The sequence below is a fragment of the Cryomorphaceae bacterium genome (assembly GCA_007695365.1).
Lineage (GTDB): Bacteria > Bacteroidota > Bacteroidia > Flavobacteriales_D > SKUL01 > SKUL01.
The window spans coordinates 1-42,936 of sequence record REDV01000051.1; the positions used below are offsets into that span (position 1 = coordinate 1).

A 42,936-nucleotide genomic window follows, 5' to 3' on the forward strand; every position below is an offset into this window, starting at 1 on the left:
ATTGTTCGTACATTTGCGAACAATATTCCGATTATGAAAACCCTTCAAAAAACCGTTTACTTCACCCGGGACCAAGAGCAAACCGCACGCTTTGCCAAGGCGCTGGGCCATCCAGTGCGGATAGCCATTTTGCAATTGCTCAACTCACAGGCTTGCTGCTATCACGGAGATATGGCCAACGAATTGCCCATTGCCAAATCCACCTTGTCGCAACACCTCAAAGAACTCAAAGATGCCGGACTCATCCAGGGAGATATTACTCCGCCATCCACGAAATACTGCATCAACCGCGAAAATTGGGAACTTGCTAAGCAGTTGCTAAACAAGGTGCTGAAATAATATTTTCAAAACAATGTTCGTATTTCTGCGAACAACGAATAAATGTTCGTAATTTTGCGAACATCAATGAAAACTGAATACATCATGAAAGACATCAAAGTACTGGGGCCCGGATGCCCGAAATGCAAAACCACCTACCAGAACGTGCTCGAAGCTGTGAAAGAAACCGGGATTGAAGCAAAAGTTGAAAAGGTAGAAGACATTGCCGAGATGATTAAATACAACGTGCTTACCACACCTGTTATCATGATTGACGGCGAAGCCAAAGTGCGCGGGAGGGTGGCAAATATTTCCGAGATCAAAGAGCTACTAAAAAAATAATGAGCACCATGAATAATCACATCGCTGTGAAAGAAATTTGCCCTGATACGGTCCATACCTGGTTGCAGGAAGGTGCCTTGATCGTAGATGTGCGTGAGCAGGACGAAGTGGAAGAACTGGCTTTTGACGTGCCGGCTTTGTTGCACATTCCGCTTACGGAGTTTGAAGAAAGGTATCGAGAAGTTCCTGTGGATAAGCGTGTTGTAATGGTGTGCCGCAGTGGAACCAGGAGTTTGCGCACCACAGGATTTCTTGTAAACAATGGCTACAACTCTGAGGAAGTGGTTAACATGTCGGGAGGTATCATTGACTGGGCAGGAAAAGGTTTTCCCACACGAGGTGATGCAGGCTTGAACGCAGATACCTCCGGCAACGCCTGTTGTGGAGAAACAAAGAACGCAAAACGTGAACAAACTTCCGGCTGTTGTGAACCTTCAGGCTGCTGTGAACCATCCGGCAGCCAAGGAACCGCGTGCTGCTAAGTGATCATCCTGGAATGTTTGATTGGATACAACATTTTGCAGACTGGCTGATATACGGGGTGTTCAGCATCAGTGAAACCTCGTCGTTGGGAACGGCGCTCAACTTTTTTGTGTACGATACCATCAAGATTCTCATACTCTTGTTTGTAATCGTGGTACTGATGGGCATTGTGAACGCCTATTTTCCTATTGAGCGCCTCAAAGAATACCTTCAAAGGAAAAAACTCTTTGGACTGGAGTACTTTTTTGCTTCCGTTTTCGGCGCCATCACACCTTTTTGCTCCTGTTCGTCGGTGCCATTGTTCATTGGTTTTGTGCAAGGTGGAATTCCGCTGGGTGTTACCTTTTCGTTTCTTATTACCTCTCCGTTGGTGAATGAAGTGGCCATCGCCATGTTCCTCGGAATGTTCGGCTGGAAGGCCACGCTGATATACGCCGTTTCCGGAATTTTACTCGGAACCATTGGTGGCTGGCTTCTGGGCAAGTTCAAACTTGAACATCTGCTCACTGACTGGGTCAAACAAATTCTTGAAAACACCCGGCAATCATCAGAGGATTTTGAAGGAGATAAAAGAAGCTTTTTTCAGCTCCTGCCCGGTATAACCGGAGAAGCCTGGGCCATTGTGAAAGGAGTTGTCATCTATGTGATTATTGGAATTGGAATCGGAGCCGCTATGCACGGCTATGTACCCGAAAACTTTTTTGACCAGTATTTGGGCGGCGGGCAATGGTGGACGGTTCCGTTGGCGGTGATTGTCGCCGTGCCCATGTACGCCAATGCCGCCGGAATAGTGCCGGTAATCCAGGTTTTTGTGGCCAAAGGCGTTCCACTCGGCACAGCCATTGCCTTTATGATGGCCACTGTGGGGCTTTCCATACCCGAAGGCACCCTGCTGAAAAAGGTAATGACCCTGAAACTGATTGGAATTTACTTCGGAACGGTAACCCTGTTTATCATTTTTTCAGGGTTCCTCTTTAACTTCTTACTCAGATAACAACGCTAACTCATGACCAACCAAAAAACATATCTCATTAATCTCTGGAAAGAAGCCCGCACGCGGTTCGAGAACCAGCTCAAAACCCTGCAATCCGAAGACCTGCAAAAACGATTGGGTGATTCACCCAACTCGGTGGGTTTTCTGATCCGCCATATAGCAGACGTGGAACTGCTCTTCGCAAAGAATGTTTTTGGTGCCGACGACGTGAAGGTATCGGCCAAAACCGTTATCGAAAAGCGCGATACGGGCCAGTGGACCGACCTCGATGAATTGCTCGAATACGCGCAATACGCCCGGAAGTCATTGCTGGAAATTCTCGAACAACAAGCAGAAGCGGATTGGGAAGCCACGATAACCACCAATGAATTTGGTACCAAAACCAAAGTCGAAGCCATGGGGCGCATCGTGTCGCACACCGCTTATCACGCTGGTCAGATGGCCATTGTTAACAAATACGGAAAGTAATAACCCAAACAAAAATCAAAATGAAAAGACTGTTTCCCCTACTCGCCTTGATAGCTGCAGCATCTTTCAGCGCCTGCAACACTACTACATCATCAAAAGAACCTGCTTTGAACGATTCGGAGACCAACTCCGCAACTCTGGCCTCAACGGAAGGCCTTGAGCTGATTCAATTTCACTCTGAGCACCGCTGCATGACCTGCAACAAAATTGAGGCGCTCACCATCGCAACCGCTGAGTCTTTGGAGGGCATTACCTTTCGTTTGGTGAATGTGGATGACGCAGCCAACGCAGAAATGGCACGTCAGTTTGAAGCTGCTGGAACGGCACTGTTTGTCTACAATCCCGAAACAGGTGAGAAGAAAGAACTCACAGACTTTGCGTTTATGACTGCGCATGATGATGAAAAGTACATTGCGAAATTGCGCGAAAAGATTGTGCGCTTTGATTGATGATGCATCAATGAGGCAATTACTTCTATCAAATTCACGCAAGTGGGGCTCTGATGACTTATGAATCCGGGAGGAATCCGAAAAACAGCCCCTTTTATGCAGCTCTTGGAGTCCAACAGCACAAAGTACTTTCAATTCTCGCCAAAATCACCTGGACCATAAAACAAGAAAATTCATCCATTTTGCCAACCGCCGAATTACAAAATCGAATCATTATCTAATCAGATCACAATGGATTGGCTCAACGACCTTGCCCAAAACCGCGAAGCTCCACTGCTGGCTGCTTTTGCCCTCGGACTGCTCACGGCTATCGCGCCTTGCCCGCTGGCCACCAACATTTCTGCCACGGCCTATATCGCGCGTAACATTACCAGCAAGCGCATGGTGATTTTCAGCGGTGGTATGTACACCCTGGGGAGGATGTTCAGCTACACCCTTATCGGAGCGCTCATCTTTTTCGGAGCCAGTAAATTTGAAATTGCCAGTTTGTTTCAGGGCCACGGCGAGAAGTACATTGGATTTGTTTTGGTGATTATCGGACTGGTGATGGTAAATGTCATCAAACTGGACTTTATCAAAGGGGTGAATTTCACTGAGCGCTTGTCGGATAAATTCAAAGGTCGCGGTTTGCTCGGTTCTTTTGCGCTCGGGGCATTGTTTGCTCTGGCGTTTTGCCCCTACAGCGGTGCACTGTTTTTCGCCATGCTCATCCCGATGACGCTATCGGCCAGTGCCGGCCTGGGGCTGCCCGTATTGTTCTCAGTTGGAACCGGATTGCCGGTGATTCTCTTTGCCTTTGTCATCGCCTTCAGCATGGAAAAGCTGGGCGCCTATTTCAAAGCCATTACGAAAATAGAAAAGGTAATGCGCGTGGTAGCCGGGGTGGTTTTTATCCTTACCGGACTGTTTTACATCAACATTTATTTCAAACTGATATGAGAGTTTTTGCAACGCTTTTGATCATTTCAATCGCTCTCAATTCATGTAGCGAACAGAAAGGTGATGTGCGCTTCCAGGTAATTGACACCGATTTTTCAAAAGGCAGACTCACGCATGTGCAATCGGTCAACCTTGTTGATCTGGAACGCTTTCACGGCCACCTTTGCGACGGCCTCGTGGTGGGAGCCCTTGCGATGGAGGCAGCCATGCGAACACTCTACCCCAATCAGCCTGTTGACCGCACCAACCTCCGCGCAGTAAGCAAGCCCTCGCCCTGCCTTACTGATGTAGCCATTTATTTATCCGGGGGGCGCTACCAGTTCAATACATTCTACGTGGATACAGCTTTTGAAGGGCTGTATATCGTTCAACGCATCGATAATGGTAAAGCGGTGTCGGTTTCGCTGAACCAAGGGGTGAAACCGGCCGCTATTGACAGTCTGGGCAATCTGGCCGTGCAGCGAAAACTTTCGCCCTGCGGCATTGATTCACTTCGCGCCCTGGAAGATTCTTTTACCGATCAGTTATTGGCTTCCGAAGCCGGTACTATCTTCACTGTAGAGGTACTCGAGGAATTTACGTGGAATCCGGTGCTGAGCAATCAGTTTGTTAAAACCGATGTGTTGAACCGGGATGCGCCGGAGTGCAGGAACACTGGCTCCACATCCCGGGAATTGAACCCGTAGGCCTTACGCAGAAAAGCACCACCGGTCCATTCATCACACCATCCAAGGTTATGAACCATGCTTTCTAAACCACAGCCTCGTCAATGCATTCGTTCTTTCCGACCAGCCGGGATATGGCCTCTTTACCGATTCGTTCACTGACAAGCCTCGGTAATGAAGGTCTGATATGTAAACGCAGAGCTCATACCATAAATGTATTCACGCCTTTTCGTTTGAACCTGCTTTTCAATGTCAATTCGTCCAATAAAGCGACCTTCGGCCTGGCACCTTCCTCCCGCTCCAAATCCCCTCCGATTTTTACCTTTACCGCCACAAAACCGAATATATGAGCGAAATTTTGTTTAACATAAGCAACGGTGTGGGTCGCATTACCCTGAACCGCCCCGATGTACTCAATAGTTTTAACCGCAACATGGCGCTGGCCATGCAGGACGCGCTCGACGAATGCGCTTCCAACAGCGAAGTTCGATGCATCCTTATTACCGGATCCGGACGGGCATTCTGCGCCGGACAAGACCTGCAGGAAGCCATCAGCGAAGAAGGTCCCGGTCTTTTGAACATCGTAAAGGAACACTACAACCCCATCATCCTGAAAATACGCGGTATTGAAAAGCCCGTGGTGGCTGCCGTGAATGGCGTTGCCGCAGGTGCCGGTGCCAATATTGCCCTGGCCGCCGACCTTTGTGTTGCGACCGCTTCGGCTTCATTTATACAGGCTTTCAGCAAGATAGGATTGATTCCTGACAGCGGAGGCACCTTTACCCTGCCCCGCCTTGTGGGTTTTCAACGCGCTACCGCACTGATGATGCTGGGCGACAAAGTGGGCGCAAACGATGCAGCCAACATGGGCATGATTTACCGCGCAGTGCCCGACGCCGACTTTGCCGAAGAAACGGAAAAACTCTGTGCAAAGCTGGCCCTGATGCCCACCCGCGGACTCGGCCTCACCAAACGCGCACTCAACCTCTCCATGAACAACGACCTGGGTCAGCAGCTCGACGTGGAAGAAAGTCTGCAAACAAGGGCCGGCCAATCACACGACTACCACGAAGGCGTAAACGCCTTCCTGGAAAAACGCAAACCCGAATTCAAAGGAAAATGAGCAATCAAAACATGACCATTGGTGTAGTAGGTGCGGGCACCATGGGCCGCGGTATCGCGCAGGTAGCCGCTACCACCGGACACCGCGTATTGCTGTACGACAATCAGTCTGTCGGTTTGCAGGCCGCCATGCAAAGTCTCACCGGCCTGTTTGACAAACTGGTAGCCAAAGAGAAAATAAGCCGCAACGACGCCGACGCCATTTTGCAGCGCATCGAGCCGGTTGATCATTTGGACAGTATGGAGCCTTGTAACCTGATTATTGAGGCCATCGTGGAGAACCTCGGTGTGAAGCAGCAACTCTTTTCGCAACTCGAAACCTTTGTGGACGAAGACTGTATTCTTGCCTCCAATACCTCGTCACTCTCCATTGCCTCGTTGGCCGGTCCGTGCGACCACCCGGAGCGCTTCATCGGCATTCACTTCTTTAACCCCGCGGCCCTTATGCCGCTGGTAGAGGTGATCCCTGCCCTGCAAACTTCACCCGAGGTGCTTCAAACCGTCCAAAAACTCATTGCCGATTGGGGCAAGGTGGTGGTAGTGACAAAAGACACCCCAGGCTTTATCGTAAATCGCGTGGCGCGTCCGTTTTACGGCGAGGCCATCCGCATTTACGAAGAAGGTATTGCCGATATGGCCACCATTGACTGGGCCATGAAAACCATCGGAGGCTTCCGTATGGGGCCTTTTGAACTGATGGATTACATTGGTAACGACATTAACTACACCGTTACCGAAACCGTGTACGAGGCCTTCTTTTACGACCCGCGCTACCGTCCGTCGTTTACGCAAAAGCGCGTGGTGGAAGCCCGTCGCCTCGGACGCAAAAGCGGTATGGGCTACTACGATTACCGCGAAGGAGCGGAGCCCCCTGCTCCTACCACAGACGAAGGTTTGGGTCATCAAATTGTAAACCGAATCGTGGCCATGCTTATCAACGAAGCCGCTGATGCCCTTTTCTGGAACATCGCCAGCGCCCGCGATATTGACCTGGCCATGACCAAGGGCGTGAATTACCCCAAAGGACTCTTGGCCTGGGCCGATGAACTGGGCGTGCTGAATGTGTACAACCGATTGGAATCGCTCTACGAGGAGTATGCCGAAGATCGATACCGACCTTCGCCCCTGTTACGCCGTATGGCTCGTGAAAATCATCGATTTTATTCGTGAGCGATTCACAACATAGCGCCAAAAAAATTGTAGACCGCATGTACAACCACGACCCCTTCAGTCAGTGGCTGGGCATTGAGCGACTGGAAGACGGTCCGGGAACATCCACGCTCCGCATGACGGTGCGTGAGGAAATGCTCAACGGTTTTTCCATCGCCCACGGCGGAATTACTTATGCACTTGCCGACAGCGCACTTGCTTTTTCCGCCAACGCCCACGGCATACAATCGGTCTCCATCGAAACTTCGATAGCTCACACCAAAGCCGTTCATTGCGGCGACGTACTGACCACGCAGGTAGAAGAAATAAGTCTTTCGCGCCGGTTGGGGATATACCAAATCAAGGTATTAAACCAACACAACGATATGGTGGCGCTGTTTAAAGGAACGGTGTACCGCACCTCCAAACCCTGGGAAATAGAAAACGAAGAAACCTCTGAATCATGAACCAAGCATACATAGTTGACGGTGTACGCACACCGATAGGAAATTTTGGCGGCACCCTTGCTCCGGTGCGCGCCGACGATCTTGCTGCCCACCCTTTGCGCGCATTGATGGCCCGCCACCCTCATTTGGATCCGGCAGCCATTGAAGATGTGATTCTGGGCTGTGCCAACCAGGCCGGTGAAGACAACCGAAATGTGGCCCGTATGGCACTGCTGCTGGCGGGATTACCCTGGTCGGTGCCGGGCGAAACCGTAAACAGATTGTGTTCATCAGGGATGGCTGCGGCGATGAATGCTGCCCATGCTATTGCCGTGGGAAACGGATCGGTTTTCGTAGCCGGTGGTATGGAGCACATGACACGCGGCCCATGGGTAATTTCAAAAGCCTCTGCTCCTTTTGGACGTGATTCGCAGATGTTCGACACAAGTTTCGGATGGCGCTTTATTAACCCAAGAATGCAGGAACTGTACGGCACCGACGGCATGGGCGAAACAGCCGAAAACCTGGTAGATTTATACCACATCAGCCGCCAGGATCAGGATCGTTTTGCAGCGTGGTCGCACGAAAAAGCCACTGCTGCCCGTAATAGCGGGCGCCTGGCTAAGGAAATTGCTTCTGTGGAAATTCCAAGAAGAAAACAAGACCCGCTTCTTTTTGAGCACGATGAGTTTATCAAGCCCGGCACGAGTGTGGAAGTACTCGCCAAATTGCGGCCTGCCTTTCGGCGCGAGGGCGGTACGGTCACTGCGGGAAATGCTTCGGGATTGAACGATGGAGCAGCTGCCCTTTTGCTTGCTTCAGAGCAGGGATTGAACGACCACGATTTGAAACCAATGGCGCGCATTGTTGCCTCTGCCGTGGTGGGCGTTGAACCCCGTATTATGGGAATAGGGCCGGTTGAGGCCAGCCGCAAAGCCCTGAAGCGCGCAGGACTTACGCTCGACCAGATAGACATCATTGAACTCAATGAGGCGTTTGCGGCTCAATCGCTGGCCTGTACGCGTGAACTCGGTCTGGACGATCGCGATGAGCGCATCAACCCCAACGGAGGTGCCATTGCATTGGGGCATCCACTGGGAATGACCGGAGCGCGCTTGCTGTTAACTGCTGCTCTCCAGTTGCGCGAAACCGGCAAGCGTTACGCGCTTTGTACGCTGTGTATCGGTGTGGGCCAGGGTTATGCTGTGGTGCTGGAGCGCGCCTAAGGCTGCTTGCATCTGATTTTTCCGCAGAGCCCGGTAGCATTTTGCCTCAGGGGAAAAAGAAATCCATCGGCGGGAAGAGCGATTCCAACAGACGCTCATTATAATCCAGAAAATAGGTTTCCGGATTCATGCTGGAGTGAATGATAATCTGGCCCGAAGGGGCTTCATAGGCCCGAACAATCACGTCTTCCGCATTTTTAAACTGGTAAGCCACCTCAAACAAAGGCTCGGATTCAGGGCGATAGGCATCGGCAAAGTAGGAATGCTTTGTGTCGAGCATAGACACCGTGTACTGGATACGCGGTTCTTCGGGCACCAGAGCATTTCCGTACATCCAAACTTCGGGATCTTGCACATCAAAAGTATAGATGTGCTCGGGAGAATAGCGAAACTCTATCCGCTCCAGTTCGCGAACATCCAGTTTCAGAATACGTTGGTTTCTCCACGTTGAGAAAATCTGGTTGAAATTGGGTCCGAAAAAATTCTCAGCGCTGTAAACCTGTTCTCCGTCTGTAAGCCGCACATAGGTGATTCCACGAGAGCGGTCGCGTGGTTCATCCGGACTTTTTCCTTTGCGGTTGTCGTAATACTGAAAAGCCCCGATTTTAAAATCAATAATGACTCCCTGATTGCCGATGGCAATTACCCGCGTAGCGAGAGAATCTTCCATTTCGAGTTCAGCCCATTGTTCACGCGTGGTTCCTTTGAGCCGGCTCGGGCGAAGTTTTTCCAATTCCTCCAACAAAATCTCAATACGTCCTTCATGGAGGGGCATATTTGTTGTTCCTCGCATGACACGCCATTCGTCTCCACTTAAAAAGATCACCACTTCGGCATGATTCTCAGACCGCGCATAAATCTTAAGCGTGTGTATATCCTCTACCGGAACTTTTGGAAACTGGTGCTGAAAGGTGTTCTCTCTGTGCTCATCCAGCCACATGGTCATGAGCCAGATTCCGGAGAGGGCAATCAGTAGGGCCAGCATCCACAACGTGGTATTTCGCGTAGTTCGGGCCATCAGGAATTCGAGTAATCAGCCTGCATTCGTTTTTTGCGCAATGATCTGCGCTGTTGAAAGCGAATGAGGCCTATGATTAGAACAATCGCTACCGGAAGCAGAAAATTTAAAAATTTAAGTGTTGTACGCGTGCCATCTTCCATGGCCTCAATCGGCCTGCTCTGAACCAAACGGTTGCGCAGTTGAACCAGACCATCATCATCCAGCAACCAATCAACCGCATTCACAAAAAAGTTGATATTGTCTGGTTGCAGTTGACGGGCCTGATCGCGCGGACCGTTTACGGCAAAGTCGCCGTCGGTCATCACCACCATTCTGGTGAACTCGCCGCGCAAAGCACCCGTGAGAGAAGCAGCTACCGTGATGTGTTCGCGCTTGTAATCGGCGAGTGTCCATTGGCGTTGCACGTCCAACACCTGCGGCAAGGGTAGCGCGTGCGCTTGCGCAGAAGTGTGAAGCACGGGTTCGAAGATAAAAGTGGTGTCTCCTTCGTATTTCAATTCAGACGGAAACTGAAACATCACTGCATCGAGGCCACCAGAAATAGGATTTCCAGAAATGCCCTGCATCAGAGGAAGGTATGGGAACGGTACATTGCTGGCATAGGTGAAAAAACCTTGCGTTTGTTGCAGCGTCAGGGCTCCACATCGATTGTCAACAACCAGGTTACGCTCCACCACAATACCGTAATTTCTGAGCCATTCCTTCATACCATTCTCTGCAGGAGTGGCAAGAAACTCCACAAAGTCACCTTTAACGGGATTAAAAGCCACGAGCAGACGCCCGCCATTAGAGATATAGTCGTCCAGAAAATCAAAATGCCACTGCGGAATGGTGTCAACAGGGTTCACCCAAAGCATTGCCGGATACCTATCTACTGACGGCACCGTTCCTCCGGCAATCCAATAGGGCTGCACGTCGTACAGCACCGACATTTCTGCCATGACCTGAGCCAGTTCCGGCAACTCAGGTTCACCGTGGCCCTGGATAAAGCCAAGGGTGGGTTTTTCCTGTACGGCAAGTTTCCTGATAGCACTCGAAAGGGCGTATTCCATCGATCCGTCGGGCGGAATAAAAGGAATCACTTCCATTTCCTCTCCCATTTCTACCGTGGCGCCAAGGTAGGCCCGCATTTGCTTTTTGCGATCTTTCTCGCGCACTTCAATCATCACCGGCGGCAATCCCTTTTCGCTTGCTTCCTTTTCGAGTTCTTCCGATTCGTTGGGATTGATAAACTCGTACACAAGGTTTCCGCGTGTAAGAGCTGCATACTCCACCAGCATCTCCTTGAACTGATTGCGGGCGCGAAGAAAATCAGGCGGTAGATCCTCGCTGAAATAGGCTCTGACGGTAACCGGCTCCGGGAGGTCGCGCAAGATACCTTTGGTAGCACTGCTCAGAGTAAACTGCTTGTTTTCACTCCAGTCGAAACGTGTGTAAAACCGCGCCGACAGCAGGTTTAACATTACGATGATGCCAACTACCAGCAACCAATTGACTGAAAAACGAGAGCTTCTCTGACTCATGATTGTCCACTGATTTTGATTCGGTTGATTTGCTGCTCGGCCAAATAAACCCCAAGGAAAGCGATGGAAACAAAATAGATAATGTTTCGGGTGTCTACCACGCCACGGGCAATTCCCTCAAAATGATTGGACATATTGAGGTAAAAGAATACCTGGCCGGCCATCCCGGTGAGGTTTTGCGACAACACACCAAACACAATGTGAAAGCAAAGTCCAATGACAAGGGCTATTAAAAATGCCACTACCTGGTTGGATGTAAGGCTACTTGCAAAGATTCCAACTCCTATATACGAAGCGCTCATCAGCAAGAGCCCGAGATAACCGCCGATCATTTGTCCCGTATCGGGATTACCGATGTAATACAATGTAATGATATACGGTAGGGTACAAAGTAATGCCACAGCAATCAGAAACCACGCCGCGAGGAATTTGCCCATCAACCATTGACGTTGATTGAGGGCTTTGGTAAGCATAAGTTCCAGTGTTCCGCTTTTCCGTTCTTCGGCAATAAGGCGCATGGTGAGTGCGGGGATGAAGAAGAACAGCGACCAGTATGCAATCGCGAAGAATACGCTGAGGCTGGCTTGACCAACGAGGAAAACATCGCTCCCGTAAAACCACGTAAAAAAACCGCTGAAACCCAGAAATAGCACCAGCATTACATAGGCCACGAGCGAGTCGAAGTAGGATGCGATTTCACGGCGGGCTATGGTTAAGGTTGTTCTCATGATTACGATTTATAGGGTTAGACCACGGAATATATCTTCGAGGCTGGTTTCTGACGGGCTCATTTCCAATATATACCAACCATTGACTGCGCATGTCCGAGTGAGTGATTGGGCAAACGCGTTGACATCTGTCACTTCTGCTTCCCAGAGATTTGATGGAGCATCCAGGGTAGATAATCGCCCGGTTTCGGGCCAGCTTTCGAGGGTTTGTGAAACACTGCTCAAGTCATTTCCTCCCAGCCTGATGCGCACCATGTTTTTTCCGCTTGCCTGTTGCTTAAGTGATGCTGCTGTGCCATCGGCTACGATTTCACCCCGGTTGATAATAAGGATACGATCGCAGGTGGCTTCTACTTCCGGAAGGATGTGGGTGCTTAGAATAACGGTTTTCTCGCGGCCAAGATCCTTGATGAGTTTGCGTATTTCCACAATCTGGTTTGGATCGAGTCCGGTGGTTGGTTCATCCAGAATCAGCACTTCAGGGTTGTGAATCATGGCTTGCGCAAGGCCCACGCGCTGGCGGTAACCTTTGGAGAGTTCGCCTATTTTTTTGTGCTTCTCACGATTCAGACCACACACGCCTACCATTTCGCGAATACGACGACTTACCTCGGCAGAGGGCACTCCCTGCACCCGCGCACAAAAATCCAGGTAATCAATTACCGGCATTTCCGTGTATAGCGGATTGTTTTCGGGTAAGTAGCCAATATGTTTTCTGATTTCAGGCCCGTCATTTAGTACCGACCACTCTCCTACCCGAATATCGCCGCTTTCCACCTCCATACATTGGGTAATCATCTTCATGGTGGTGGTTTTTCCCGCCCCGTTGGGGCCCAAAAAACCGAGTACTTCTCCGGTGCGAACTTCAAAGGACAGGTCGTTCACTGCCTTCTGTATTCCATAGGTTTTCGAAACCCCGTCTACCACTACGTTCATGGCTTAAATGTCGGCTTTTTAAGGTTCACTGCGAATGTAAGAAGTCAGAAACTTTCGGATGAAAAATGAATGCCTGGCAAGTTGTTAAAATTCATTAAGGACAGCCCCAAGCGTTCGGACATATTCTTCCACGTATAAATGCCGTGTTTTATACCTGTATTGCATGACCCAGCGTGGATGAGGGAGTGTGCCCAGTTTGCTGAAAAAGCCGTGCTCCGTGTTCTGCTTTTCCAGAAAGCGATGGTTCTGCCCCTTGCCTACGGTAAAGGCAACACTCCTTTTAATATTCATAGTCAATTGTTTATTCATGCTTTCAAGAATAAAAGGCGTGGTGGCTTCCCGAAGCTGGGGAGTATCGTAATAATTCATATTGATTCCGTTGTGCACAAAACCTATAGGACACACAGAGCTAAAATGAAAATGTGCAAAGAAATGCTGAGCTCCTCCAAATGCGTCAATAACATCATAAATAAAGGTGGACGAGGGCTCTGTTCTTTTGGGGTGTGGATTGGGTATTCCACAGTTTTCCTGTAAGCGAACAGGGTCGGTAAAACCTATCCCTGTTAACCCTGCACCCAATCTACCGGGATTGATACCAAAAAGCAGCACACGCGGATTGCTGTCATTGTAATAGCGCTGATAAAAAGCCGTCATTCCGTTGCGCACTTGCTCTTTACGAAAAGGTAACAGCGGTTCTACTCCACCAGGTAATGAAGGTACTGTCAAAGCGTCGTAAAAACGGAGCATTTGCTCGCCAAAGGTTTTTGTTGTGTGCATCATTGCAAATTACAGAAAGGATCAAAATAAAAAAAGCCGCGCGATGGCGGCTTTTGTATGAAGCTAATAGAAGTTACTTCTTGTCTTCTGAGGCGGTTGCCTTTTTCGCAGCAGGTGCTGTTTTCACCGGTGTAACTTTGGTGCGGGTTGCAGTCTTCACGCCACTTGTTTTGTTGGCTGCTGAAGGTCCTTTGGGACGGCCAGGGCCTCTCGTCGCCGATGTTTTAGGAGTGGCGGGCTTTGCAGCTGCAGATTTTGGAGCAGCAGCCTTAGCAACTACAGGATTGGTAGGCTTCGTTACTGCTTTCTTGCGGCGGGGTTTGCGGGGCTTTTCCTTGGGTGAGGTAACTTTCTTGCCGTACTCGGCTTTGATCTTTCCAGGCGCCTCAAACCAGCTCTTCAGCGCAACAAATTTAATACGACCGCCTTTGGCGAAGGTATCAACGCGGCCACTATTCTTTCGTAGTCGGAATGCACTGTTTATAATGGCGTTGGTCACTGACTGACGACGTTCTTCTTTCAGTTTGAAATAAACCATCGCCTCTTCCACCAATTCTTCGTAAGTCAGAGGTTTGTCGAGCTGCTGCAATCTTTTAAGAATAAATGCGCCCCAAATAGATTTGGGACCTCGTTTCTTTCCTTTACTCGCTTTTGGGGCAGCTTTACTTTCTGAGGTTGCACCGGCCTTTGCTTCGGTGGTTTTTGCTTTTGAAGCAGCAGTTGAAATAGCCTGCGCACCCCCCACAGAAATCTGAATTTGAGTTGTATTGTCGCCCAACTGATCGAGCACACCTTTAATGTGTTCCAACCGCGACAGGGTTTTTCGAAGTTCTTCGTGGTAGAAGTCGCGCATTGTAGCTACCTCAGAATCTTTGAATTGAAAAGTTGCCATTAGATTTAATTTTTTTAGTTTGAGCAAATGTACAATAATTAAAATGACATGAACAAAACCTGCAATCATAAAAATTGTTCAAATACTTTAAAAGTGGCCGTATTTATTCATGTTTGGGGCTGATTGACCTGATTGTTTTGATTTAGATAATTGGTGTTTATCTTTGGGCGAAATCGAATAATTAATCGACAAAACTGAATATGCACCACACAGATTTGCCAGGAAATGCTCTACTTCACCAGGCGCAGCAGCGAATTAAGCCGTATGTAAATCGCACCCCGTTGCTGCGAAGCGACTGGCTTAATGAGTGGGCTGGGGCTGAATTGTGGTTCAAATGCGAAAACCTTCAGCGGGTCGGAGCTTTTAAGCCACGCGGCGCATTCAATGCAACATTGCAATTATCTGCCGAAGAAAAGCACAGGGGTGTTGCCACGCACAGTTCCGGCAATCATGCGCAGGCGCTGGCCCTTGTTGCCAAAACCCTGGGAATACAGGCTCACATTGTAATGCCGGAGAACAGCCCGGCCAGTAAAATTGCCGGTGTGCGCGAATTGGGTGGAGAAATCACTTTTTGCGAGGCTACCGTGGAAGCCCGTGAAGCTGTTTTAAAAGATTTACTTGCGAAAACAGGAGCTACGTACATTCCTCCCTACGACCACATGGACATCATCATCGGGCAATCAACCGCGGCGCTTGAAATATTTGAGGATGTGCCCGGCGTAGAAAATGTTTTGGTTCCGCTGGGCGGTGGCGGCCTCTTGAGCGGAACGGCGCTGGCGGCCAAATACAACAACCCCGGTTGCAAGGTTTATGGGGCAGAACCATTGAATGTTAATGACGGCGAGCGCTCGTTGAAAAGTGGAACTTTGTGTACCAATCCACCTGGCTCGTTTACCGTGGCCGACGGATTGCGCACCAACCTGGGCGAGCTGCCCTTTGAAGTGATGAAGTTGTTGGTTCACGACGTGTTGACCGCGCGCGAAGAAACCATTGCCATGGCCATGGAGCTGATTTGGCGGCGACTGAAAGTGATTGTAGAGCCTTCAGGCGCGCTGGCACTGGCCGTGCTTCATGAGCACCGCGACCTGTTTAAAGGGCAAAGGGTGGCGTTGATTCTGTCGGGAGGAAATGTAGATTGGTCTGCTGTACCTTTCCTCAAATAAACAGTCTTGTTATGGATTGTAATACTTGAGGGCTTCAGGCATAAACGCCTCAATATCTCTGATGCGACGCTCATCGCTGGGGTGTGTACTGAGAAGTTCAGGGGGCTTTTGGCCACCTCCTAACTGGCTCATACGCGTCCAGAAATTCACAGCTTCACGAGGGTCGTAGCCGGCCATGGCCATAAACACCATTCCAAGTCTGTCGGCTTCACTTTCATGGTTTCGAGAAAAAGCAAGTGTTCCCAATCCTGAGCCAATTCCAAAGCTTTGCAGCAGAATGTCACGGGTCAACCCGGGTTTTTCACTGGTCAACACATCCAATGTCATACCGGCGCCATAAACCATCACAGCCTGGCTCATTCGCTCATTGCCATGACGGGCCACGGCGTGAGCAATTTCATGCCCCATTACCACTGCAATGCCCGTTTCGCCTTCACAAACAGGCAAAATACCTGTGTAGAAAACCACGCGACCTCCCGGCATACACCATGCATTTACGGTTGGGTCATCCACGGTGTTGAATGTCCACTCAAAACCCTCCACTCTTTTCTTCTGGTTGATTTTCTTCATGTATTGCTCAACCGATGCCGCAATTTTATCACCCACATCTCTCACCATCCTGGCGCGTGAGTCATGCATTCCCAACACATTTGCATCTCCCAGGAAATCCGAATAAGCCTGGAGGCTCATGGAAATCATGGTGCTTTCCGGGTAGAGATTCATTTGCCGACGGCCGCTGATGGGCACGGTGGTACAGCCCACAAACAGCGCTACGGTGAGCCATGTGGTAAATCGGTTGTATTTTTTCATGCGGATGGGATGGTTGGTTTCAGGCAATTTCAGCCGTAAGGCCTCGATCGAGCAAGGCTGTACACCTAGGCTCAAGCTCATCATAAGTACCTTTTTTAACAGAGCATTTACCATTGTGATGCACTATATAGGTACATTGCTCGGCTTGAATGGGATCATGATCGCAAATTTCAATGAGCGAGTCAATGACGTAATCAAAGGTGTGCACATCGTCGTTAAACAGAATGATTTCGTGACTGGCAACCAATTCCTCTACCAGAACCTCCTGCGCGCGTATATCCGTTTGTTGTGACATTTCCATCAATTCTTCTGCAAAGTTACAGAAATAGCAATTACTGTCCTGTAACTTCTCTCGCTTCATCCACTTTGAGCAGGAAACCCAAAGCCATTGCCCTGATGGTGCTTTCTGTAACGCCTCTTTCCATAAACGTATCTTTCAAGGCCTCGACTTCGGCGTAGCTTTTAGTAGGACGGCTCAGGTAGTGCAACTTGCCATTGGGAAGCTGTAATCTTGAAACGCCGGCATCTGGTAGCGCAAGTATGGCATCGGCAACTTCCTGGGGCATTTCGTTTCCATAGGAACCGAGATCCAGCAAAAAACGAATGTCGCGCGGCTGAAAGTCGTAAGCGCTTTCCAGCTGAAAACCATCCACCTGAGCTGGCGGTGTAGCAGATTCGCCAGGTGCAGGTTCGGGTTCAACCGATGTAGGCTCCACGGGCTCGGTTTGGGGCGTTTCAGCAGCTCGCGGTGTGCCTGCAAGCACATCTTCACCTTCGGCAGCGAGTAAGGCACGGGCTTCTGCCATGGTAATTCTGCGACCATCGTAGTAGGCCGTAATAAAAGCATCGCTCACTCCGGCATTCATCACCACCTGTCGCTGGCTTTGGGCAAGTTCCACACTCGGAAACATCCCTGAGGTGTAGCGGATATATCCGTTGTTGGTAAGCTCGCTGTTGAGCGGCATGATGTTGTTCAAAGCGTCGGACGATACAGGTTTGGAGTACACACCCACCTGCACGGTAAAGAACAATCCGCGGATGCGCTCAACCTGAGTTGCAGTTGCTGCATCCGGATCGCTGTAGTAATCTGTTCGAAGATCTGTGGCAGGAGCTGTTCGCGGTGCTTCTACAGGCTGCGCCGTTCTCCCTGACTCAGGAGTTGTTGTGGAAATTGTGCCCGGAGCTTCTGAAGCCTGTGTCGTTTCTGCAGGTGCCGAAGATGACACCGCTGGTGCAGGACTTGTTGTTCCTGCCACGCGCTGTTTTCCTGTGGCCTGAGCAATCGCATCGGCTGCCTGTGACTCATCGGGAATTCGGTTCAGCGCGATGCGCTCGCCGTTCAAATAGGCCACCACAAATGCGTCGTTGTATCCGCGATTTCGGATGTAGTCTCGTGCGCTCATGGCTCTGTTAAAGTCAGGAAAAAGTCCGGCAGTGTAGCGCGTAATTCCCTCGGCAACGCGGTCTGCTCTGATGGGCGAAAAACCGCTGAAGTGATCTTGCGGAATGGGATTTCGGAAAGCGCCCACCTGCACAGCAAATACCAGCCCCTCGGGCCAGGGGTTGTCAACCGGGATGGGGTTGGCAGTGGAGTACTGGGGCTGGGCGGTGGTTTCGAAACGCTGTGTGCTCACTCCCATCTGCAACTCGGGTATGGGCGCGTAGGCAGTTCGAGTAACGGGCGATTCCAAACGAGGCTCCGGTATTTCCATAGGACGGACTTGCTGAGGAGTTTCCGGTGCAGACGTTGTTGTAGCCGGCGAAGTATCGGCAATCGTTTCTGAGGGTTCTTCGTCTGCCTCAACGCTGGTCTGAGTTGCGCGTGGCTGTGGCACTTCTTCCGCCCTGCTTTCAGGTTCTGCATCCTGAATAACTTGTGCAGAGGGCTCTTGCACATCCGTTTGATCGACGCGGGGCTCTTGTGCAGCGGCTATCATGTCGGCTTCTTCCTGCACCAGGGATACCAACTCCCGCGATTGCGAAGGCTCCATTTTAGCAAGTACTTCATCTGCTTTGCTTCGCGAATCTTCGACTTCCTTGTTCAAGCGCGCAAGTTCATCGCGCAGTTGCTGGGCTTGTAAAAACAATGCACGGGCTTCATCTTGTAAACCGGTTGCCTTGCGAGATGCCTCTTCGCGCTCAGATTCATTATCTGCTTCATCGGCGCGGGCGGCCCACTCTTCAGACTCCACAAGTTTTCGCTCGGCATCATCCAATGCGGAGGAGGCCTCTACGGCGATGCGTTTTTTGTTCTGTTCGGCCTGGCGGGCCTGAGCCTGAAGGCTGAACCACTCCATCGCAACCGGGCTGGCTTCTACCCTTTCTATTTGCTCAGGGGTAAGACCGAAATCCTGTTGTACCACCGATCGCACCTCAGGCTCAAATGCCAAAATGGGCTCTTGCGCTGCTATTTGAACTGACCCTGTCTCCTCCGAAACTTCGCTTTCGTCGGCCTCAGCAGTTATGGCAAGCTCTGCCAGCGTTACCGATTGAATACTTTGACGCATGGTTTCGCCTGTAACAGCAATGGGCACTACGCGACTGGCTGATTCTTCCCATGCCATTTGACTTCCGGAATCAAGTTCATCCAAAACTGCATTCACACGGGCCAGCTTTTCGATGGCTTGGGCCTCGATGTAGAAAGCTTCTTTCATGCGCTGCATTCTCGCTGAGAAATTGCTCTCGCTGCGGGCTTCATTCCTTAATTCCGCAGCGCGTGCAAGAAGGGTTGCCGCGTCGTTCTGCTCTTGTTGCAAGCGCGAAACATCATCTTGCGTAATTCCTGACCAATTACGCGCCTCAAGTTGCTCCATCAAGTTGGAGTTCGACTCGCTGAAGTAGCTCCACTCCTGCTGATTAACCGAAGCAGCGCGCAATTGCATGGCTTCTTCGTCGCGAAGCAAATTGGTCAAGGCTTTCAGGCTTTCTTCATTCTCAATTTGGGTTCCCCGGCTTTCCACCAGTTGAATCACGCGATTGTGATGGCGCTGCAAATCTCCCGACATGCTTTCGAGTGCCAAAGAAGCTCCCAACGACTTGTATGACAAATCTTCCACATCACCGAAAACAATCAGTTCCTGCAAAGAAGCGAGGTAAGTTTCGGATGAACCCAGCCATTGCTGCACATTGCCCGCGTTGATTTCCGAGGCATCGGATACCTCCTCAACCGTCTCAGATTCATCGGCAACAAACTCTTCACCCGGCAATTGATCAGTGCTTTCACGACGTATTGCTTCCTCTGTAATCGGCATTTCTGTTTCGGTTGTACGCTCTTCAGGCAACGCAGCATCTGCTTGCTCAGGATTCACCACAGCTACATCGGCAGGGCTTTCTTCTTTAACCATTGCAGACGGTGTTGAGGCCCATTCTTCGTCGCTTTGCCGAAGCTGTTCTGCCGATGCAAAAAGCGATTCGTAGGCAATGGTCCGCTCTTGTTTCTGCAATTGTAATTCCTGGATAAGCTCCTGTTTTTGTTGACGCTCTGCACCATCATTTGCAGCATCCATTTCACCAACCAATTCCTCAATACGAGCTTCAATGCGATTCGCCACCCGCTGCTCCAATTGTGCTTTGCGAACCGTTTTGATGTACTCACTGTCCGTAGAAGTTGTAATGGCTTGATATTCATTTGCATAATCTGCATCCGCCTCGTTGATAATGATTTGGTGCTCTGCAACAAACTCTTCGTGACGAAGGGTTTGCAAGTTTTCTCTCTCGGCTTCCAACTCGTTGGCTTTGATAGCCCTTACCTGTTCCATCTGGCTTATGGCGCGGTCTATTTTCCTTCGCCCTGATTCATCGGTTGTTGAACGCAAGGCTTCCATTTCGGCAACCTTTTCGTCAATTTTCGAGATAAACTGCTCGCCCAGTTCAATTACTGCTTCGGTGCGCTCACTTTCAGCAAGACTGGTGGTTTGAATGCGCTGAACGGCTGTTTCATATGCCGGGTCTATGTCCTCATAGCCGATGGATTCAGGGATAGCAGCGATGGGATCCTCAGGAACGGAAACAGGCTCGGCTGCCGGGGATTCTTCTGTAGTTTCGTTGGAAAGTGCAGCAGGTTCCGAAGCAGCAATACCGCTGGTTTCAGAAGGGCGGGTTTCGGAAGCTTCAGTTTCCGTGCGCTCGGCCAAACCGGCGATTTCCATCATGATTTGGGCGCTGGTGGGTGCAGGCTGCCCAATGGCCGACGCGCGTTCTCTTTCGTAAGCAACCATCTCGTCGGTGAGTTCGCTTCTGATTTCTTTCAGTGCATCCAAACGTTGCGCCTGCTGCGGAGACATTTCCTCTTCCGGAATGGCGCGCATACTGTTGATTTCGCGCTCTACCTTCACCAGAAACCCGCGGTTTACATCTGCCATCCGAGCCATTTCCTCCGAAACATCAGAGGAGGTAGCGGCAATGTTCTCGCGTTTCTGATGGAAATCCGGGTCGAGCTCTGCATACACCGGATGCGCCTGGGCCACGGTTAAGCTGGGTCTGTCTCGTGGATCGGCAGACTGAGAAGACGCTGCCGGCTCAGCCGCGGTGATGCTGAAAGGAACAGCTTCTTCTCTTCCTATTTCAGCCAAAGATTTGCGGGCATCGTCAATTTCCTGCAGTTGTTTACCCTTGAGCTGCTGGAATTCTTCAATTTGTCTGTCAATCTCGTCGCGTTGTACACCTGCTTCGAGTGTGGCTCGCTCTTGCTCCAATTCGGCAATGTTTTGGCCAATTACCTCGATCCAGTCCTCGGCAGCCGCAATCTGCTCGCGTGCTTCCTCCTCCTTCATGGCTCTTACCGGCTCTGCACGCACCTGCGCTCCAAGATCGTAGGACGATACAAAGTCTTCGAACTCTTTGGTGCTTTCAAAAGCCTTGAGCGCAATGTTGGCATCGTCTTCCAAAATAGTTCGCACCACTTCCATGCTCAGGTCCATGTCGCTTGTCTGTTGCCGCACAGATTGAATGCGCCGGGTAACTTCCGCCACCTGGCCGGGTTCAAAGCTGCGCACTTTGTCGGCCGGGATATAGAGATCGGTGGCCTTTTGCTCAATTTTTCGGTAGAGCTCTGCTTGTTGCGCCAAACTTTCGGCACCTTGCTGTCCATCCTTAAGACTTCCGAAGAGGTTTTCAATCTGCCCTTGTACGTCGTTGAGGTCTTGTTCAAGAATATCAATTTCGCGTTGTATGGCCGGGCGGTCTTTTACTTTGGCAGACTCCATTTGCAAGCGGCGGTTTTTGATTCGCATCATCAATGATGCTTCATCATCGCGCAGTTCCTGGGCCATTCGCCCGGATATATCGGCAGATTTGCGCTCTTTCTGGGCTCTTTCGCGCAAGGCCAGGTATTCATCGGTTCCTTGTTTCTGTTCCTCATCCCGCGCTGTTTTGACCTCTTTCATGGCCGCTATCACAGCTTCGCGCTCACCGCTTTGCAAGGCATTTTCGAGTGCTTCGGCGCGCAACATGGCTCTTTGTTCTTCCTGCTCTACTTCTACCATGCGCTCGTTGAGTTGCCCTGCGAGCGCCAGTGCAACCTCCGACTCATTGGCCAGTTTGTTGGCTGCATGACGCGCGGCGGCTGCCTGCATGTAGTACCTGCTGCTCACCTCCTGGTCGCCCACTGCATCGGCGAGTCGCAGGAGATCACCTGCATCCCGTGCGGCTTTCGCTGCAGCTTCGCGTTTAGCTTCAGCAAGGGTATAAGCCACATCACGCTGGTTGCGAATGTTTTCTGTTTTAGCTTCAAGTTGCCGCTGGGCATCTCTGCTGATTTCCACTACTGCCTGATTGGATAGGCCTTCGGCAAATCCGGCCGCCTGGTAAAGGTTTTCGATTCCGGTTTCAGGCGTTTTTAAAACAGGTTTTTCTGCCACTGCCGTCGGGTCGTAGTTTACTTCGAGACCTGCACGGTACTTCAGCACATCGCGGGCAAGCGCAAACATATCTTCCTGCAAAGGACTGTCGAACAAATTCTTAATTACGAGCTGCTCATTGTTGTTCACAAGGAGTAGCTCAAGTTCTTGTCCGAAAGCAACGGCTGTGGGGTGGGCAGGCACCTCCACCAAGCCGTTGTGAGCGAGCTCACTACCCTGTGCATCCACGGTAAACCTGTACTTTCCGCTTCGAGGCAGGTCGATCATGTACTGTCCTGTGGTGGCGTCGGTTGCGAACTGCCCAACCTCACGCTGGGTAAGGGCATCGGTTACGGTTATTCGCGCCGACGGGGTGACACCGGGCACGTCGGGCTTGAAAGTTCCTTTGATGAATACAAGCTGTAGCGGATTGGCTGCAACCATCACCTTGTACACGTGCATCCGGCCCTGATCACTGCTTCGGGAGGATGAAAACCAAGCCATTTCGTGGTTGCGATCGGTGATATAGAGCATGTCATCGTCCGGCGTGTTGACTGCAAAATCGAGATTTTCCGGTTGCGTAAATTTATCTGTGGCCGGGTTGTAGGTACACTTAAAAATGTCATAACCTCCCATGCTCGAATGGCCTTCTGACGCGAAGTAAAAAGTCTCACCATCAGGATGCAGAAATGGAAAGTCATCATTGTAAGGCGTATTGATGCCCGTCATGGGAATGGGCTTGCTCCAGTTTCCGTTGGGAAGTCGGGATGCCCGGTAGATGTCTCGTCCGGTATCACCCTTCTTTCCATAGCTTGAGAAAAACACCGTAGAGGTATTGCCGGGGAAGTACATCAGGAAGCGCTCGCCTGTTTTGAGGTCGTAGGTGGTGAGCAGCTCCTCCGGGCAAACCAGAATGCGGCCGCCAATGGCTTCGAGGTCGTAGTTGCGAAAGAAATCTTTTTCGCTGGTTTCAACCTTGTTCAGAACGGTGATATCCTTGATGTTGGAGAGCAGATTTTGACCATTTTGGCATTGCGCAATGGCGAGGGTTACGTCAATCTTCCCCTTTCTGCGTCTGTCGGTTTTTTGCTCGTAGATTCGATACTGTTCAAGGGCCTCGGTAAACTGGTATGTCAGGTGGTAGGCCTTTCCGAGGAAAAAGTGAATCTCCGGAGGAATGCCTTCCTTGTCCATGGCAAAACGCAGGTGTTTAAAAGCCTTGTCCTTGTCTGCCGAACCATATACCAAACAGGCACCGAAACGATAGTTGAGGTCGGGGTTCGTAGGATTGAGACTCAGAAGCTGGGAGTAACTCGCCAGGGTTTCACCAAAGCGCTCTTGTTCGAACAATTCGTCTGCTTGTTTGCGAAGTTCTTCCGTAGGTGTTTTCTGAGCAAACAGTCCATTCCCTACCAGCAAAAACAGCGCAATGACTATCATTCTGCTTAGGTTGGCTGCAGTTTTCCGGCCCAATACCGAACGCCTTTCGCTTTGCCTTCTTTCCGGGTTTCTAGTCAAATCGTCGGATAAAATCGTTGCGGAGTTTCTTGGTTCCCAGCATGTAGGTGTAAGGATCTTTGCCTTTGCCACCTTCAGCTTTGCGTTTATCGTCCTTCACTTCTACAAGCATATTGTTAAAGTCATTGTCTGAGGAGAACACGCGCATCATGCCACGCTTGTAGGTAAAGAAGTACCAGTTGGCGTCGTCCAGTTCCAGGTAAATATGCAACTCATCGCCACCGCGTTTCTTCTCTATTTCTATGCGCCCTTTTACCTGGCGGAACACGTCTTTCTTGCCAATGTGGGCAATGCTGATAGGGCCTTCGCTTTGAAAAGCGCTCTCCAGATCGTTCCACTTCATTTTTACATTGGCGAGGTACAGTGTATGGGTCATTTCCTGGGGTAGTCGCTTGATTCCACCGCTGAGACTCAATTCAGTGATAATCTTATCAGATTTTTCCAATCCCATTACCTCACGAATGGATTTTTCGTAGTGGGTTTCGGCAATGTTTACCGGTTTTAAATCGGGGTAGCTGTTGATTTTCTCCTCCATCTTCTTCAAGGCATCCTCCAGAAAGTGGAAATTGATAATTAGCGTGGCCTCCATGCTGAAAGATTCGTCCTCCATGCTGTGACGGGCCTCACCCACGGGCTGGAAATGTACCTGACCGAAATCATTACCGAGATTGATGTTTCCATCGCCCACTACTGTGCACTTATCCACATTAAGGGCCACAAAGTTGCCCGGCAGTTTCCGCTCGCGCAGCTTTTCGCGGGAGCCCACCTGGTACTCACGTGCGTTTTTGTCGAAGAACAGAAATCCGCGCGCCGAAAGCACTTCCTCGTCGTCCATATCGTCTTTCACCGACAGGAAGGTAGAGTACAATCTGTAGGGCTGCGCGTTGACCATGGTTCCCACCCCTACCGGTTTTCCGGAGTAATCTACCAGCATGGTATCTACGGGAATCATTACCTCTTCCGGATTGATTTCGGACTCAAAATTCATATAGTTTCGCTCAATACCGGGGCAATTGTGCGAAATGCGGGTACTTCCTTTAAAGGTAAGGAACTTGTTGTTGGCCTCCATTCTGGTGCGGCCAATAAACTCAAAATTGGGGCTGAGCATAAACTGTGCATCCTCCAGCACCTGCCCTTCGGCAATGGTTTGCAGGGAGGTATCCACCTTCACCGAATGAAAGGCAATGACTTGCTCACGTTTGTTCTCATCCACGTAGGTGTATTCTGCATTACCCTTGTAGTCCCATCGGGATTTGATTTCAATCTTTGCATTGAACATGCGATGGTATTCTGTAATGTAGTTGGCCACGATACCAGCATTTTCAAGGGGCTCAATATGAGCCTTCTTAAAGATGCGCAGCTCGCCTCTATCGGGAATAATCTTGGCATCTGCTACACGGATGTGATCAATTTCCTTACAGTCAATAATGTTTTGCTTCAGGTCGTACACTGCCTTGGGGGCCATAAAGTTGAGTGAATCCTGATCGGGATGGGTGCTGTAAAAATTTGAGCGGCCGATGTCGAGTTCTGTATCAATCACAAAATCGGCTGCAACGGCTGAGCTCGAAGAGAGTTCAATACTGTTTTCATCCATAAACCACTTGAACTTGTCCATGTAGCATACGTACTGGTTAATGGGAAACTCTACAAAGGTATCGTCGCCGTTCGACTCAAATTCTGCCACCCGCTTATCAAACTGTACATCTGCCTTTACATTTTCGGTTCTGAAGGCCATTTCTGCGTCGTTCATTGCAGCCAGGCGGAAGTCGGCAGTATCTGAGGTAAACGAAATCTGGTTGAGATCCATTCGCTCTGATTCCAACTCTGCACCAGCAAAATCCATTTGTCCGCTGGCAGTCATTCCGGAGGGAGTAAGTTCGGTATAGCCCCGCACCAAATCTGATTGTTCATCAAAGAAGGTAATAGGCTCTTTCATGACGTCCAACCGCAACAGGTTTTTACCAGGGCTGTAAAACAGATCTGCTTCGGTGGCATGTGCTTCCGGCACCTGGGGTGGGCCTGCCTGAGCGAGGTTTTTAAAGTGCTTGGTGGTACCGCGGGTAGAATCCGGAAAAAAGATGAAGTTTTCAGAACTGGCTGTTGCGGTGAGGTACTCCATCTCACCTTCTCCTTGCAGTCCGCTGTAATTCAGTGTTATATTATCCTTGTATTTTCCTCTCGCACCGTAAAGCGGCAATCCGGCAGAGCCTGTTTGACGCACAAATCCCAGTGAGTAGTCGGGTTGTACACGCAATTGCTCTTCAATGTCGGGGAAAATATCAGCCGAAACAAGCGTTCCGTCAAAGAAAACCTGATCGGTATTGAAGTCATTCAGGCTGTCAATCACAAAAGGCTCTACCTGGAAGTAAAAGCGATCGCGGTTATATACTCCCTTCTGAATCTGTTTGTTATCGTAATAGACAAAGGGCTTTTTGGTGCAGTCGAAAATGGGATATTGCGGATAATCCGGTTGCACTCCACTCTTGTTGTAGGGGTTATCGATGGAGATCGTACCCTGTATTCCTTCGAGCACGTTTTTAACACGAACCAATCGCGGGCGCCCTCTGCGGGTGGTACTTTCGCGGTCCTCGAAACGCTCTACGTAAAAGCGGCATGAATCCACATTAATCAGGTCAATTTTAAAGTCGTCGTAAGTAAACTTGTACTCCTTTCCGAAGAATTCAAACTTTCCGGCGCGAATCATCCCTGCAAAATCAAAGTCGCGGTTTTTCTTGAGTAGCAATTCACCATTTTGCGGATAAATCACCACGTTTTGGCTGTCGCTCAAAAAGATGCGTTCTACACCTCTCAGGAGCATATCGTAGTTGAGAAGGTTGATGGATGCGTTATCCTCGCGTTCTGTCTGGGAGTTGAATACAATCACGTCGTAGTCCGTTCTGCCGCCACTGGCCAGGATGTAATTGTACAATCTTTCCTTCACTTTGATGTGTCGCCTTTCAATATCGTAATCAATAAATCCTTTGTTTCCGAGGTCAATAAGCAGAGGGATGATTTGCTCAGGGGGGAAGCGCATATCTGCGGCCAATCCCTCGATGTAGAACTCATTGGAATTGATAGACTGCGCGTATTTGCGGATACTAAACAAAGGGTGCATGGCCGACAATCCTGCCAGTGCGTCGTAGCGCTGCATCTGAAAGTAATTGTTTGATTCGAAAGCTGCGCGGTTTTGGGTAGATCCGGGCAGGTTTCCGAGGCGAATCAAAGGGTCGTCAATTTTCCAGTACAAGGCCTCAAAGTACATATCCACCTCGTGAAAACTATTGAAATACGGGCTTTTGCTTTGCCCTTCGTCCATGCGAATAAGACTCAGCATGCGCGTGTCTTTGATGAATTTGAAATTGAGCGAAGGGTGTGTAATGGAATCTTGATCGAGGAAGATGGTTACGGCAACGCGATCAGACACTATACGGTCGGGGCGAATGGTGAAATTGAGTGCGCGACTCTGCAGAAAAGCATATCCATCGCGGTAGATGGTGAGACTTGCCGGCTGATCGGGCGTACCGTAGCCCTGTAGTTTGCTGCCACGCATGGAAAAACCGCCTTCGTAATCTATATCCTTAGCTATATCGCGAATTTTCAGGCGCTTGTTATACGACTCGAAGGCGGGATAACTCGCCGTTTCTTCCTTTACACCTCCCAGCACTTTGTCTGACACAACGCCTTGCAGCGGGTAATCGAAAAAGGCATTGAAAAAGAGCACCGAATCCACGGAATAGGAAGATCCCTTGGTTCGTATTTCGTAACTACCCTCAATGATTCCGTAGGTTTCGTTGGGGTCGAGACCGGCACGCTCCCAGGTGATACGCCCGCCTTTGCCCACAAATTTATCCTGTGTTGGATAATAGACTCCGCTGGTTGCGTAAATCACCGAGCTGTCGTTTTTGGCGAGGCATCGCAAATCCATGGAGCGAAAAACCACTTTTGGGATGGAGTCAAATTCAAAGGTGTATCGGTCGTTACTGGCCTGCCAGGCGGTGGTAGTTGAGCGGTAAAAGGTATTGTCTTTGAAGATAGAAGCCGAATTTTCAACAAACTTCACCAGGTTCGATTTGCGGCGGTCTGAAACCAATTCTTCCATGATGGTGAGCCAGCCGTTAAAGCTTTCATCGCTTTGCCGGCTTTGGGTAAAGGCCACGAGTGAACTGAAGAAATCGCGGAATTCAGGATAGGCTCTCAATCGTTTTTTGAGCATCTCATCGCTGATTTTGTAGATGCGTTTCCGCGACGCGTCTGTAAACCGCTCGCTGTTCCATGCCGGGCCAAACTCCTCTTCAACAAAGGCTTTAGCGTCTTTTTTATTGGCCGCAGAGAGCAGGTTGTTCACATCTTGCAAGTAGCCTTCCTGCGTTGGTGTAAAATTGCGCATGGTTTGGGCGTGCAACTGAAGAATACATCCAGTTAGCAGCAACAACCCGGTCAGTCCCCACTTTTTCATACTTGCTTTTCGAATTGAAGCATGGCCCATTGGTTTCGCGAAGCCACGAGTGTTTGCCGCATCCCTGCAGAGGCAGCTTTGCGCACCAAATCAGGCACATCTGCCTCGTAAAACCCACTGATGATGAGTCTTCCACCGAGCTTCAAGTGCTTCGCATACTGTGCCATATCCTGCATGAGTACGTTTTTGTTGATATTCGCCAAGATAAAATGAAATGAGCGGTCTCCTATGCGGCGTACATCGCCTTTTTCAACAGTTATATTCACAGCTCCGTTCAGTTCAACATTTTCAAGTGCGTTTTCGTAGCACCAGTCGTCTATGTCAATGGCCACCACACTTGCAGCGCCCATTTTTGACGCGAGGATGGCCAGCACACCGGTTCCTGAGCCCATATCGAGCACATCCAAACCGCCAAGCTCCATACCGCGAAGGTTTTTCAGAATAAGCCATGTGGTTTCGTGATGCCCCGTACCAAACGACATTTTGGGCTGAATAATGAGCTCGAAAGGCAAATGAGCCGGTTCGTGAAATGGAGCTCTCACCCTGCAATCTTCGGTAACTTCAATGGGCTTGAAGTCAGATTCCCATACTGCATTCCAGTTTTGAGCAGGTATGTTTTCACTGCGGATACTGAAGCTAAAATCGCTACCGAGTTGTTTGATTAACAATTTCGTTTCCTGATCATTGTATTCTGCTTCCTGAATATATGCTTCAAGTCCGGCTTCGGTTTCAACGAAACTCTCAAAACCTGCTTCGGCAAGTTGTGCCATTACCAGTTCGCGGAAGGGCTCAACGGGATTCAGGGTGATATGCAGTGCAAGGTAGTCCATCAGTGTTGAAAAGAGTTTGCAATGGCCAAAAAATCAGGTGCATTCAACGAGGCGCCGCCGATTAGTCCACCGTCCACATCCTCACAGGCAAAGAGCTCTGCAGCGTTTTCGGGCTTGCAGGAACCACCGTAGAGAATGGAGGTGTTTTGCGCTGTTTCACTACCGAAAAGTTCTGCTAGCACCGAGCGGATAAAGGCGTGCATTTCCTGTGCCTGCGCGGTTGTGGCTGTTTTTCCTGTTCCGATGGCCCACACGGGCTCGTACGCGATAACAATCTGTTTCATCTGTTCATTGGACATTCCCCGAAGTGCTTCACGCAATTGTCGGGCCACGACTGCCTTTTCCTGACCTTTTTCGCGCTCATCCAAAGTCTCACCACAACACACAATGGCAGTCATTTCCTGTGCAACAACGGCCTCCGTTTTTCGGCGCACCACTTCATCGGTTTCGCCGAAAAGGCTTCTGCGCTCCGAATGACCTACAATGCAGTAGCCCACACCAAGGTTGGCCAGCATAGCTGCGCTCACCTCTCCGGTGTAAGCGCCGGAAGCTTCATGGTAGCAGTTTTGAGCGCCAACTTCTATTCTGCCCTCTCTCTGCCAGTCTGAGAGCGCCCACGCCGTGTAAATCAGCGGTGGACAAACAATCAGTGTAACACCCGAATGCTGCAATGTTTCTGTTTGCGGGCACAATTCCTGCACCAAAGCAGCTCCTTCTGCCGGCTGCAGGTTCATCTTCCAGTTTCCGGCTACAATATTTTTTCGCATGGTTTCGATTATTGAATTCTGACACGTGGGTCTAACCATCCGTAGATGATATCCACCACAATATTGATGACCACAAAGGTAGTGGCAATCACGATAACGCTTCCCATCACCACGGGCAGGTCTTCCTTGATCAATGCGTCGTAAATACGATATCCAAGTCCTTTCCAGGTGAATACAAATTCGATGAACACGGCTCCTGCCAGCAAATAGGCAAACCATCCCGATATGGCGGTAATCACAGGGTTCAGGGCGTTGCGCAAGGCGTGACCTACCACCACAGCATAGAAGGAAAGACCTTTGGAACGGGCCGTTCGCACAAAGTCTGCCGACAGCACCTCGAGCATAGAGCTGCGCGTAAGCTGCATAAAGATGGCCAGCGGACGAATGCCTAGAGTAAGGGCGGGTAGAATGAGGTTTTTGAGGTCGAGGTATTGCTCACCGGTGTAATCGTCGTAGGAATACAGCGAACCCGAGGCATTGAGGCCTGTGCCCGGCAACTGGATGTAGGCTTCGATCATCGGTACGAAATCACCACCGGCCAGCGCATTGAGCGTTTTACCCAGGAACCAGAGTGCAGCACCGGCAAAAAGCCCTTTGGCACCCCAGCGCCCAGCCACAAGCCAGGTCTGGTCTTTGTTGGGCAATAGTTTACGCCATGCTGCGATGCCTCCGACGAGCAATCCAATCAGCATGAGCAACACGGGCAAGGCCGGCAGCGACGTGGTGGTGTACCACAGCGTGGCGCCAATCCACGAAACGATGATGGCCATGAAAAACGATGGCCCTGACATTCCCAGCACGGCCAGCACAAAGAGCGACTGATCGAGGAATCCATCCTTCCGAACGGCTGCCAAAATCCCGATACCAATTCCCAGGATGATGGCCAGGGTAATGGCCGTAACCGCCAGCACCACAGTTCCGGGCATGGCCTCTGCAATGATATCGGCAACGGGCTGCTTGGTTTGATACGATCTGCGCAAATAAGGTGCTTTTAGAACGAGCGCGCGGTTTTCACCAAAAGTCACCAGGCGCGTGTAGCTGTATTTCTCATCACTGAGGTAAATGTGCGACTCCGGTCGGCTTGGGTTATGCAGCGACAAAGGCAGCAAATCGTTGATGTACAGCAAATACTGCTTACTTTTGGGTAAATCAAGACCCAGTTCTTTTTGAATGGCTGCGATGGATTCGGCCGTGGCGCGCTGCCCCAGCATCATGCGAGCAGGATCTCCAGGGGCGAGGTTGAAAATCACAAACACCAGCGAAACTACTCCGAAGAGCACCAGCAAGCCGTAGCCTAGTTTCCTGATGATGTATTGAAACACGTATTAGTTAATCAGGTAGTTGGCTTTAATATCGCGGTACTCGGGAAAATTGTTGTGGTGCCATTTACCCAAAATGGTTCCGTCTTTCATCAGCAACAAACCCGGATTGGAACGAATAATGGTCTTGAGGAAAATCTCATCTGCATTGTAATAAGGAAAAGGCGTTTGGTGCTCGTGCCTGAAATCATTCACCTTCGCCTCGCCGCTGGATGTAATTCCGAAGAAAGGAATACCGTCTGCATCGGACTGTTCCGCAAAAGCGTTGATGGTCTTTTGCACTTTGGCGTTGGAACCTTCCAGTTGGTAGGCAATCAGCAAGAATGAAAAGCCTTCTCGCTGAATAATTTCATCGCCAATATCAAAACCATCCTCGTCCATCACATTAAACACCGGAATGGGTGGTTCATAGCCTCTCTGCACCACAATTGATTCATCACTGGCCGATTGTACATCCCACTCATCCCACATTTTCTTTTCGAGGTATTCGGTGCTGAGGGCAGTGCGCGTTTCGCCGGTTTGCTTGTGCTTCAGGGTGTACACATTGGCGTACACAGTGGGCTTCAGTCCGAGCTCTTCGGCCGATTTCATTTGTTCCGGAATATTGTTGCCCACGGCGTAAGGGCGGTAATCCTTTACAGGAAGGTTTCGGTAGGTGTACATGGCAAAACCGAGCGCAAAGGCAACCATCACAGCGCCCATCACCCACTCCTTGTGAGGAGTTTTAAGGGCCTGCTTCATCACAACATAGGCCGCCATGCTGATCAAGGTGAACACCAGCGGGAACCACCATCCAAAAAGCCATCCACCAAAGAGCACCACAACCACAATGGAGGCCGCAAAGATACCTCCGTCTTCTCGCAGGTTGTTGAGCCGAATACGTCCGCTTTCAATAACCAGCACGATCACGAAAAAGAAGAGTGTGAGGTCTTTGTAGAACGACTCCCAGGGAGTGAGCGAGCGCCCCACAGAGCCGCGAAGTGCATCGCCAAAACAGCCGCAATCCGTTACACAGATCCTGTCGAAAGAGGCTCCTGCGTTGAGGGCTGCCGTTTGCGCATCGTTACAGGTTGCGGTGTACCACGTAAGCCATCCAAAGAAAACGGTCATCAGCAGGAGGGTAATATTTACCAGACGGGCTTTTGCGCCAAAGAGCACGGCCAGCCCCAACACCACCTCCACCACTGTAACGAGAATGGCCATGGGCAAGGCCCAATCGTGAAAAAGAGCCCAGAAACTTCCCAATGCCTGCTCGTCGAAGTACTCCTCAAGCTTGTAACTAAAACCCAGTGTATCATTGGCTTTGATAAGTCCGCTTACTACAAAGATGGAGCCTACCACTACCCTGCTCACATACACAGACCACGCAACGCCCTGGGGGCCAATCAGCATCAAACCACCGCCCAAAAGCGCGGCCACGGTAGCCATCCAGTACACGTTGAATTCATCGGGAGCGCTGGTGGTGAAACCCAGAATGAGCATCAGCAAACCGGCCAGCACCAAACCGAGCGAAGTGATTTTTTGAGTAAGCGTCAGGTTTTTCATGTCGTTTAGCTTTGTTGCACCGAAGTTAGGCAGGGTCAGGCAGAGGTGGCCCGAATTAACATTGTATTAACGTCCCTCTTCGGCTTCCATAATCATTGCAAATACTGCGTAATTCAGGATGTCGAGATAGTTGGCTTCGAGCCCTTCAGACACGATGGTTTTTCCGTCGTTGTCTTCAATTTGCTTTACGCGCAGCAACTTCATAAGAATCAAATCGGTGATGGACGATACGCGCATGGAGCGCCATGCTTCGCCGTAATCGTGGTTTTTTTGCTGCATCAAATCATGCGCATCCTCAATGATCACATTGTAAAATGTTTCGGCCTCTTCGGGCGATATTTTGAGGGGTTTGGATTCACCCACGCGCAGCTGAATCACTGCCATCACGCAGTAGTTGATGATTCCGATAAACTCATCGCGGATTCCCTCCTGCACCTTGCTCTTTCCTTTGAGCTGAATGGTGCGGATGCGGTTGGCTTTGATGTAGAGCTGATCGGTAAGTGAACTGGTTCGCAAAATGCGCCAGGCACTGCCGTAGTCTTTCATTTTCTGGAGAAAAAGCGAACGGCATTCGGCAACAACCTCGCGAAACTGCTCCGAAGTATTACTCATTATCTTTACGCTTGAATTCTGTGACATTTTCGCCGTGAAAGATACATCTTTTGACCCTCCACCGTCGGTATGTATTGAGGGGGTTCTCCTTGACTTTTCAACACCCCGCGTGATGGGCATTCTCAATGCCACACCCGACTCGTTTTACGAAGGAAGCCGCACACAGAGCCTGAACCATGCGGTGGAGAGAGCAGGAAGAATGTGGGAGCTGGGAGCTGATTTTATTGATATTGGAGGATATTCCACACGCCCGGGAGCGGAAGTTGTTCAGGAGGCCGAGGAACATCAACGGGTCATTCCATTGGTACGAAGCCTAAAGGACGCTTTTCCCGATATCCGGATATCTGTTGATACGTTCCGTGCTTCGGTTGCCGAAGCCGCTGTGGAAGCCGGCGCGGCGATGATCAACGATGTAAGCGGCGGTACACTCGACCACAAGATGTTTGAAACCGTAGCTCGACTGGGTGTTCCGTACGTACTCACCCATATGCGCGGCACGCCCCAAACCATGACAGGCCTCACAGAATACAAAGACCTGGGCGCTGACATCATACGCGATTTGTCGGCCAAGCTGCAGCAGCTTCGCGAATTGGGCGTGCACGACGTGCTGATTGACCCGGGGTTTGGGTTTGCCAAAACAGCCGCCCAGGGCTTCTACCTGCTTAAAAACCTGCATATCTTCAAGGTGTTGAAGTGCCCCTTGCTGGTTGGCGTTTCGAGGAAGTCTATGATCTGGCGCACCTTGGGCATCACACCGGAAGAATCTCTGAACGGTACCACTGTGCTGCATACGGTGGCGTTGATGCACGGGGCGCATGTGCTGCGTGTACACGATGCGAAGGAAGCGGCTGAAGCCATTCGGTTGCTTGCCGCATTGAATGAACAATGAAAAATCCGGCGATGCATCAACGCACAAATCTCGTTTCGCAGCATGGGGTCTATCATGGCGCAAATAACAGACCTTCGCCCTATGATTTAATAAGCGGCTCTGAACCATCATCGAAACTGGTGGTTTTTGCGCACGGCTACAAAGGTTTTAAGGATTGGGGGCCGTGGCATTTGCTGGCTCCCTTTTTTGTGGAGCATGGCTACGACTGGCTGGCTTTTAACTTTTCGCACAACGGTGGAACGGTGCAAAACCCCATTGACTTCCCGGATCTGGATGCATTTGCCGCCAATACCTACAGCAAGGAAGTGCTTGATTTGAGCTTACTGCTGGAAAAAGTCTTTTCCGGTGACATTTCGGGCCGGGCAAACCACCGTTGGAAGGAGGTGTATCTTATCGGACACAGTCGCGGCGGTGGAATCGTGACGCTGGTTGCGGGCCAGCTCCAGGACAAAATTGCGGGCATGGCAACCTGGGCAGCAGTGGCCGATTTCGGAGAGCGTTTCCCGGCAGATGTTTCCGCGTGGAAGGCTGAGGGCGTAATGTACGTTGCCAATGCGCGTACCGGCCAGCAATTGCCGCATCTCTTTTCCTTCTGGGAAGACTACCGGAAAAACCGCGTAAAACTGCACATCCTGAATGCCGCAAAGCGTTTCAACGGGCCGGTACTCGTTGCACATGGCTCCAAAGATGAAGCCGTGGATTTCAACAACGCCGCACGTTTGCACGCTGCCTTTCCGAATAGCTCACTATTACAGGTAGAGGGAGCCGGGCACACCTTTGGGGGGAAGCACCCCTGGGATTCGGGAGCATTGCCTGCTCCAATGCGGTTTATCGCTGAAGAGAGCGTGCGCTGCTGGAAGCAAAACGCCTAAAAATAAGCCGTTGGCCCATCGAGGTATCGCTTATCCGAGCCGAAAAGAGCCGCTCTACTGACGCACTACCCGCGTGGTGTACACCGCCCTTTGTGATTCAATCCTGATCAGGTACACTCCGGCTTTATCGGGCACCACAAAGGGGAAACGCCGGTTCACAATCATGGATTCGTTAAAGAGCATACGGCCCGATACATCGAACATGGTTACCTGCATGCGGTCGCTTTCCGGTACTTCGATGGTGATGAAACCATCGCTGGTGGGCGACGGAAATGCCTTCAATCGCTCTGTGGGCCTCGGTTGGCGGACGCTTGTTACGAAATCCACGATGGATGCCTCGTTGATCAGCTCGGGAGTGTGATCGGCACCTTCGAACATGTCGCGGAAAAGGTCAATCTCATCAGACTCAAAGTCGAACATCTCGTCCAGCCATTTTCTCGGCACCGCCTGGTAATATACCTTGGCCGACACATTGAGCGGGCCATCATAACCATTCAGCGGAATGTGGTAGTGAACATCATCCGTACCGCTGCCTTCTACCCCATCTATGTGGTTGAAGTTCTCATCGGTTAAAGCCAGACCGGCAATAAGAGTGGTATCGTAGGCGAAATGCGAAGTGGAGAAACCCACAGGCGTGAGCCGGTTGTCTTTGATGGGGAACGCGGCCCTGAGCAGCACGGTGGTCGGGTCGCCATTCACGTCGCCCATCACCATTTCGTAGATCTGCACTTTCGAAGGATGATTGATTACATCGTAATGCGGCTCGTAGTCTTCATCACGATCAATGATGTTGTAATCTTCGTCGAGCAAGCCCGAGGCGAAAAGTGTATCGCCCACTGCATCGGTCACCACAAATTCTATAAAGGCGAGCCTTGCCGGGTAACCCGACGGGAATTTATGTCCTGCTTTGTTGAAGAGGCGCACCCGGTACCGGGCGGTATCTGCCTCGATGCCCTCTGCGGTCAATTCCATATCGAGGGTGTGGTTCTGCAATAAATCGCGTGTGCGGGCAATCACCGTGTCGAAATGCGTTTCGTTGGCGGTGAGCATCAATTCGCTGATGTTATCTTTCAGCAGCTTGAGTATGAATGTATTTCCACCCACCATGTAGTGTAATCCGTATGGGCTCCGGCCTTCCAGAAAGCTGTATCCGGTTGAAAGGACAACATCATCTTCGATGCGCGGCAGGTGGCAGCTTTGGCAGCTTTGGTCATCAACGTAAATGGAGTTCACCCACTCGTGGTAGGTGGCTTGTTCAACAAAGTGATTACCGGTAAGCACGCCATTCAAATCAATGGTTTCGGTGACCAGCGTATGGCAACCCGCGCAGAAATCGCCGGTTTCCACATGCGGGCCGTACTGTGCATCGAAGCCTACCCAGGCCATCATGGGACTTCCAAAAATGGGCGGTGGCGCATCGTACGGACCGTAAAGCACATCGGTGGTGTACTTGAGTTTTCCTGAGAAAAGCAGGCCAATACTGTCCTGGCTTTGCTGGTGGCAGGCGGCACAACCCACCCCATCCATGGCCACCGGATCGAGCAGCATGTCGGAAATGCTGTAGTGGCTTTCGCCCATAAATTTGGAAGCATAGTGACCCTGGGGTGCGTGGCAGGAAGTGCACTTGTCTTCTATGGCGGCCTTGTGCATGGGGTTTACCATGATTTCGTGGCTCACCTTGGCGCGCCAAAATGGGTCGCGGGCGGAGTTGGCCATCATGGTTGCCCGCCAATCGTCCACTACGTTTACATCGTTTCCGTTTGCATCCACAGAGGCGAAACCTATTTCGTCAAACCCGTGACAACCTGCGCATTCTCCGGATGCTTTAAACAGACCATTTCCCCCGATGGGCAGGTCCATATTGGAGCGCAAGGCAAAATAGTCGAGCTCGTCTTTGGTGTGAAAGGCCTCAGCTTTTCCGGATGGCTGAATGTAGGTCATGGCAAGCACCACCACAACGATGGCGAAAAGCAGAACCGGAAAGCGGTGTTGATGAATAAAATGGCTCATACGCAGGATGGTTTCAAAACCAAAGGTACAAAACCCATAGCTGCCATGAACGATTCGGAAGACTGTATGCGAACAAAAATTCGCAGACGAATGGAATCCCGACTAATCGAAAAAGAAGAAGAAATACAATGCCGCGTGCGAAGGCTTCATGCTGTCGTAGAACCCGATGGTTGAGCGGGAGCTGTTCATCACCCTTCCGTCTTCGGCAAATCCGATGGTGGAGCGCGAGGAGTTCATCACACGCCCGTCTTCAATAAACCCAATGGTTGAGCGGGAGGAGTTCATCACGCGGCCGTTTTCAATAAAACCGATGGTTGAGCGCGAGGAATTCATTACGCGGCCATCCTCAATAAAGCCGATGGTTGACCGGGAGCTGTTCATCACCCGTCCGTTTTCGATAAAGCCTACGGTGGTGCGCGTGGAACCCATCAGGCGCTGTGCTTCAGCAGAAAAAGTAAACATACACAGAAAGGCGGCGAGAAAAAAGAGGCGGTATTTCATGGGGCGGAATTTGTGCTTTCGGAGGCATAATTTGTGCCAAAAATAGTGAGATTTAATGCTTGAGAAGCACATCGAAATCCATTGATTCGCATGCGTAATGTTGGCAGGTTGAAGGGTGAACGACAGCCCGGTTCATCGCACTTTTCAAAATAGATACCTTTATCCCCTTCCTATCATACCGATGCAAGACTATTCTTTTTTGTACGACAAAAGCATCATTCAAACCATAAGCCTTGTGGGAGGCATACAGGGCTTGATTCTCAGCGCCGTAGTACTCTTTTTTTATCCGCGTATTCACCGAAATTCCAACATACTCTTAAGTCTTTTTATTCTGTCGGTGTCGCTGGTACTGCTCGGCCCGCGGCTCAAAGGTCTTCATATCATCTGGCTGGTGAATGGGTTGCGCTTTACAACGCTCATGTTGCTTTACCTGTACATTCGAAGTCTCTATCGCTACATCAGTTGGAAATCCGAATGGTGGAATATACTGGTTCTCCTGCTTCACCTCGGACTGAGTTACCTTGAATGGCGCATAGGTTCACCCGGTTATCGTTTGGATTCCATCTATTCGGTGGCGATGACCAGTGCCGACCTGGCCACGATATTGTTCTATTTCATACTGTTGTTTAAAAACCTTGGGCAGTATAGAGCCAAAATAGAGAAACATTTCTCCACGATGCACCACATAGGGTACCACTTCTCTTATCAACTGGTTATCGGTTTTTTGGCTATCACAAGCTATCAACTTATGGTGTTTGTGTATTTCACCATCACGGCAAATTTCCAACATGGACCTGTGCTGGCTCTCGTGAACAACGGCCTGTTTATGGTCTTTTTGTACTTTATCACCATCCGTGGTAAGTTGTCGCCACTGATCTACAAATTGCGACGCATCGCAGACAACCGCACGCAGGCCCCGCAGTCTGACCCTGCCCTGGAACCTGTCATATCCAATGATTTGCAAGCCATTGCTGAAAGAGTAACCTTTTTGTTGAAAGAAGAGAAGGTATTCCTGAATCCTGAACTTACCCTTCGGGGTCTTGCGGAAAAATGTGACGAAAAATCTTACCTCGTGTCGCAGGCCATCAATCAATGTTTGGGAAAATCCTTTTTCGAGCTCATCAATTCTTACCGCGTGGAGGAAGCCCAGAGGCTGATGCTCGATTCGAAGCATGACCACTTGTCGCTATTGGGAGTGGGTTTTGAAGCAGGTTTCAACTCCAAAACCACGTTCAACACTACTTTTAAGCGAATCACAGGAATGACACCCAACGAGTTTAAAAAACAGCACCTTGGTTAAAGTAGAACCTTAGGTCGAACTTCTCAAACAGGTTCGGTTTTGCAAATCCGAACACGGGCGGCAATGCACCGTTGCACTTTTGTGGCGAATCTCAAAAATCGTTCGTTATGAAAAATGCAAACACATGGCTTTTCGCAGCCCTGGTAATTTTTACTCCGGTGTACCTGGCTGCCCAAGCCAACACCTTTCAAAATCTCCACGCATACCTTGAAGCACTTACTGAACAGGAAAAATTTTCAGGGGTAGTTCTGGTTCACAAAAATGAGGAGAATGTTTTTCACCGAAGCTATGGACTGGCCGACAGGGAGCGCGTATCACCCATGCAAACCGACCATGCTTTCCGTATCGGTTCGGTAACCAAGTCATTTACCGCATTGTTGATTGCACGGGAGGTAGAAAAGGGCAAACTGAGTTTGGAAACCACCGTGGCCGATTTCATTCCTGACTATCCGAGGGGCGATGAAATCAATCTGGTTCATTTACTTTCGCACACATCCGGAATAGCAAACTACTTTGCCATGCTAAACGAGGAGCTCTACGAGTCGCATCAACCATCGAACCTCATAGATTACAGCCGCAGCCACGACCTGCTTTTTGAACCCGGCGAAGGTTGGGATTACAGCAATACCAACTACGCCATACTGGGGTACATGCTGGAGCGCTTGCACAACAAACCGTACGACACCATTCTCAAGGAGCAGATTTTCACCCCCTGCAACATGCACAACTCAGGCATTGATGAGTCTGAAGTATCCGGAATGGCCAGGGGCTATGAAACGGGTAAAACGGGCGAATTGGAGCTCTCAGAGTTGGTACATCACAGCGTGTCGTACGCTGCCGGAAATATCATTTCCAATACAGAGGATATGCTCAGGTTTAGCAAGGCACTTGCAAATGACAAACTCATCAGCAAGGAATCATTCGCGACTTTTACCACACCGGTAAAAAACGGTTATGCCCTGGGGTTTATGTCGCATCACAACCACGGCCATCCATATATCGGTCACAATGGAGGCAACCACGGCTATCAGGCCAACTGGAAGTATTTTCCGAATGAGAACATGCACGTTGTTATTCTATGCAACTCATATTCTGCACCTTTCGGAGATATTGTGGCCACTGTGGCCGATATACTTTTTGACCAACCTTTTGAAATACCTGTTGCCCGACATGAGATTATTCTCTCACCGGAGCAACTGGCAGCATTTGAAGGCGCCTATCGCGTGTCGGACGACATGATTTTTGAAGTGAAAATCCGGGACAATCAACTCACTTTTCAGGCTACGGGCCAGGATGCCTACCCGATCTTTCCCTATGATCAACGCCATTTTTTTATCAAGGGCACTGATATAACAGTAGCATTTGAAGAAAACGGCAACAAGGAAATCACCGCCCTTGTGTGGACTCAAAGCGGTAACGCAAGTCGATTTGAAAAACTGGATAGCACAGAATAACCTCAAAACATTTTAATTGAAATGAAGAGCAAGGAGCAAAAACTACGGCAAATAGTACAGAACCTCACCTATCACAAGTTTGTACACGAGGCTTGTTTGCATCTCGAAAAGCTGGATGGCACGTCGTCACTTCGGTCATGTTTTGGCGATTTACCGGAGCATCGACCCTTTTATGTGGCAAGTATCAACAAGCTCTTTGTAGCCGCCTTGATTTTTAAACTGGTGGAAGAAGAAAAAATTCACCTTCACACTCCTATTCACCATGTGTTGCCCTCTGCCTTAACAGACGGCCTTCATGTGTACAACGGCACCGACTACAGCGATACCATTACCGTGAAGCAGCTGCTGTCGCACACCTCCGGACTTCGATGCTACCTGATTGATCGTCATCCCGATGGCACCACCATGATGAATCGGCTGCAACGAGGTGAAAACACAGCGTTGACCCTTGAAACGGCCGTAAAAAGAGTTCGGGCTATGCGTCCGGCTTTTGAACCCGGCAAATCAGGTAAGGCGCATTATAGCAATACCAACTATCACTTGCTGGCGGGGATTGCCGAAACGGTTACGGGTGTACCCATCGAAAAGCAAATGCAGGAAATGTTTGTGAAGCTGGGAATGCGCAGCACTTTTGTGATTGCTCCCAATGAAAAGCGCGACTATCACCCAGTGCGATTCAAAAACACCCGCCCTCCGCTTGACGCATTTTTTGGGGCATCACGCTACGATGTGGCTTCTACAACTCCCGATTTGATTCGTTTTTTGAGGGCCTATATCACCGGCGAGCTTTTTCCTGCGGACAAGGTGATGGAGGGGCAACAATGGAATCGGATTTTCTTTCCGTTTCACTACGGCACAGGATTACAGCGCTTCAGTATTCCGCGCTTTCTGTCTCCTTTCCAGGCAGTACCCGAAATGTGGGGGCACAGCGGTTCGGTAGGTTCGGCGTTGTTCTTTTTACCCCGGCACAACATTCTTGTGGCAGGAACCACCAACCAGCTTGCCACCCCGCAACGCATTTACAGAGGCATTATACAGGCTGTAAAGGTTTTTGAAGGCCCATAGTGCTGTTCTGCAAGGCGATTTTGTCCGTGAGTCAGAGACATCCGGGTTCAACAGGAATGCCAGACGTATTGGTGCAGTAAACGCTCTGCTCTTAAGCCCTCCCCCTCACTGTTTCACCCATTGCAAGGTATGGCGCTCACCGCCGGCATCATAAACTTCCAACAGGTACCAACCCGGACTCAGGGCAGAAACATCGAGATCTATTGCGGTTTGCGTGTTGCCGTTCTGTGTGTAAAGCTGTTGGCCCGATACGTTAAAGATGCGGTAGTGGCGTATTCCCTGCTCGTACTCCAGCCGCAGACTGTGTGTGGCGGGGTTTGGAAAGGCTTTGGGGCGGGGTGTTTGGATTTCTGCCACCGCTGTAAGTGCATCCATGTCAATCATCAACTCGCGGAAGGTTGAGCCGATGACTTGCTCGTTGCGGATTTCATCTACCCGGATCACCACCGTCCAGCGGCCCGGCAACACAGGCATGGTAAGCAATCCGGTTTGGGGATCTACAGAAACTCCAATGGGCAATACGCCACCGGGAGTAACGGCTGCCAGGCTGTACTCCAGCAAATCATCATCGGGATCAATGGCGGCAGCGTTGTGCGAAACCGTGTTGTTCTGTACACTGATGTCTCCGGGCCAGGCCTGGATAACAGCAGCGCTGTTCGGCCCGGCAACCGGCGAAAGGGTTAACTCAGCCATCAGCAATACTACGGTGTTTTGGGATTGCGGAATATTTTCAATTCCGGCCACGCGAAAGCTATCCACCACCTGAATCACGTAGGATCCGGGGCTCGGGTAGGTATAGCGCGCAGCGTAGGTCCAGCGCTTTACGCCGTTGGCAGACTCCCCTTCTACTCCATTGAGCCACATTTCCGGGACCTCCGAGCCGGGGTTCCACTGAATAGATGAGCGGTCTGTTTGTGAATCGGCCATCACATCCAGGTGAATTTCAAAGTCGTAGGTATTGCCGCTTACATGGCTGTAGTGAATTTCGCCGCCGCGGATATCCTGTGCCACAGCACCGGGTGCAAGCAAAACAACCAGCAGGCCCAGCAAATAGGTGCGTGTTTTCATAGGGTTGAAGATACAGAGAAAAAACAATCAGCGCTGCATGTAGGTCAACTCCTTCTAAATTGAGCCGCAAAGGTTATTACATCAATATGAACCGCGAATGGAATATGCAGAGCATACTTTCCGCGTTGACCAGGCAATTTGGCTATCCGTAGTAAAAGTGGAAATCGTAATTCCATTGGCCATCCAATTTTTCGATGTCGAAGCGATACCAAACAGCCTGGCTGATATTGATCATGATGTTGTGCTTCTTTGATCCGGACCCATGATAGAGCTCAAGAAAATAAGGCACGCCACTTTGCACCACTACATTACCACTTGTAAAGTCTAAGTTGGTAAAGACTTTTTCTGAGCCATCGGCCAGGTGCAGTGTGTAGGTTACCCCACAAGAGTTGCATTTGATAGAGCTTTGTAATTCGCGCAGAAAATCACCTGCAAACACAAA

General features: G+C 50.3%; 37 protein-coding genes. 18 read left to right on the forward strand and 19 right to left on the reverse strand.

All coding sequences use genetic code 11. The annotated features are described in order from the left end of the window. Positions 1-33 precede the first annotated feature (33 nt). The 12 genes from EA392_02665 to pcaF all read left to right on the forward strand — a co-directional run bounded on the left by EA392_02665 (position 34) and on the right by pcaF (position 8,601). Positions 34-339: an ArsR family transcriptional regulator gene (locus EA392_02665; GenBank protein TVR40958.1), complete on the forward strand. Its 306-nt coding sequence runs from the start codon at positions 34-36 to the stop codon at positions 337-339. A gap of 84 nt (positions 340-423) precedes the next feature. Next, the gene (locus EA392_02670; GenBank protein TVR40959.1) at positions 424-660 is read left to right on the forward strand and encodes a thioredoxin family protein; all 237 of its coding nucleotides are present in this window, start codon (positions 424-426) and stop codon (positions 658-660) included. A gap of 8 nt (positions 661-668) precedes the next feature. Next, complete coding sequence (locus tag EA392_02675) at positions 669-1,142, forward strand: rhodanese-like domain-containing protein (protein TVR40960.1); 474 nt, start codon at positions 669-671, stop codon at positions 1,140-1,142. A gap of 14 nt (positions 1,143-1,156) precedes the next feature. Continuing rightward, a complete protein-coding gene (locus EA392_02680; GenBank protein TVR40961.1) occupies positions 1,157-2,137 on the forward strand; it encodes a permease in 981 nt (326 codons plus the stop codon). A 12-nt stretch (positions 2,138-2,149) separates the two neighbouring features. Further along, entirely contained in the window at positions 2,150-2,605 is a 456-nt protein-coding gene (locus tag EA392_02685) for a DinB family protein (protein TVR40930.1), read from the forward strand. A 20-nt stretch (positions 2,606-2,625) separates the two neighbouring features. Next, complete coding sequence (locus EA392_02690) at positions 2,626-3,054, forward strand: hypothetical protein (protein TVR40931.1); 429 nt, start codon at positions 2,626-2,628, stop codon at positions 3,052-3,054. Between the two features lie 231 nt (positions 3,055-3,285). Beyond that, on the forward strand, positions 3,286-3,993 hold the full coding sequence (locus tag EA392_02695; GenBank protein ID TVR40932.1) for a sulfite exporter TauE/SafE family protein: 708 nt from the start codon (positions 3,286-3,288) through the stop codon (positions 3,991-3,993). After that, positions 3,990-4,679 (forward strand): hypothetical protein, encoded by a 690-nt coding sequence (locus tag EA392_02700; GenBank protein ID TVR40933.1) that lies wholly within the window; start codon positions 3,990-3,992, stop codon positions 4,677-4,679. Before EA392_02695 ends, EA392_02700 begins: the two co-directional genes overlap by 4 nt. 325 nt (positions 4,680-5,004) lie before the next feature. Next, positions 5,005-5,781, forward strand: coding sequence for a 2-(1,2-epoxy-1,2-dihydrophenyl)acetyl-CoA isomerase (locus EA392_02705; GenBank protein ID TVR40934.1), 777 nt, complete (start codon positions 5,005-5,007; stop codon positions 5,779-5,781). A gap of 11 nt (positions 5,782-5,792) precedes the next feature. Continuing rightward, positions 5,793-6,950: a 3-hydroxybutyryl-CoA dehydrogenase gene (locus EA392_02710; GenBank protein ID TVR40962.1), complete on the forward strand. Its 1,158-nt coding sequence runs from the start codon at positions 5,793-5,795 to the stop codon at positions 6,948-6,950. A 38-nt stretch (positions 6,951-6,988) separates the two neighbouring features. Beyond that, positions 6,989-7,396 carry a hotdog fold thioesterase gene (locus EA392_02715; GenBank protein ID TVR40963.1) on the forward strand — a complete coding sequence of 136 codons (408 nt, stop codon included), beginning with the start codon at positions 6,989-6,991 and terminating at the stop codon, positions 7,394-7,396. Continuing rightward, positions 7,393-8,601, forward strand: a complete 1,209-nt coding sequence (gene pcaF / locus EA392_02720; protein ID TVR40935.1) for a 3-oxoadipyl-CoA thiolase — start codon at positions 7,393-7,395, stop codon at positions 8,599-8,601. Before EA392_02715 ends, pcaF begins: the two co-directional genes overlap by 4 nt. Positions 8,602-8,647: 46 nt before the next feature. Here pcaF and EA392_02725 read toward each other — a convergent pair whose 3' ends face one another. The 6 genes from EA392_02725 to EA392_02750 all read right to left on the reverse strand — a co-directional run bounded on the left by EA392_02725 (position 8,648) and on the right by EA392_02750 (position 14,547). Next, positions 8,648-9,619: a DUF4340 domain-containing protein gene (locus EA392_02725; protein TVR40936.1), complete on the reverse strand. Its 972-nt coding sequence runs from the start codon at positions 9,617-9,619 to the stop codon at positions 8,648-8,650. After that, positions 9,619-11,145: a hypothetical protein gene (locus EA392_02730; GenBank protein ID TVR40937.1), complete on the reverse strand. Its 1,527-nt coding sequence runs from the start codon at positions 11,143-11,145 to the stop codon at positions 9,619-9,621. The genes EA392_02725 and EA392_02730 overlap by 1 nt, the downstream gene beginning before the upstream one ends. Further along, positions 11,142-11,873 (reverse strand): ABC transporter permease, encoded by a 732-nt coding sequence (locus EA392_02735; GenBank protein ID TVR40938.1) that lies wholly within the window; start codon positions 11,871-11,873, stop codon positions 11,142-11,144. The genes EA392_02730 and EA392_02735 overlap by 4 nt, the downstream gene beginning before the upstream one ends. Positions 11,874-11,882: 9 nt before the next feature. Further along, positions 11,883-12,809 (reverse strand): ATP-binding cassette domain-containing protein, encoded by a 927-nt coding sequence (locus EA392_02740; GenBank protein TVR40939.1) that lies wholly within the window; start codon positions 12,807-12,809, stop codon positions 11,883-11,885. Positions 12,810-12,893: 84 nt separating this feature from the next. Further along, a complete protein-coding gene (locus EA392_02745; protein ID TVR40940.1) occupies positions 12,894-13,589 on the reverse strand; it encodes a DUF4918 family protein in 696 nt (231 codons plus the stop codon). 70 nt (positions 13,590-13,659) lie between these two features. Then, positions 13,660-14,547, reverse strand: a complete 888-nt coding sequence (locus EA392_02750) for a hypothetical protein (protein ID TVR40941.1) — start codon at positions 14,545-14,547, stop codon at positions 13,660-13,662. 131 nt (positions 14,548-14,678) lie between these two features. Here EA392_02750 and EA392_02755 point away from each other — a divergent pair, with 131 nt between their 5' ends. Next, a complete protein-coding gene (locus tag EA392_02755) occupies positions 14,679-15,641 on the forward strand; it encodes a pyridoxal-phosphate dependent enzyme (protein ID TVR40942.1) in 963 nt (320 codons plus the stop codon). A gap of 9 nt (positions 15,642-15,650) precedes the next feature. Here the strand turns inward: EA392_02755 and EA392_02760 are convergent, their stop codons facing one another. The 9 genes from EA392_02760 to EA392_02800 form a co-directional block, all read right to left on the reverse strand. Next, on the reverse strand, positions 15,651-16,451 hold the full coding sequence (locus EA392_02760) for a M48 family peptidase (GenBank protein ID TVR40964.1): 801 nt from the start codon (positions 16,449-16,451) through the stop codon (positions 15,651-15,653). 19 nt (positions 16,452-16,470) lie between these two features. Then, a complete protein-coding gene (locus tag EA392_02765; GenBank protein ID TVR40943.1) occupies positions 16,471-16,746 on the reverse strand; it encodes an ATP-dependent Clp protease adaptor ClpS in 276 nt (91 codons plus the stop codon). A 37-nt stretch (positions 16,747-16,783) separates the two neighbouring features. Continuing rightward, entirely contained in the window at positions 16,784-23,728 is a 6,945-nt protein-coding gene (locus tag EA392_02770; protein TVR40944.1) for a hypothetical protein, read from the reverse strand. 70 nt (positions 23,729-23,798) lie between these two features. Beyond that, positions 23,799-28,292 carry a hypothetical protein gene (locus tag EA392_02775; GenBank protein TVR40945.1) on the reverse strand — a complete coding sequence of 1,498 codons (4,494 nt, stop codon included), beginning with the start codon at positions 28,290-28,292 and terminating at the stop codon, positions 23,799-23,801. Further along, positions 28,259-29,092: a 50S ribosomal protein L11 methyltransferase gene (locus EA392_02780; GenBank protein TVR40946.1), complete on the reverse strand. Its 834-nt coding sequence runs from the start codon at positions 29,090-29,092 to the stop codon at positions 28,259-28,261. The genes EA392_02775 and EA392_02780 overlap by 34 nt, the downstream gene beginning before the upstream one ends. After that, positions 29,092-29,859, reverse strand: a complete 768-nt coding sequence (locus tag EA392_02785) for a triose-phosphate isomerase (GenBank protein TVR40965.1) — start codon at positions 29,857-29,859, stop codon at positions 29,092-29,094. Before EA392_02785 ends, EA392_02780 begins: the two co-directional genes overlap by 1 nt. An 8-nt stretch (positions 29,860-29,867) precedes the next feature. After that, positions 29,868-31,181 (reverse strand): ABC transporter permease, encoded by a 1,314-nt coding sequence (locus EA392_02790; protein ID TVR40947.1) that lies wholly within the window; start codon positions 31,179-31,181, stop codon positions 29,868-29,870. A 3-nt stretch (positions 31,182-31,184) separates the two neighbouring features. After that, positions 31,185-32,723, reverse strand: a complete 1,539-nt coding sequence (locus EA392_02795; protein TVR40948.1) for a DoxX family protein — start codon at positions 32,721-32,723, stop codon at positions 31,185-31,187. A 66-nt stretch (positions 32,724-32,789) separates the two neighbouring features. After that, positions 32,790-33,335, reverse strand: coding sequence for a DUF1599 domain-containing protein (locus EA392_02800; protein TVR40966.1), 546 nt, complete (start codon positions 33,333-33,335; stop codon positions 32,790-32,792). A gap of 112 nt (positions 33,336-33,447) precedes the next feature. On the opposite strand from EA392_02800, the gene folP reads away from it, so the two are divergent. Further along, positions 33,448-34,224, forward strand: coding sequence for a dihydropteroate synthase (gene folP, locus EA392_02805; protein ID TVR40949.1), 777 nt, complete (start codon positions 33,448-33,450; stop codon positions 34,222-34,224). After that, positions 34,221-35,096: an alpha/beta fold hydrolase gene (locus tag EA392_02810; protein ID TVR40950.1), complete on the forward strand. Its 876-nt coding sequence runs from the start codon at positions 34,221-34,223 to the stop codon at positions 35,094-35,096. Before folP ends, EA392_02810 begins: the two co-directional genes overlap by 4 nt. Before the next feature lie 54 nt (positions 35,097-35,150). Here EA392_02810 and EA392_02815 read toward each other — a convergent pair whose 3' ends face one another. Next, positions 35,151-37,106 (reverse strand): T9SS C-terminal target domain-containing protein, encoded by a 1,956-nt coding sequence (locus EA392_02815; GenBank protein ID TVR40951.1) that lies wholly within the window; start codon positions 37,104-37,106, stop codon positions 35,151-35,153. 102 nt (positions 37,107-37,208) lie between these two features. Further along, positions 37,209-37,568: a hypothetical protein gene (locus EA392_02820; GenBank protein ID TVR40952.1), complete on the reverse strand. Its 360-nt coding sequence runs from the start codon at positions 37,566-37,568 to the stop codon at positions 37,209-37,211. A gap of 220 nt (positions 37,569-37,788) precedes the next feature. Here EA392_02820 and EA392_02825 point away from each other — a divergent pair, with 220 nt between their 5' ends. From EA392_02825 to EA392_02835, 3 genes are all read left to right on the forward strand, one after another. Next, a complete protein-coding gene (locus tag EA392_02825; GenBank protein TVR40953.1) occupies positions 37,789-38,907 on the forward strand; it encodes an AraC family transcriptional regulator in 1,119 nt (372 codons plus the stop codon). A gap of 107 nt (positions 38,908-39,014) precedes the next feature. Next, entirely contained in the window at positions 39,015-40,361 is a 1,347-nt protein-coding gene (locus EA392_02830; protein ID TVR40954.1) for a serine hydrolase, read from the forward strand. A 21-nt stretch (positions 40,362-40,382) separates the two neighbouring features. Then, positions 40,383-41,426 (forward strand): class A beta-lactamase-related serine hydrolase, encoded by a 1,044-nt coding sequence (locus EA392_02835; protein ID TVR40955.1) that lies wholly within the window; start codon positions 40,383-40,385, stop codon positions 41,424-41,426. 105 nt (positions 41,427-41,531) lie between these two features. Here EA392_02835 and EA392_02840 read toward each other — a convergent pair whose 3' ends face one another. Both EA392_02840 and EA392_02845 read right to left on the reverse strand, forming a co-directional pair. Continuing rightward, positions 41,532-42,494: a T9SS C-terminal target domain-containing protein gene (locus EA392_02840; protein ID TVR40956.1), complete on the reverse strand. Its 963-nt coding sequence runs from the start codon at positions 42,492-42,494 to the stop codon at positions 41,532-41,534. A gap of 142 nt (positions 42,495-42,636) precedes the next feature. After that, a partial coding sequence (locus tag EA392_02845) for a hypothetical protein (protein ID TVR40957.1) occupies positions 42,637-42,936 on the reverse strand: 300 nt, incomplete at its 5' end.

Bases quoted from the DNA above. Each gene is read 5' to 3' on its own strand.
- EA392_02815 (TVR40951.1), bottom strand. From the start codon at position 37,106: ATGAGCCATTTTATTCATCAACACCGCTTTCCGGTTCTGCTTTTCGCC.
- folP (TVR40949.1), top strand. From the start codon at position 33,448: ATGGGCATTCTCAATGCCACACCCGACTCGTTTTACGAAGGAAGCCGC.
- EA392_02830 (TVR40954.1), top strand. From the start codon at position 39,015: ATGAAAAATGCAAACACATGGCTTTTCGCAGCCCTGGTAATTTTTACT.
- EA392_02780 (TVR40946.1), bottom strand. From the start codon at position 29,092: ATGGACTACCTTGCACTGCATATCACCCTGAATCCCGTTGAGCCCTTC.
- EA392_02700 (TVR40933.1), top strand. From the start codon at position 3,990: ATGAGAGTTTTTGCAACGCTTTTGATCATTTCAATCGCTCTCAATTCA.
- EA392_02800 (TVR40966.1), bottom strand. From the start codon at position 33,335: ATGAGTAATACTTCGGAGCAGTTTCGCGAGGTTGTTGCCGAATGCCGT.
- EA392_02820 (TVR40952.1), bottom strand. From the start codon at position 37,568: ATGTTTACTTTTTCTGCTGAAGCACAGCGCCTGATGGGTTCCACGCGC.
- EA392_02685 (TVR40930.1), top strand. From the start codon at position 2,150: ATGACCAACCAAAAAACATATCTCATTAATCTCTGGAAAGAAGCCCGC.
- EA392_02835 (TVR40955.1), top strand. From the start codon at position 40,383: ATGAAGAGCAAGGAGCAAAAACTACGGCAAATAGTACAGAACCTCACC.
- EA392_02740 (TVR40939.1), bottom strand. From the start codon at position 12,809: ATGAACGTAGTGGTAGACGGGGTTTCGAAAACCTATGGAATACAGAAG.
- EA392_02825 (TVR40953.1), top strand. From the start codon at position 37,789: ATGCAAGACTATTCTTTTTTGTACGACAAAAGCATCATTCAAACCATA.
- EA392_02705 (TVR40934.1), top strand. From the start codon at position 5,005: ATGAGCGAAATTTTGTTTAACATAAGCAACGGTGTGGGTCGCATTACC.
- EA392_02775 (TVR40945.1), bottom strand. From the start codon at position 28,292: ATGGGCCATGCTTCAATTCGAAAAGCAAGTATGAAAAAGTGGGGACTG.
- EA392_02760 (TVR40964.1), bottom strand. From the start codon at position 16,451: ATGAAAAAATACAACCGATTTACCACATGGCTCACCGTAGCGCTGTTT.
- EA392_02680 (TVR40961.1), top strand. From the start codon at position 1,157: ATGTTTGATTGGATACAACATTTTGCAGACTGGCTGATATACGGGGTG.
- EA392_02730 (TVR40937.1), bottom strand. From the start codon at position 11,145: ATGAGTCAGAGAAGCTCTCGTTTTTCAGTCAATTGGTTGCTGGTAGTT.
- EA392_02710 (TVR40962.1), top strand. From the start codon at position 5,793: ATGACCATTGGTGTAGTAGGTGCGGGCACCATGGGCCGCGGTATCGCG.
- EA392_02725 (TVR40936.1), bottom strand. From the start codon at position 9,619: ATGGCCCGAACTACGCGAAATACCACGTTGTGGATGCTGGCCCTACTG.
- EA392_02810 (TVR40950.1), top strand. From the start codon at position 34,221: ATGAAAAATCCGGCGATGCATCAACGCACAAATCTCGTTTCGCAGCAT.
- EA392_02755 (TVR40942.1), top strand. From the start codon at position 14,679: ATGCACCACACAGATTTGCCAGGAAATGCTCTACTTCACCAGGCGCAG.
- EA392_02795 (TVR40948.1), bottom strand. From the start codon at position 32,723: ATGAAAAACCTGACGCTTACTCAAAAAATCACTTCGCTCGGTTTGGTG.
- EA392_02665 (TVR40958.1), top strand. From the start codon at position 34: ATGAAAACCCTTCAAAAAACCGTTTACTTCACCCGGGACCAAGAGCAA.
- EA392_02690 (TVR40931.1), top strand. From the start codon at position 2,626: ATGAAAAGACTGTTTCCCCTACTCGCCTTGATAGCTGCAGCATCTTTC.
- EA392_02750 (TVR40941.1), bottom strand. From the start codon at position 14,547: ATGATTGCAGGTTTTGTTCATGTCATTTTAATTATTGTACATTTGCTC.
- EA392_02745 (TVR40940.1), bottom strand. From the start codon at position 13,589: ATGATGCACACAACAAAAACCTTTGGCGAGCAAATGCTCCGTTTTTAC.
- EA392_02695 (TVR40932.1), top strand. From the start codon at position 3,286: ATGGATTGGCTCAACGACCTTGCCCAAAACCGCGAAGCTCCACTGCTG.
- EA392_02785 (TVR40965.1), bottom strand. From the start codon at position 29,859: ATGCGAAAAAATATTGTAGCCGGAAACTGGAAGATGAACCTGCAGCCG.
- EA392_02840 (TVR40956.1), bottom strand. From the start codon at position 42,494: ATGAAAACACGCACCTATTTGCTGGGCCTGCTGGTTGTTTTGCTTGCA.
- EA392_02715 (TVR40963.1), top strand. From the start codon at position 6,989: ATGTACAACCACGACCCCTTCAGTCAGTGGCTGGGCATTGAGCGACTG.
- EA392_02765 (TVR40943.1), bottom strand. From the start codon at position 16,746: ATGTCACAACAAACGGATATACGCGCGCAGGAGGTTCTGGTAGAGGAA.
- pcaF (TVR40935.1), top strand. From the start codon at position 7,393: ATGAACCAAGCATACATAGTTGACGGTGTACGCACACCGATAGGAAAT.
- EA392_02735 (TVR40938.1), bottom strand. From the start codon at position 11,873: ATGAGAACAACCTTAACCATAGCCCGCCGTGAAATCGCATCCTACTTC.
- EA392_02675 (TVR40960.1), top strand. From the start codon at position 669: ATGAATAATCACATCGCTGTGAAAGAAATTTGCCCTGATACGGTCCAT.
- EA392_02670 (TVR40959.1), top strand. From the start codon at position 424: ATGAAAGACATCAAAGTACTGGGGCCCGGATGCCCGAAATGCAAAACC.
- EA392_02770 (TVR40944.1), bottom strand. From the start codon at position 23,728: ATGATAGTCATTGCGCTGTTTTTGCTGGTAGGGAATGGACTGTTTGCT.